At 54.3% G+C, this 50,904-nt stretch carries 44 protein-coding genes and 1 pseudogene; 25 read left to right on the top strand and 20 right to left on the bottom strand.

Annotated features, from left to right (window positions below; all coding sequences use genetic code 11):
* A partial coding sequence (gene msrA, locus ACFE7X_RS12860) for a peptide-methionine (S)-S-oxide reductase MsrA (RefSeq protein ID WP_375436072.1) occupies positions 1-322 on the bottom strand: 322 nt, incomplete at its 3' end.
* A 329-nt stretch (positions 323-651) separates the two neighbouring features.
* Positions 652-1,542 (bottom strand): 3-hydroxybutyryl-CoA dehydrogenase, encoded by an 891-nt coding sequence (locus ACFE7X_RS12855; protein ID WP_375436071.1) that lies wholly within the window; start codon positions 1,540-1,542, stop codon positions 652-654.
* Between the two features lie 348 nt (positions 1,543-1,890).
* On the opposite strand from ACFE7X_RS12855, the gene ACFE7X_RS12850 reads away from it, so the two are divergent.
* Positions 1,891-2,061: a lmo0937 family membrane protein gene (locus tag ACFE7X_RS12850; protein ID WP_375436070.1), complete on the top strand. Its 171-nt coding sequence runs from the start codon at positions 1,891-1,893 to the stop codon at positions 2,059-2,061.
* Between the two features lie 99 nt (positions 2,062-2,160).
* Here ACFE7X_RS12850 and ACFE7X_RS12845 read toward each other — a convergent pair whose 3' ends face one another.
* Together ACFE7X_RS12845 and ACFE7X_RS12840 are read right to left on the bottom strand one after the other, a co-directional pair.
* On the bottom strand, positions 2,161-2,979 hold the full coding sequence (locus ACFE7X_RS12845) for a hypothetical protein (protein ID WP_375436069.1): 819 nt from the start codon (positions 2,977-2,979) through the stop codon (positions 2,161-2,163).
* Between the two features lie 17 nt (positions 2,980-2,996).
* Complete coding sequence (locus tag ACFE7X_RS12840; protein WP_375436068.1) at positions 2,997-4,619, bottom strand: ABC-F family ATP-binding cassette domain-containing protein; 1,623 nt, start codon at positions 4,617-4,619, stop codon at positions 2,997-2,999.
* Positions 4,620-5,379: 760 nt separating this feature from the next.
* On the opposite strand from ACFE7X_RS12840, the gene ACFE7X_RS12835 reads away from it, so the two are divergent.
* Together ACFE7X_RS12835 and ACFE7X_RS12830 are read left to right on the top strand one after the other, a co-directional pair.
* Positions 5,380-5,850: a hypothetical protein gene (locus ACFE7X_RS12835; RefSeq protein ID WP_375436067.1), complete on the top strand. Its 471-nt coding sequence runs from the start codon at positions 5,380-5,382 to the stop codon at positions 5,848-5,850.
* Between the two features lie 242 nt (positions 5,851-6,092).
* Positions 6,093-6,497 carry a hypothetical protein gene (locus ACFE7X_RS12830; RefSeq protein WP_375436066.1) on the top strand — a complete coding sequence of 135 codons (405 nt, stop codon included), beginning with the start codon at positions 6,093-6,095 and terminating at the stop codon, positions 6,495-6,497.
* 186 nt (positions 6,498-6,683) lie between these two features.
* On the opposite strand, the gene ACFE7X_RS12825 is transcribed toward ACFE7X_RS12830, so the two are convergent.
* Positions 6,684-7,070, bottom strand: a complete 387-nt coding sequence (locus tag ACFE7X_RS12825; RefSeq protein ID WP_375436065.1) for a hypothetical protein — start codon at positions 7,068-7,070, stop codon at positions 6,684-6,686.
* A 292-nt stretch (positions 7,071-7,362) separates the two neighbouring features.
* Here ACFE7X_RS12825 and ACFE7X_RS12820 point away from each other — a divergent pair, with 292 nt between their 5' ends.
* Entirely contained in the window at positions 7,363-8,022 is a 660-nt protein-coding gene (locus ACFE7X_RS12820) for a murein L,D-transpeptidase catalytic domain family protein (RefSeq protein WP_375436064.1), read from the top strand.
* A 96-nt stretch (positions 8,023-8,118) separates the two neighbouring features.
* Here ACFE7X_RS12820 and ACFE7X_RS12815 read toward each other — a convergent pair whose 3' ends face one another.
* Positions 8,119-8,313, bottom strand: a complete 195-nt coding sequence (locus ACFE7X_RS12815) for a hypothetical protein (RefSeq protein ID WP_375436063.1) — start codon at positions 8,311-8,313, stop codon at positions 8,119-8,121.
* 282 nt (positions 8,314-8,595) lie between these two features.
* Between ACFE7X_RS12815 and ACFE7X_RS12810 the strand changes: the two genes are divergently transcribed.
* Together ACFE7X_RS12810 and ACFE7X_RS12805 are read left to right on the top strand one after the other, a co-directional pair.
* Entirely contained in the window at positions 8,596-9,405 is an 810-nt protein-coding gene (locus tag ACFE7X_RS12810; protein ID WP_375436062.1) for a M48 family metallopeptidase, read from the top strand.
* A 50-nt stretch (positions 9,406-9,455) separates the two neighbouring features.
* A complete protein-coding gene (locus ACFE7X_RS12805) occupies positions 9,456-10,370 on the top strand; it encodes a diacylglycerol/lipid kinase family protein (protein WP_375436061.1) in 915 nt (304 codons plus the stop codon).
* Between the two features lie 88 nt (positions 10,371-10,458).
* Here ACFE7X_RS12805 and ACFE7X_RS12800 read toward each other — a convergent pair whose 3' ends face one another.
* The 3 genes from ACFE7X_RS12800 to ACFE7X_RS12790 all read right to left on the bottom strand — a co-directional run bounded on the left by ACFE7X_RS12800 (position 10,459) and on the right by ACFE7X_RS12790 (position 13,729).
* The gene (locus tag ACFE7X_RS12800) at positions 10,459-11,697 is read right to left on the bottom strand and encodes a metallophosphoesterase (RefSeq protein ID WP_375436060.1); all 1,239 of its coding nucleotides are present in this window, start codon (positions 11,695-11,697) and stop codon (positions 10,459-10,461) included.
* A gap of 129 nt (positions 11,698-11,826) precedes the next feature.
* The gene (locus tag ACFE7X_RS12795; protein ID WP_375436059.1) at positions 11,827-12,459 is read right to left on the bottom strand and encodes an LON peptidase substrate-binding domain-containing protein; all 633 of its coding nucleotides are present in this window, start codon (positions 12,457-12,459) and stop codon (positions 11,827-11,829) included.
* Positions 12,460-12,700: 241 nt separating this feature from the next.
* Complete coding sequence (locus ACFE7X_RS12790) at positions 12,701-13,729, bottom strand: LacI family DNA-binding transcriptional regulator (protein ID WP_375436058.1); 1,029 nt, start codon at positions 13,727-13,729, stop codon at positions 12,701-12,703.
* Between the two features lie 513 nt (positions 13,730-14,242).
* On the opposite strand from ACFE7X_RS12790, the gene ACFE7X_RS12785 reads away from it, so the two are divergent.
* From ACFE7X_RS12785 to ACFE7X_RS12760, 6 genes are all read left to right on the top strand, one after another.
* Positions 14,243-15,145, top strand: coding sequence for an aldo/keto reductase (locus ACFE7X_RS12785; protein ID WP_375436057.1), 903 nt, complete (start codon positions 14,243-14,245; stop codon positions 15,143-15,145).
* 388 nt (positions 15,146-15,533) lie between these two features.
* A complete protein-coding gene (fucP, locus tag ACFE7X_RS12780) occupies positions 15,534-16,784 on the top strand; it encodes an L-fucose:H+ symporter permease (protein ID WP_375436056.1) in 1,251 nt (416 codons plus the stop codon).
* Between the two features lie 41 nt (positions 16,785-16,825).
* On the top strand, positions 16,826-17,653 hold the full coding sequence (locus ACFE7X_RS12775; RefSeq protein WP_375436055.1) for an amidohydrolase family protein: 828 nt from the start codon (positions 16,826-16,828) through the stop codon (positions 17,651-17,653).
* 104 nt (positions 17,654-17,757) lie between these two features.
* Positions 17,758-18,768 (top strand): zinc-binding alcohol dehydrogenase family protein, encoded by a 1,011-nt coding sequence (locus ACFE7X_RS12770; protein ID WP_375436054.1) that lies wholly within the window; start codon positions 17,758-17,760, stop codon positions 18,766-18,768.
* A 161-nt stretch (positions 18,769-18,929) separates the two neighbouring features.
* Positions 18,930-19,676, top strand: coding sequence for a monofunctional biosynthetic peptidoglycan transglycosylase (gene mtgA, locus ACFE7X_RS12765; RefSeq protein WP_375436053.1), 747 nt, complete (start codon positions 18,930-18,932; stop codon positions 19,674-19,676).
* Between the two features lie 52 nt (positions 19,677-19,728).
* A complete protein-coding gene (locus ACFE7X_RS12760) occupies positions 19,729-20,181 on the top strand; it encodes a YybH family protein (RefSeq protein ID WP_375436052.1) in 453 nt (150 codons plus the stop codon).
* Positions 20,182-20,213: 32 nt separating this feature from the next.
* Here ACFE7X_RS12760 and ACFE7X_RS12755 read toward each other — a convergent pair whose 3' ends face one another.
* Together ACFE7X_RS12755 and ACFE7X_RS12750 are read right to left on the bottom strand one after the other, a co-directional pair.
* The gene (locus tag ACFE7X_RS12755) at positions 20,214-21,398 is read right to left on the bottom strand and encodes an App1 family protein (protein WP_375436051.1); all 1,185 of its coding nucleotides are present in this window, start codon (positions 21,396-21,398) and stop codon (positions 20,214-20,216) included.
* A gap of 143 nt (positions 21,399-21,541) precedes the next feature.
* Positions 21,542-22,354 (bottom strand): M48 family metalloprotease, encoded by an 813-nt coding sequence (locus ACFE7X_RS12750; protein WP_375436050.1) that lies wholly within the window; start codon positions 22,352-22,354, stop codon positions 21,542-21,544.
* Between the two features lie 349 nt (positions 22,355-22,703).
* Here ACFE7X_RS12750 and ACFE7X_RS12745 point away from each other — a divergent pair, with 349 nt between their 5' ends.
* Positions 22,704-23,834 (top strand): DNA topoisomerase IB, encoded by a 1,131-nt coding sequence (locus ACFE7X_RS12745; protein ID WP_375436049.1) that lies wholly within the window; start codon positions 22,704-22,706, stop codon positions 23,832-23,834.
* 192 nt (positions 23,835-24,026) lie between these two features.
* Here the strand turns inward: ACFE7X_RS12745 and ACFE7X_RS12740 are convergent, their stop codons facing one another.
* Positions 24,027-25,625 (bottom strand): hypothetical protein, encoded by a 1,599-nt coding sequence (locus ACFE7X_RS12740; RefSeq protein ID WP_375436048.1) that lies wholly within the window; start codon positions 25,623-25,625, stop codon positions 24,027-24,029.
* A 202-nt stretch (positions 25,626-25,827) separates the two neighbouring features.
* Between ACFE7X_RS12740 and ACFE7X_RS12735 the strand changes: the two genes are divergently transcribed.
* Both ACFE7X_RS12735 and ACFE7X_RS12730 read left to right on the top strand, forming a co-directional pair.
* The gene (locus ACFE7X_RS12735; protein ID WP_375436047.1) at positions 25,828-27,438 is read left to right on the top strand and encodes a hypothetical protein; all 1,611 of its coding nucleotides are present in this window, start codon (positions 25,828-25,830) and stop codon (positions 27,436-27,438) included.
* A 66-nt stretch (positions 27,439-27,504) separates the two neighbouring features.
* Positions 27,505-27,939 carry a hypothetical protein gene (locus ACFE7X_RS12730; RefSeq protein WP_375436046.1) on the top strand — a complete coding sequence of 145 codons (435 nt, stop codon included), beginning with the start codon at positions 27,505-27,507 and terminating at the stop codon, positions 27,937-27,939.
* A 59-nt stretch (positions 27,940-27,998) separates the two neighbouring features.
* On the opposite strand, the gene ACFE7X_RS12725 is transcribed toward ACFE7X_RS12730, so the two are convergent.
* The 3 genes from ACFE7X_RS12725 to ACFE7X_RS12715 all read right to left on the bottom strand — a co-directional run bounded on the left by ACFE7X_RS12725 (position 27,999) and on the right by ACFE7X_RS12715 (position 30,594).
* Positions 27,999-28,172 (bottom strand): hypothetical protein, encoded by a 174-nt coding sequence (locus ACFE7X_RS12725; RefSeq protein ID WP_375436045.1) that lies wholly within the window; start codon positions 28,170-28,172, stop codon positions 27,999-28,001.
* A gap of 183 nt (positions 28,173-28,355) precedes the next feature.
* Positions 28,356-29,876 carry an exonuclease domain-containing protein gene (locus ACFE7X_RS12720; protein WP_375436044.1) on the bottom strand — a complete coding sequence of 507 codons (1,521 nt, stop codon included), beginning with the start codon at positions 29,874-29,876 and terminating at the stop codon, positions 28,356-28,358.
* Between the two features lie 244 nt (positions 29,877-30,120).
* Entirely contained in the window at positions 30,121-30,594 is a 474-nt protein-coding gene (locus ACFE7X_RS12715) for a PA2169 family four-helix-bundle protein (RefSeq protein ID WP_375436043.1), read from the bottom strand.
* 382 nt (positions 30,595-30,976) lie between these two features.
* On the opposite strand from ACFE7X_RS12715, the gene ACFE7X_RS12710 reads away from it, so the two are divergent.
* Positions 30,977-31,978, top strand: coding sequence for a hypothetical protein (locus ACFE7X_RS12710; protein WP_375436042.1), 1,002 nt, complete (start codon positions 30,977-30,979; stop codon positions 31,976-31,978).
* A gap of 117 nt (positions 31,979-32,095) precedes the next feature.
* Here ACFE7X_RS12710 and ACFE7X_RS12705 read toward each other — a convergent pair whose 3' ends face one another.
* Positions 32,096-33,280 carry an AI-2E family transporter gene (locus ACFE7X_RS12705; RefSeq protein WP_375436041.1) on the bottom strand — a complete coding sequence of 395 codons (1,185 nt, stop codon included), beginning with the start codon at positions 33,278-33,280 and terminating at the stop codon, positions 32,096-32,098.
* 194 nt (positions 33,281-33,474) lie between these two features.
* Here ACFE7X_RS12705 and ACFE7X_RS12700 point away from each other — a divergent pair, with 194 nt between their 5' ends.
* The 8 genes and pseudogenes from ACFE7X_RS12700 (at position 33,475) to rplT (ending at position 44,962) form a co-directional block, all read left to right on the top strand.
* The gene (locus ACFE7X_RS12700) at positions 33,475-35,400 is read left to right on the top strand and encodes a DNA topoisomerase IV subunit B (protein ID WP_375436040.1); all 1,926 of its coding nucleotides are present in this window, start codon (positions 33,475-33,477) and stop codon (positions 35,398-35,400) included.
* A 630-nt stretch (positions 35,401-36,030) separates the two neighbouring features.
* Entirely contained in the window at positions 36,031-38,817 is a 2,787-nt protein-coding gene (locus ACFE7X_RS12695; RefSeq protein WP_375436075.1) for a DNA gyrase/topoisomerase IV subunit A, read from the top strand.
* A gap of 226 nt (positions 38,818-39,043) precedes the next feature.
* A complete protein-coding gene (locus tag ACFE7X_RS12690; protein ID WP_375436039.1) occupies positions 39,044-39,910 on the top strand; it encodes a hypothetical protein in 867 nt (288 codons plus the stop codon).
* 138 nt (positions 39,911-40,048) lie between these two features.
* Complete coding sequence (locus ACFE7X_RS12685; RefSeq protein ID WP_375436038.1) at positions 40,049-41,170, top strand: tetratricopeptide repeat protein; 1,122 nt, start codon at positions 40,049-40,051, stop codon at positions 41,168-41,170.
* A gap of 134 nt (positions 41,171-41,304) precedes the next feature.
* Entirely contained in the window at positions 41,305-43,254 is a 1,950-nt protein-coding gene (gene thrS / locus ACFE7X_RS12680) for a threonine--tRNA ligase (RefSeq protein ID WP_375436037.1), read from the top strand.
* A 256-nt stretch (positions 43,255-43,510) separates the two neighbouring features.
* A pseudogene (gene infC / locus ACFE7X_RS12675) lies at positions 43,511-44,068 on the top strand (translation initiation factor IF-3); the annotation flags it as partial.
* A 198-nt stretch (positions 44,069-44,266) separates the two neighbouring features.
* Positions 44,267-44,461 (top strand): 50S ribosomal protein L35, encoded by a 195-nt coding sequence (rpmI, locus tag ACFE7X_RS12670; protein WP_331146648.1) that lies wholly within the window; start codon positions 44,267-44,269, stop codon positions 44,459-44,461.
* A 156-nt stretch (positions 44,462-44,617) separates the two neighbouring features.
* Entirely contained in the window at positions 44,618-44,962 is a 345-nt protein-coding gene (rplT, locus tag ACFE7X_RS12665) for a 50S ribosomal protein L20 (protein WP_245125272.1), read from the top strand.
* A 173-nt stretch (positions 44,963-45,135) separates the two neighbouring features.
* Here the strand turns inward: rplT and ACFE7X_RS12660 are convergent, their stop codons facing one another.
* The 3 genes from ACFE7X_RS12660 to ACFE7X_RS12650 all read right to left on the bottom strand — a co-directional run bounded on the left by ACFE7X_RS12660 (position 45,136) and on the right by ACFE7X_RS12650 (position 47,469).
* Complete coding sequence (locus tag ACFE7X_RS12660; protein ID WP_375436036.1) at positions 45,136-45,555, bottom strand: STAS/SEC14 domain-containing protein; 420 nt, start codon at positions 45,553-45,555, stop codon at positions 45,136-45,138.
* A gap of 729 nt (positions 45,556-46,284) precedes the next feature.
* A complete protein-coding gene (locus ACFE7X_RS12655) occupies positions 46,285-46,914 on the bottom strand; it encodes an RNA polymerase sigma factor (protein WP_375436035.1) in 630 nt (209 codons plus the stop codon).
* Between the two features lie 387 nt (positions 46,915-47,301).
* Positions 47,302-47,469, bottom strand: a complete 168-nt coding sequence (locus ACFE7X_RS12650) for a hypothetical protein (RefSeq protein WP_375436034.1) — start codon at positions 47,467-47,469, stop codon at positions 47,302-47,304.
* Positions 47,470-48,404: 935 nt separating this feature from the next.
* Between ACFE7X_RS12650 and ACFE7X_RS12645 the strand changes: the two genes are divergently transcribed.
* A complete protein-coding gene (locus ACFE7X_RS12645; protein ID WP_375436033.1) occupies positions 48,405-49,031 on the top strand; it encodes a sugar transferase in 627 nt (208 codons plus the stop codon).
* Between the two features lie 271 nt (positions 49,032-49,302).
* Here ACFE7X_RS12645 and ACFE7X_RS12640 read toward each other — a convergent pair whose 3' ends face one another.
* On the bottom strand, positions 49,303-50,421 hold the full coding sequence (locus ACFE7X_RS12640; RefSeq protein ID WP_375436032.1) for a Gfo/Idh/MocA family protein: 1,119 nt from the start codon (positions 50,419-50,421) through the stop codon (positions 49,303-49,305).
* Between the last annotated feature and the right edge of the window lie 483 nt (positions 50,422-50,904).

Here is a 50,904-nt window from a genome sequence, read left to right as displayed (position 1 = left end):
CTAGCCGGCGCTGCTCGTCGTTGTGGTAGTACACGCCGGAGCGGTACTGAGTGCCGGTGTCGTTGCCCTGGCGGTTGAGGGCGGTCGGGTCGTGGGTTTTCCAGAACACCTCCAGCAGCTCAGCAAAGTTAATCACCTTCGGATCGTAGGTGATTTGAATGACTTCGGCGTGACCAGTAAGGCCACTGCACACTTCCCGATAAGTAGGGTTGGCAATACGGCCGTTGGAATAGCCCGAAACCACTTTTTGCACGCCCTGAAGATCTTGAAAGACAGCCTCGACGCACCAAAAGCAGCCGGCTCCAAAAGTTGCGAGTTCCATAGTATGAAGAATCTTATTGAGTTAAGCGAATCCTCTTTCAAGCCGATACCGGACAAATTCTCGTCTAGTCGAGCTTGAAAAGTAGCCTATACGAGTAAAAGAGAATATCGAGCGGAAAAGTTTACTGAGGCCTTCTCACTGCTATTCTGATAAGGAGGCGTAGCAAATCCGTTTCTGCTGCATAGCCTTTCACTTCAAAAGCAACAAGCCCCTGACGTCTATACGAGCGTCAAGAGCTTGTTTCAATAAAACAATCCGTTTTCGAAAGCAAGAATATCGTTGTAGTGTCTTCTTGCGAAAGCAGCCCTACGACTACATTCAACTAAACCCTACTTCCGGAATCGGTCCGCTACCACCAACTCTTTTGAGCCAGCGGTGTACTTATAGAAACCTTCGCCGGATTTTACGCCCAAACGGCCCGCCATCACCATATTAACCAGCAGGGGGCAGGGCGCATATTTTGGGTTGCCGAGGCCCTCGTGTAATACGCGCAAAATGGCCAAACACACGTCCAAGCCAATGAAATCGGCTAGTTGCAGGGGCCCCATCGGGTGCGCCATGCCCAGTTTCATTACCGTGTCTATTTCCTCGACGCCAGCAACGCCCTCAAACAAGCTGATGATGGCCTCGTTGATCATCGGCATCAGAATGCGGTTGGCCACGAAACCAGGGTAGTCGTTTACTTCGGTGGGCGTTTTGCTGAGCTGGCGCGAAAGGTCCATTACCTGTTCCGTTACCGCATCCGAAGTAGCATAGCCCCGAATCACTTCCACCAGCTTCATTACGGGCACTGGGTTCATGAAGTGCATCCCGATAACCTGAGTTGGGCGCTTGGTGACGGCCGCTATTTTGGTGATGGAGATGGAAGACGTATTGGATGCCAAAATGGCCTCCTGCGGTGCGTGCTGATCTAAGTCGCGAAAGATTTGGAGTTTCAACTCCACATTCTCGGTGGCTGCTTCCACTACCAGTTGCACGTCGCGCACACCATCGGCAATGCTGGTAGTAGTTTGAATGCGCCCGAGGGTGGCGATTTTGTCGGTTTCCGTCAGGCTGCCCTTGGCCACCTGACGGTCCAGGTTTTTGCCGATGGTTTTAAGGGCTTTGTCTAGGGCCAACTGGTTGATGTCGATGAGGGCGACGGAAAACCCGTGCAAAGCAAAGACGTGGGCAATGCCATTGCCCATTGTACCTGAGCCAATAACGGCGACATGCATCATGCTACAAAAACAATAAAAGGGGGTGGGAAGAGGTAACCTGCCGGCAGCAAACCGGCGACAACAAAGCTAATCTGAAAACCTCGGCTGCCAGGGCAACTGCTGTGAGAGCAGATGCCTGTCCTAAATGTTTTAGGAAACGCAAGAAATTTATCGTTCGCAAAAAGTGCTTTAGCTCCTCGCTAGAGGTACTTTTATGGAAACGCGGAATTAAAAGACAAGATTTTTTAAAGTCTATATATCCTTTTAGAGCCCCCCGCGTACAAATCCGCAGCTCAGCTTACTAACCCGCAATTCCCCTTGCGAAGCCGGAGCTTTCCTTTCCATCTCTCTCATTCAATTCCATCCACCATGGGAAATCTATTGTACATCATTGCCGTCGTCCTCATCCTAATCTGGGCCTTGGGTTTCTTCGGCATTCTAGGTACCGGCCTGCAAAACAACAGCTTGATTCACATTCTGTTGGTAATTGCCATTATTGCCATCTTGCTGCGTGTAATCCGTGGCGGGCGGGTTGTATAACTTCCGTAATGAGGTTAATTGCTTCTTGAGTATTTAGTCTGAAAACACAAAAAAGCCTCCCGATAACTCGGGAGGCTTTTTTGTGTTTTATGCCATTGACTATTTGCCTAGATTAATGAGCAGGTTGAGGCGTATTTCGGGCTGGCCATAAGGAGAGGTGCTATTACCATCCGTGTCCAGACCATCATTGAAGTTGTAAAGCACTACTATATCAGCGGCTATTCTGTCGCTAAACGAGCTGCGGTAACCAGCTCCCCCGAGCGGCGTTTTAAGTGTTCGGTTACGCTCATAGCCCTGCCCTTGGTAGGTGAATTTTGCATTGGCGCGGGTTACTTCATACTCAGCGTGTAAGAAGAACTGCTTGTACACCATGTATTGAGCAAATGCTTTCAAGCCAACGTTGTTGGATATTACGTTCCGAGGATACTTATACAGCTGTTGAGTGTAGTCGGAATAAGTATTATTGGTGTACGAGTAGCTTACGCCAGGACCGATTGCAAATTTCTCTGAAATTCGGATACCAAGGGCCGGTGCAATGCTCGCATTAAATTGACCATCACCAAAGTAGCTAGTGTACCCCAACCCGAAGTTGGTGTATAAGAAATACTTGCGCAATGGCGGTGGTGGGGCAGCTACGCCCGGGCGGCTTGGTAGCTCCAAGCCGGAAGGACTACTGGTGGAAGGACGAGTCGGAACCGGTTCGTCGGCGGGCGGCGGTACGGGCACGGGCACCTGCTGGCGCGGGGCGGGCGTGTTGGGGGCAGGAACTGGCCGCGGCGCCCCGCCGGGAGGCGCCGTGTTCAACTGAGGTTTCACCGTCGAGGTGCTGTCGGTGCGCTGGGCGAAGGCAGCAGGAGCGGCCAGCAACCCGGCACCAACCAGGAGAATTGCGAATAGGGGGCGTTGCAGAGCGTTCATACCTGGAGGTAACGCAGTTAGGAGACTAATTGGTATTTGCGCTGGCGGAGTGCTTTGATGGTTTCATCCGCCAAGTATTCTTCATAGCTCATGCGCCGGTCGATGATGCCATCGGGCGTAAGCTCTATAATGCGGTTGGCTACAGTCTGAATGAATTGCAAGTCGTGGGAAGCAAAGAGCAACGTGCCGCCAAACTCACCCAAGCTGTTATTCAAGGCAGTGATGCTTTCCAAGTCCAAATGGTTGGTTGGGTCGTCGAGAACCAGTACGTTTCCCGACTCCATCATCATCTTACTGAGCATGCAGCGCACTTTTTCACCCCCGCTCAACACGTTCGACTTCTTCTGTGACTCCTCGCCCGAAAACAACATCCGGCCCAGGAAGCCCCGGATAAATGACTCGTCTTTCTCCGTCGAGTATTGGCGCAGCCAATCCACTAGGTTTAAGTCGGTATCAAAGAACTCGGAGTTTTCCTTGGGAAAGTAGGAAGGCGTAATGGTCGTGCCCCACTTGAAGTCGCCGGTGTCAGGCCGAATCTGCTCGAACAGGATGTCGAAGAGGAGGGAAGCGGCCCGGTCGTCGCGGCCAATGATGGCCACTTTATCTTTTTTATCGAGCGAAAACGACGCGTTTCGAAACACCGTTTGTCCGTCTACTTTCTTGCTCAGATTTTCAACGGTCAGGAGCTGGTTGCCCGCTTCGCGCTCGGGCTTGAAGGCAATGTAAGGGTACTTCCGCGAGCTAGGCTTAATTTCTTCGAGCGTAAGCTTCTGGAGCAACTTCTGGCGAGAAGTAGCCTGCTTGCTCTTCGAGGCATTTGCTGAAAAGCGACGAACAAATTCTTCGAGTTCCTTGCGTTTGTCTTCAGTTTTCTTGTTTACATCCTGCCGTTGCCGCATAGCTAACTGCGACGACTCGTACCAGAACGAGTAGTTGCCGGGATACATGGTGATTTTCGAGAAGTCGAGGTCAGCCATGTAATTGCAGACGGCATCTAGGAAGTGCCGGTCGTGGCTAACCACAATCACGGTGTTCTGAAACGAGTCGAGGAAGTTCTCCAGCCAGAGCACGGTTTCGGCGTCGAGGCCGTTGGTTGGCTCGTCGAGCAGCAGTACGTCGGGGTTGCCAAACAAGGCTTGAGCCAGCAAGACGCGTACCTTGTCGGAGGTGCCTAGGTCGCCCATCTGGGTGTAGTGCTTGTCTTCGGCAATGCCCAAGCCCGACAGCAGTTCGGCCGCTTCGTACTCGGCATTCCAGCCCTCAAGGTCGGCAAACTCGCCTTCCAACTCGGCCGCCCGCTCGCCATCGGCATCCGAAAAATCAGCCTTGGCGTACAGCGCGTCTTTTTCCTCCATCACCTTCCACAACCGCTCGTGCCCCTGAATTACGGTCTGAAGTACGGGCAGGGCATCGTAAGCAAACTGATCCTGGCGCAACACCGAAAGGCGCGCATTCGGTGGCATCGTCACCGAGCCCGTGTTGGGCTCGATTTCGCCCGATAGAATTTTCAAGAAGGTTGATTTGCCAGCACCGTTGGCCCCAATAAGGCCATACACGTTGCCGGGCATGAATTTTATAGTAACGTCTTCAAACAATACACGCTTGCCATAGCGCAGGCTGACGTTGGAGGTGCTAATCATATGTAGGAGAAAGACGGAGAAACGAGTAGAACTTCAGCAACAAAAAAGTAACCGGGCGCAAAATTACGCAAAATGTAGGCTTGCCAGCTTACGCGCAAGGTTTTCTAAGTAAAGACATTACGATAAGTCGCCAAGTTGACGATGCGCTTATAAGCGTGAGAGTAATAGCTACCTGCTTGGGTCCCTAAATGACGGCCTTGTTGGTCGCCTTGGCAATACACTGGTTGCTGGCTCTAACTATAACAGAACCAACTCAGCAATGGGTTCAGGCTGGTTTATTGCAACACGTTAATTGGAATACATGTTCCCAACTTTATTGAGCCCTTTCGTTTGAGCTAAGCTGTCAGTTACGGCAGGTGTGTTGTAAATGACTGTTCTGCAAGATTTGGCAACAAGAACCTTGCTTGTTGGTTGCGTGGCTATAATATGCTTCGGCCATGCACGCGCCGACATCAAGAACATTGGCCAGCAATTGAGTTCGCGCAGGCAGATTCCATCGGCCGCAACTGTAGGTGCAAGCAGCACTTTGCGCAACCCTCGAAATAACAGCTCTACAGTGCGCTGCTGTCGTTAAATAAAAAGCAGATAATCTTTTAGGGTAGCCAAAGCGAGCGAAAAAAATAGCGTTTACCCCAACTATAGTGGCTCAATTCCGGTATTAAGAGCAAAAGCAGCCTTTTGGGTAAACCGCCTGTGCCTAAGCAGGCAAGACCTAGTGAGCTCCTTTTACTCTCCCATCCAACTTCAATCTGTACTCGCTATGAACGACGCTCAAATTACTCCTGAAACCAATGGAATCCGCTACGGCTTGCTTACGGCGCTAGCTATGGCAGTATACTTTTCAGTGGCTATTGTTGCAGGCTGGGCTGACCGTATCGAATTCAGTTTCCTGAATTTTGCAATAATGGCCGTTGGAGTTTGCTTGGCCATTGCCAATTTCAAGCGGGCCAAGCGCGACCGGATGCCCTATTTGCAAGGCTTCGCTACTGGCGTTATGACGGCTGCCATTTCCTCTCTTGCTTTTGGCTTAGCTTTCGTTTTGTGCACGCTGATTTGGCCGAATATTATGGATCAGATTCATGCCCGCGACTTGTTTGGGTTTGATCTGTCAATTACCATTGCGTTCCTCGCAATTCTCTTGCAAGGTGCTATGGTAGGTGCCATCATTACGCTCGTGGCCATGCAGTACTTCAAAAGCCCTGATCATAAACCAATAGAAGGAATCGAATAACTAGTATGAAAGGTCTTAGAGAGCCTGGTTTTCGTGAGAAAGCTAGGCTTTTTTATTGTATAAAATTGTTTGCTAAGGTCTTTGCGATGTGATATTACTATTAAAATAAAAAAATTGGTTTTTTTGTTGTTAGTGTAACTCTGGTAACATATATTTGTATTAAATAAAGTGAGTATAATTTTACTTTAGTTCGGCTCCGCTTCTCATTCTACCCCAATAATTCTTAACCTTTTCTGTCAGCCATGAAACCAATCTTAGTTGCTTTATTACTACTTATCGGTTCAGTTGAAGCGGCAAGCGCTCAAAAGCAAGACCGTCATGCCGAGCTACCCGGAACCAGCGGATTTTCAGTTACACACCTTCAGGAGGTTACACGGCAGACTTGCAATAGTCTGCGCTTAAACGAAGCACAATACATCCGATTACGGGCAGTTAATCAAATCAGACTAACGCGTCTAGATGAAATAGCCTGGCAGTATAAAGACGATGTAGTTGAGCAGCAGGCCCGTATCAGCGAGTTAGAGTCGCAATACGAAGCAGAATGCAGCCGCATTCTTACCCCTAGCCAGCTCAGTGTTTTACGCAGTGAGCAGCGCCGCGATGACCTTCCGAGCACGGCCGACACAACCGGGGGAGGGGTTGGCTAAACCGCTAACCTAACTTTGACATTTATAAGTTATGGTAAGTATAGCTTACACAAAGAGGCGCTTCCAATACAAGAAGCGCCTCTTTTAAATTAAAAATTAGCAGGCGTACCCAAGTAGCATCAGGCACATGTACGTGCACAAGTGCCTTCAAAGGCTATTGTAGCATGTAAATAATACTATTGTTCTCTACAAGGGTCGCTCAGTCAGCACTTCCGTGACGGTGCCGAGCGCACCGAAGTGAATACTTAGCTTGTTGACCCCGGAACGTTGATGGCCTGGTTCACATTGTGGTCCGGGTACGAGGTAGTAGTAGTAGGTTTTCTCGGTTTGTTCGGCTAGTTCTTCCTCGTCGGGACGACCCAAAAGTTCCTCTATTGTGGCCGTAGTATTGCCGTATAACTGTTCTTTAGCTTTCAGAAAAGACTTGGCTTGTACCGCACGGAGGTTTCGGCAGCCATACGGATCTTGGCGCCAAGTAGTGGTGTCGAGGCCCGGTAAGACGGGGCGAGAACGGCCGCACGCAGTAAGCAAAAGCAAACAAACACTCAGCAACGAGAGACGATAAAGCAACATAAATGTGAGTGGTGGGAACTGGCAAGCTTTACAAAATGGTTGCTGCCAACAATAGATGTTACGCTAAAGTACTATTATTGTAATTCTGGCGTTGTTATTTCACTGCAATTGCCGCCTTGTTTGCCTTTGTCCGACAGCTTAGCCGATGACCAAGATAACGACTGCCTTTACCACGCTACTAGTAACTGCGTGTTTTGTTTTTTCCTCTGTTGCTTCGCGTTCTTCTGCTGCCCCTAATCTACGGACTGGGAAGGCACCCAAACCAAGCGCTGAACTGCGACGGGCACAGTACATGGCCGCTTTCGAGCAGTATGTGCTAACCAGCTACATAAAGACCAAACTGGTGAATTACGGAGTGCCGGCCAACGTTTACCGCGAGGCGCTGATGGGCTACTATAGCCTTAGCCAGCGCGGCCAGGTTTCGCCGACTCGCCCAGTACTGACCATCATTGATTTCGAGCGTTCCAGCCGGCAAAAGCGCCTGTGGGTGATTGATTTAAAAAAACAAACGGTGCTGTTTCATTCGCTGGTAGCCCATGGCAGAAATACGGGAGAGGATTTGGCCCGTACTTTTTCCAACCGAGAAGGCTCTGAGATGAGCAGCTTGGGTTTCTACACCACGGGCGCTACGTACCAGGGCAAACACGGGCTGTCATTGAAGCTGCACGGCCAAGATCCAGGCTACAATACCAATGCGGCCAGCCGGGCGGTAGTGGTACACGGCGCCGACTACGTGAGCGAAGAATTCGTGCGCCAACATGGGCGCTTGGGGCGTAGCCAAGGGTGCCCAGCGCTGCCCGCCAAGCAAAGTTCAGCTATCATCCGGGCCATTCAAGGAGGGACTGTCATCTATGCGCACGGGCCAAGCCAAGTGCACTACGCTTCGGGGTTGCTGCAACTCAACCCGGCCCTGATGGCTTTTGCGCAGCGGCAAGGGTTGTCTGGGAGCTAAGCTAGGCCTTGCAAAACAAGTATCCCTGACCACTGCGCCAGTCTACTCACACAGTAGGCTGGCGCAGTGGTCAGGGATACTTGTTTAAACTCAATTTTAAGCTCGGTCGCCGGTGGCTTTCACTAGGTTAATGCCGGCAAAAAAGAAAATCAGGCCGACGCCAAAAGGAACCAGCGAGTTGATTTTGCTTAGGCTTACGCCTGCCATATGCAGGAATCCGAGGGCGCCGTAAATAATGCCAATAATGCCCAAGATGGTAAGCAAAGAACCGAAAGTGCGTTTCTGATTCATAAGGGGACTTCAAATGGATGGTAAACGGAAAAGGGAGAACAAGCCTGATACGGTATCTGCCTTAATTTAGGTATATAAATAAGAACGTATAATTTTAGTAGGTTGGATTGAGTATAGCACAACAGGCTAGTGCTAGTCGATGGGTTGAACATCACTGGCCAAGCAATTGTATCGTGCTCTTTCGCTTCTCGGTAACTCTTCCAGGAAAGGCGCGTTACAAGCCCAACTGGCCTTCCTTGCGTAGGAAGCCGAACGTTCCATCCCGCTTTTCCACCTACTGCCATGAGAGGAAATCTTCGTTATATTATTGCTCTGCTGATGGCAGGGTTTACGCTTGTTACCTACTACTGCAAACGTTCCGTGAACGAAGTAACGGGTGAAGTACAGCACGTAGACATGACGGCCGAACAGGAAATAGCTCTCGGCTTGCAGGCCGCTCCCCAAATGGCGCAGCAGTACGGTGGTTTGCATCCTAATCGGGAAGCGGCAAGCCGTGTAGAGCAAATTGGCCAGCAAATAGTGCGTAGCACCAAAGCCAGCCAAAGTCCTTACAAGTTTCAGTTCCACCTGCTCGCCGACGAAAACACCATCAACGCTTTTGCCTTACCGGGCGGGCAGGTTTTCATTACGGCGGGGTTGCTTAAGCACCTCACCACCGAAGGCCAGGTTGCGGGCGTGTTGGCTCACGAAATCGGGCATGTGGTGGGCCGTCATTCGGCCGAGCAGATTGCCAAATCCAAGTTGACGCAGGGCCTGACGGGGGCCGCTGCTATTGGCATGTACGACCCAGACCGTCCTGGCACGCTGGCAGCCTCGGCCGCCGCCGCCATGGTCGGTAAGCTACTGACGTTGCGCTACGGCCGCAACGACGAGTTGGAAGCCGACCGATTGGCCGTCGATTACACGCCCCAAGCTGGTTATGACCCGCGTGCCATGGTGCAAGTAATGCAGATATTGGAGCAGAATGGGGGCAGCGGACGGCAGCCCGAGTTTTTGAGCACGCACCCTAATCCTGGCAACCGTATCGGCCACCTAGAGCAAGAAATTGCCGCCGAGTTTCCCCAAGGCATGCCCGGCAACTTGAAACCGTAAGAACTCACCGTATAAAGGTATCTTTCGGCCATTCCACGAATAGCACTTCGATGACTGCTGCCGCACCTACTTTGCTTCGCCACCTGTTGTTTGTGCTGAACCCAATTTCTGGCGACATCGACAAAGCCGAGCTAGAGCAAACCATAACCACTTATTGCACCGAGCGGGGTCGCACCGCCGTCTTTTATCATACAACTGGCACCGACGACCTCACCAAGCTGCGAGACTACCTCATCCAACACACGTTTGATGCTGTGTTTGCGGCCGGGGGTGATGGGACCGTGAGTTTGGTGGCGGAGGCACTGGTAAACAAAGCAATTCCGCTTGGTATTCTGCCCCTTGGCTCGGGTAACGGGTTATCTAAAGACTTGGGTATTCCACAAGACACCGCGGAAGCTTTAAACCTAATTTGGCGCCACCAACTGCGCATTATTGATACGCTGCAAATTGGAGGGAATTTCTCGGCGCATCTAGCCGACCTTGGCTTCAATGCCCTCGTTGTGGAGCGCTTCGACCAAGGCGACACGCGCGGGCCGGGTGCCTATGTACGCATTGCCACTCAGGAGTTTCTTAGCTACGAGCCAGCGGCTTACCGCATCGAAACCGACCAAGAGACCTGGGAGGGTCCGGCGTTCATGGTGACTATTGCTAATGCCAACACGTTTGGTAGCAACGTAATTATCAACCCCGATAGTGACTTGGATGATGGACAGTTCGAAATCTGTGTGATTGAGCCCTTTCCTAACGCTGCCGCCCCGGGCATCCTCTACGACCTGTACACCAGCGGCTTCGATACCTCAGTCTACACACGCCGGCTGTGCTGCCGCCAAGCGAGTATAACGGTGCCGGGAGAGCAGGAAGTGCTAGTGCAGATTGATGGCGAGCCAAAAACGCTGCCTACCCCCGTGAAGGTGGAAATAAATCACCACAGCTTACAGGTATTAGTGCCGATGCCCAACGAGTGAAGAGGGCACTTTTCAGCAGCGAAAGCAGACTTTTGAGCCACAGACGTAAAAGCTAGGTTGCGGCTAAGGCTAATGCAGCAGCAACTTCTTACGCCCCTGTTACCGACTCGGTGAGCAGACCCGTTGCTACTACGGGCGGAGCCACTACTGGGCCCGGCAGCAGCCGTTGGCGAAACACTTCCGGCGTATCCTGGTTGGCACCTGGTTCCAGCGTGCGTAGCCAAGCTTCTCCGTTTTCGTAAAAATCGATGCTGAAAAAGCCTTTGTGTTCGTGCACGAACGTGGCATTACCACCTTTCTGCACAAAAGCCGTTTTGCTGCCGGCGCCACTCACGAGGTAGTGCCCACCATACCGATGGAAGTACTGCAAATTATGGTCGTGGCCAGCGGCATAGATGATGTTGGGAAACTGATGCAGCACTCGGAGCAAGCGGCGGCGCATTCTCCGGTAGCGGGGGTGGGCCATGTCTTCGGCGGCCCCCACCACCTTGCGGTAGAGCGGCAGCAACGACCCAATGAGTGGCAAAGGCAGATACGCCCGCTTGTGCACCGTAGTTAAAGGGAAAACGTGCTGCTTAGCCGTGAATTTTCCACCGTGCAGCGCATTAGAGTACAGCGGATGATGCCCGGCCACTAGTACGCGCTGATGCCGGTTGGCATTCAGAATCTGCTGTAACTGCCGGAACGGTTCTTTCGGGTCGGACGCTGGGCGAGTACCGTTTTGCACCCACCATTGCGTGTTGAGCACTACCAGCAGCACATCCTCGGCCAACTGCACCGTAACCGGGCCGGGCACGCCGCCAGAGGGCAAGTAAAGCGCCGACGGCAGTTGCTCGGCAATGTAGGCCTCCTGGCGCAGCAGATACGCATAGCCATCGGGCCGGCCCTTGTTCCAGTCGTGGTTGCCGCTCAAGAATACCACCCGGCCAGGGAAGGTGCGCAGTACATCGAGCAACGTGTTGAGGCGCTTCTCGGCGGCAGGGCGGCCAGGGCTATCAGCGGCGGGCAAGCCAGTGGGATACACATTGTCGCCGAGGATGACGACGGTACCGGCCGGGCCCGTATCCTGTTGCCACCTGCCAAGAAGCTGTAGAAGGGGGTCGGTGCCGTCGGTAGCAACGGCGCCGGGGTCACCGAGCAAGGCCACGCGGTGTTGCGGCCCTTCCGCCGCCACGGGCAAATGCAGGGGCCAGTCGTTGCGGGCGGGCGCCACGTAGGGCCGGCGTCGATATTGCCGTTCCTGCCAGTAGCGCAGCAGCAGCCACACAGCCGAAAGCAGAACCGCCGCTAACGTTGCGTACAGTAGGAGGGAAGGAAAAACAGCCAATGCAAAAAAATAAACGATACTCGCCTCTATACGTGAAAACCAGCGGCTTGCGTTTGTTTATTCCAAGCGGGCTCGTCGGTTTTAGTAGATTAGTGGCCCAGCCAAGCAACAAGTGGCTTTGCCCGAAACTCAGAAGTTGGGAGGAGTGAGGTTTTTGAAGTGGCCGTTCAAGCGGACTCGTTCTTTCAACCGTTCGGTTTCCAGCAGCACTGGCAGAATGTGTTCTAAATGTTCCAGCACAATTTCCTGCCGCTCCGCCTCCGTAAGCGCCTCCAGCAGCTGATACTCTTGCTCGGTGCTAAGGCCTAAGTGATGCGCCACGTCATAGACCCGAAAATTGGCGGGCAGCTCCTGCATGAGCTTGCGCAACCCTAGTACATCATAAAGTTGCTGCAATTGTTCAGAAATGCGTTTTTGCAGCAGAATATCCGTGCGGTTGTCGTCGGCAAGGTCTTCCACCAAGCCCCCAGCGTACAACTTGCCCGGGGCCTGCCGATAAAACTCTTCCACCCGGAACACGCCGACGGCCTGGGTCCGAATGTCCATCTCGCCGCTGGTGTAGTTCTTCTCGACATCGAGGAGCTTCATTTCTGTGCCCAACTGGCTCACAGCTTCGTTCAGGAACGGGGGAATACCGAAGGTGATGCCCTCGCCCAAACAGTCGCGCACCAGTTGGCGGTAGCGGGGCTCGAAAATGTGCAGATTTAACTTCTCGCCGGGAAACACGACGAGATTTAAAGGAAATAAGGCAAGCTGGCGCATACAAGCAGTTAATGCGATTTTAGGGGCTTCTCTTGGTGGCGCTGACTAGGCAAGGGCACTATGGAAAGAGTGGCTTGCGGAAACGTGGTAAGTAAAACCACTTACCGACGAGATAAGCTACAAACAAAAAGACCACCGACATGGCGGCACATCCAGAGGATTTAAGTGAAATAATGCCATTGAGACCTAATTGTTTTACGAGTTGAAGGCCCACCCCCAGCCGCGTTGCCGCTAGGTAGTTCTACTTAACGGGACCTTTCATGGAAGACTCGCGCACAACTAATTGCGTGGTAAGCACCGTTTGGCTGGGCGTAATCCTATCCTTGGCTTCTACTTGCGCCAGAAAAAGCAGGGCAGCTTCCCGGCCCATTTCAAACGTTGGATGCATCACGGAAGTCAAAGTGGGCTCTACTACGGTGGCGTGAAACTCATCGGTGAAGCCAATCAAGCCAACGTCCTGCGGAATACGGAGGTGTTGGCGCTTGATTTCCTTCATGGCCGCGAAGGCTGTGGTATCATTGACCCCGAAAATAGCATCGGGGGGAGAAGGGAGGGCCAGCAAGTGCTGGGTGGCCGCCGTGGCGCTGGCTATGCTAAGGTCGCAGTGGGCGAGCAGGGCAGTATCGAAAGGCAAGTGGCATTCCGCTAAGCCTTGCTTGTAGCCCTCTATCCGTTCGCGGGTGATGTTGAGCTGAGCCGGGCCCGCAATGTGCGCTATTCGGCGGTAGCCACTCTCGAAAAAATGGCGCGTAATGCGGCGAGCCGCCTGTTGGTTGTCAACCACCACGGTAGCTACCTCGCTGGGGCGACATACCCGGTCAAAGAAAACGAGCGGTATTTCGGTTTCTAACAGATGATCGAAGTGCGCATAATCCTGGGTTTCCTGAGCCAAGCACATAATAATGCCGTCAACGCGCAGTTTCAACAGGTTCTCCAGACATTCCTTTTCTTTCTCGTAGCTCTCGTAGCTGCACCGAATCACGATGTAGTAGCCGTGCTCGTTGGCTAGGCTCTCGATGCCGCTGATGATGGAAGAAAAGAAGTAGGTAACCAAATCGGGCACGATGACGCCGATGGTGTTGGTTTTGTCTTTCAGCAAGCCGATGGCCAGCGGATTAGGTATGTATTGTAGTTCGCGCGCTAGCTCCTGCGCTTTTCGGGTAACCTCAGGCCCAATGTCGGGGTGGTTGCGCAAAGCCCGTGAAACCGTGGACACCGACACGTTCAAAGCCTGGGCTATGGTTTTCAATGAAACATGGCGTGTGCTCATACAGGCAGGCGGTTTGAAGAAATCAAACTTAGTGAGATTTCGTGTTCCGGGTGGCAGCTCTCGGTTGCTGCCTCGGCAAGACAGCTATTCAGACGCAACATGAATCAACTTAAGTGGGAGTTACGGTAGCTTAAACTAGTCGCGCGGTGTTGCAGCTACCGCGGCAAGGTGGAAGGCAGGTAACGCTTTTCCCGCTGATTACTTGTACCGGCCGAGTGCTAATAGCTAGCTCAAGCAACAGAGCAGTTCTTTTAAGAACAGAGAGTTGTCTTGAAACAACTTCCGTCTCCGAAAGGAGGTAACCAGGCAAACACACAAACAAAAAATAATGCTCCGCAAAGGTTTGTGCAAAGCATTGCGGAAGTATTTATAAACAACCGATTGTGGAGCTATGGAAGGCTTCTAATTTTGCTTGAATAGGCGGCCTGTTTGACAGCCGAAAAATCAAGTTTCCTACTTCTTAGTTACTCCCCCGCGACCACCATGCACTACCGAAAGTTAGGTAACACAGGAATGGAAGTTTCCTGCTTGAGTTTGGGCGCGTCGTCCCTGGGCGGCGTTTTCCACGATATCGACGAGACGCAAGGCATTGACACCGTCTGCGCGGCCGTCGAGAAAGGCATGAACTTCATTGACGTGTCGCCCTACTATGGCTTTCTGAAGGCCGAGGCTGTGCTCGGGAAGGCCCTGCGACAGCTACCGCGCGAAAAGTATTACCTGTCCACCAAAGTAGGCCGCTATGGTCAGGACGGCGTGAAAACCTGGGACTACAGCGCCATTCGGGCCATCCGAAGCGTGGAGGAAAGCTTGGCGCGGCTGCACGTCGATTATATCGACCTGATTAATGTGCACGATATTGAATTCAGCGACCTAGACCAGGTTATTGGGGAAACGCTGCCGGCGCTACTTTCGCTGAAACTCATGGGTGTGGTGGGCCACGTTGGCATTACGGGGTTGCCGCTAGAGAAATTGCGACAGGTAATTGACCGGGTGCCGGCCGGCACTGTGGAAACCGTGCTGTCTTTCTGCCACTACTGCCTCAACGACCAAACCTTGCTCGACTACGTGCCCTACTTCAAAGAGCACGGGGTGGGGGTTATCAATGCTTCCCACTTGGCCATGGGCATGCTTTCCGAGCGGGGGGCGCCTAGTTGGCATCCCGCTTCCGAGCAACTGAAGCATCATGCAGAAGTGGCGGCGGCCTTCTGCAAGCGTAACGGCTATCCTATTGAGAAGCTAGCCATCCAGTTTGCCGTAAACGATCCGCAGATAGCTACTACGCTAGTGAGCACAGCGCGCCCCGAAAACGTGTTGCAAAACATCAGGTGGGCTGAAGAACCCCTCGATGAGGATTTGCTGCGGCAGGTGCAGCAGATTTTAAAGCCCGTGCAGAACGAAACCTGGGAGAATTCCTGAGTTAACGCACGCCTCGGCAGCAAGCCCTGGAACTGGCATCGACTCGCGCAGAATCTGCTTTCCTCTTCCACCTAAACGAGTAGCCTGCCCCTATGGAGTATTCTGAAAAGAACAGCAACCCCCGCAATGCGAGCAATACTACCCGCCGCAACGCAGTAGGCTTCAGAAGTAGGTTTCGGTGGAAAACTTAACTCGTAGCACTGAGTGCCCATTCAGGTAGGCGGTTGTGCTTGCACGGGCTGTGGCTGATGGAAGCATCTCGTCCGGCGCAGCAATCTTTTACTTTGGCTACGCAGCAGGCAAGACACTTCGGTCCGCTGATGGCCGCGCAAGCAGGATTGTTCTTCACCCGCTCTTTCTCTTAGCTCTTTCCTTTAAAGCCCGCTCTATGACCGCCCGGAAAAGTACGTTTGCCGTTTTCCTGATTACGTCGTTGTTTTTCTTGTGGGGCTTCGCGCTTAACTTGAATCCCATCCTGATTCCGCACCTCAAGAAGGCTTGCCAACTGACAGATGCGCAGTCCGCTTTCATTGATTCGGCGTCTTACATAGCGTATTTTCTGCTGGCTTTGCCCGCGGGGCAGTTTATGAAGCGCTTCGGCTACAAAGGAGGCATCCTGCTGGGGCTGTCGTTGTTTGCGGTGGGAGCTTTCCTGTTTTATCCGGCAGCAGCGGCGCGTTCGTACGCCTTTTTCCTGACGGCCCTCTTTGTAATTGCCTGCGGCCTCACCTTCCTCGAAACGGCCGCCAATCCTTACATTACCGTGCTCGGCGACCCCGAAGGAGCCACGCAGCGCCTCAACTTCGCGCAGTCGTTTAATGGGCTGGCGGCCACGTTGGCGCCGTTTCTGGGTGGCATGTTCATTTTGTCGGGCCGGACGCTAACGCAGGCCGAGGAGGCAAGCATGTCGGGCCCGCAGCTCAATGCGTACCTCAACCACGAGGCCGCTTCGGTGCAGGTGCCGTTTCTGCTAATTGGCAGCATCGTGCTACTCGTGGCCGTGCTGCTGTACTTCACCCGCCTGCCCGAAATTGCGGAACAAGAGCGTAACGAGGATGAGTCGCGACCTATTTTGCAGGAGAAAAACCTGTTGCTGGGGGTGCTGGCGCAGTTTTTCTACGTGGGGGCGCAAGTCTGCGTGAGTAGCTTCTTTATTCGGTTTGCCCAGCAAGTGGCAGGTATTGGCGAAAAATCAGCGTCGCGGTACTTGGCAGGAGCTTTATTGGGCTTCATGATTGGCCGCTTTATCGGCACCTTCCTCATGCGCTACATTCCTGCGTCGCGGCTGCTGGCAATCTACAGCATCGTCAATTTTTTTCTGGTGCTGCTGGCCGTATTGCTGAAGGGCGGGTTCTCGATCTATGCGCTAATCGGGGTGGAATTCTTTATGTCGATTATGTTCCCGACCATCTTTTCGCTTAGCATCCGCGGTTTAGGCGCTAAAACCAAAGTAGGGTCCTCGCTGGTCATCATGGCCATTGTGGGCGGCGCTATTTTCCCTGTTATCATGGGCCGAGTCTCGGATGCTAGCTCTATCCAAGTGGCCTACCTTGTGCCAGCGTTGTGCTTTCTGGTGGTGTTTTATTTCGCCCTAAAGAATATTGGCGTTAAGAAAGTCCAGCTTACCACGGCGCACTAAGTTGGTTTCGTTGAAAAATCTTGTAGTCTACGTGAATCAGCATGAAAATTGACGCTCACCAGCATTTCTGGCAGTACGATCCGGTGCGCGACGCTTGGATCAACAGTGAAATGGCGGCCATTCAACGCAGTTTCTCTCCCGCTGATTTAAAGCCTCTACTGGATAGAAACGGCTTTGAAGGCTGCGTGGTCGTGCAGTCCGACCAGTCGGAGGCGGAAAATGCGTTTCAGCTTGCTAATGCCGCCCAGCACAGCTTCATCAAAGGCGTGGTGGGCTGGGTTGATTTGCAGGCCGACAACGTAGGCGAGCGGCTTGCCTACTACCGCCAGTTCGACAAGATGAAGGGGTTTCGCCATGTATTACAAGGCGAGACGAACCGGGCGCTTATGCTGCTACCCGATTTTCAGCGCGGCATAGCCGCACTCCAGCAGCACGGCTTCACGTACGACTTGCTCGTCTTCCCCGATCAGCTCGGCTACGCGCGGGAACTGGTAGCCAACTTTCCCAACCAGCCGTTCGTGCTCGACCATATTGCCAAGCCCAACATTAAGGCGCAGCAACTAAACGGCTGGGAGCAAGACCTGTGCGCCCTGGCCGCCCACGAAAACGTGTGGTGCAAGGTGTCGGGTATGGTGACGGAGGCCCATTGGAAGCAGTGGCAGCCGCAAGATTTTCAACCCTACCTAGAGGTTGTTTTCGAAGCCTTTGGGTCAGCACGAGTACTGTTTGGCTCGGATTGGCCGGTGTGCGAAGTAGCCGGCGGTTACGACGCCGTCGTGAATTTGGTGCAGCAGTATGTCGCCACCTTATCGGCGCACGAACAAGCCCTTTTCTGGGGTGAAAACGCCGTGGCATTCTATAAGCTATAACGAATAAGTTACTGTCAACGGGTGTCACCTCGCCGACGCCTTGCTCACTGTTTTTGCTGAAGCGGAACGATTAGAGCTTTCTTTTAAACGAAACATAAGTTGCCATGAATACCTTGATTTGCATTGAACCCGGCCAGTTTAGCTACGAAAATCGGACGTTGCCCACCGCGCAGGAAGGGCAGGCGCTGCTGCGCATTCGGCGCATCGGCATCTGCGGCACCGATCTGCACGCCTACGAGGGCACCCAGCCGTTTTTCACTTACCCGCGGGTACTCGGGCACGAATTGGCGGGCGAGTTGGTAACGGCCGTGCCCGGCTTCGAAACGGGCGAGGCCGTCACGTTTATTCCGTATTTCAACTGCGGCATTTGCATTGCCTGTCGCTCGGGTTTGCTTAACTGCTGCACCCACATCAACGTGTGCGGGGTGCACTCCGACGGTGGTATGGGCGAGTATCTGTCGGTGCCGGCTTATTCGTTGGTGCACGGCCAGGGGCTAAGCTACGACGAGTTGGCGCTGGTAGAGCCGCTTGCCATTGGAGCGCATGGCGTACGCCGGGCCGGCGTGAAACCCGCCGAATACGTGTTGGTGGTAGGAGCAGGGCCCATAGGCCTGGGCATCATGGAGTTTGCTCGCATTGCCGGGGCCCACGTCATTGCCCTCGATATCAACGAGCAGCGCCTTACTTTCTGTGAAGACAAATTGCAGGTAGCCCACACCATCAACGCCCTGTCGCCGGACGTGGCCGAGCAACTGCGCGCCATCACCCACGGCGACATGCCCACCGTGGTAATTGATGCCACCGGTAGTTTGAAAGCCATCAACAAGGCCTTTAGCTACCTCGCCCACGGTGGCCGCTACGTGCTGGTCGGTTTGCAGAAAGGCGACATCAGCTTCAGCCACCCCGAGTTTCACAAGCGCGAAGCCACGCTGATGAGCAGCCGCAATGCCACCCGCGCAGACTTCGAGCACGTCATTGCCTCAATGAAAGCGGGCCTAGTGCAGCCCACTACCTACATCACCCACCGAGTGCCCTTTCATCAGGTGCAGGCAGAGTTTGCCAGTTGGCTCGACCCGGCCACGGGCGTAATTAAAGCTATGGTAGAATTGGAGTAGCTAGTGCCGCTTCGTGGGGTACGTCTGTGAATTTGCAGGGGCTAGTGGCTTGTAAGAATGCAGATCAAGCGCCGAAATTTGTCGTCTGGAGGGGCAAATTCCGCTACTTTTGCCGCTGCGGTGGCTGTTTTGGCCGCGGGCGGCTCTAAGGAGATTCAGGCGTGGCAACGGATTACAAAAAAGTGTGGCGACGGACCCGGCAGGTGCTGTTGCAAGTGGTAGTGGCCCTGTTTTTAACTTCGGTGGCCTGGGTGCTGATGTACCGTTGGGTGTCGCCGCCGGCCACCTGGCTGATGCTCGACCGTCGCGCTTACGCTCCTGTCGGAAAAGGCTACTACGGCATTCGGGAAGACGACCGGCGCATCCGCTACTACTTCAGGGGGCTTGATGAAGTGTCGCCGCAGGTGCCGTTGGCGCTTATTGCGGCCGAGGATCAACGCTTTTTGCTGCACCACGGTTTCGATGGCAATGCCCTGTGGAATGCCGCGAAGTACAACTTCAGCAGCGGCAAGCGGCTACGCGGCGGTAGCACTATCTCGCAGCAAGTAGCCAAAAACGTGTTCCTGTGGCAGGGGCGCAGCTACGTCCGCAAGGCGGCCGAAGCATATTTTACGGTGCTTATCGAGTTGCTGTGGAGCAAGCGGCGCATCATGGAAATGTATTTGAGCGTGGCCGAAATGGGCGACTGCACTTTTGGCGTGGAGGCCGCCTCGCAGCGCTACTTCCGCAAACCAGCCGACCGTATCACGGCCAGTGAAGCCGCGTTGCTGGCCGGCGTACTGCCCAATCCGTTGCGTTTTCGGGCCAGCAACCCGGGCCCCCAAGCGCGCGCCAAACAACAGCGGGTGCTGCGCAACATGCGTCGCCTGGGCGGCAAAGCGTACGTGCAGGAACTGATCGAAGAGTAGATAAGTGCCTCCTGCGAAAGCCCCGGCGGGCTATTCTGTTATCTTGGGCCTCATGAAGCCCTTTCCCCTCACCCTCAGCCTGGCGGCGCTAGCGGCCTGCACCTCTTCGCCGGCTGCTAAAACCATTGAAACCCCCGCCCAAACGCGGCGCGCCATCACGCAATTGCTGGCCACCCAAACCGCGGCCTGGAACCGCGGCGACGTAGCCGGCTTCATGCAAGGGTACTGGCGCTCGGATTCGCTGGTGTTCATCGGCAAGCGCGGCCTGACCTACGGCTGGCAACCCACCCTCGACAACTACCGCCGCAACTACCCCGATGCGGCCGCCATGGGCCAGCTCCGCTTCAGCAACCTCCGCGTCACCCCCGATGGCTCCAACGCCGCCCATGTAGTAGGCCGTTGGCACCTTACCCGTCCGGGCCTCGGCGATTTGCAAGGGCACTACCTACTCGTGCTGCGCCACCTGAACGGCCAGTGGGTCATCGTCGCCGACCATTCGAATTAAGAGCAGCTTGCTTTGTTATTTAACCAAGGTTCTCACTGCATTACCGGCTTGCCGGTGCCTTCGCCGTCCAAATCGTTTTCGGTATCGGCGGTTTCGTCTTTGTGCTTTTCTTGCTGCACGGCCGGTATAGCTTCCTGAAAAATAAGGTTGTTTTTAGCGGCATGTTCGGCAGCTTGTACGGTGTCTTGCACCAACAGCATTTCCACCTTGTCGTTGCGGAGCTCTTCGCTGACCCGCTCGACCATAGCGGCGCGGTCGGGCCGCTTCAGAATGTCGCGGATGTAGATGGCCAGGATGCGGCCGGGGTGGCGACGCACTACCTCCCGGTAGATGTTGGCATCCTCCTGCCCCGAGTCGCCGATAAGTACGAACTGTAGTTTGGGATAAGTGAGCAGCAGGTTGTCGATTTCCTTGAGCTTATGACCGTGGTGTGCCGTGGCGTCGCTTGATTTCTTGCCGCCAACAGCGAAATCGCGCAGCAGAAGCGGGCCGGGTGGTATCTTGTTCAAGGCCAAAAAGTCCTCCAGCAAGTCGTAAAGGTTCCAGGGCGAGCTACTGACGTAAAAAAAAGGATTGTTGCGCTTGCCGTTGCGGCCTAGCTGCAAAGCCCGGTAAAACTCGGCTACGCCCTTGAAAGGGAGCCGCGAATGGGCATTGCGCACGAGTACGGTACGGGCCATGAGCAGTAAATCAGTGGCCGACGTTTGAATAACGGTATCGTCGAGGTCGGAGATGATGCCGTATTCGGCGTCGGCGGGCGGAATAAGAACTGGCGCTGCTGCCCGCAGGCCGGGTGGAGTGGGGAAGGGATGCGGCGCCTGTTGCAGCAGTACTTCCACTGGGTACCACATAAAATCTATTGGCTCGGGCAGGCTTTCAGGCGCTAGGTTCAGCGTGAAATACCCTTCTTCATCGGTCACTACTGGGTGCTGGGTGCCATCGGTGGATTGCACGAGCAGTTGCGCGCCGCTGATTTCGTTGCTCTCGAAGCGGCGGTACATGTTGAGCAGATTGTGCCAGCGCGAATCGCCCTCGCCGGGCTCGCCAATGCCTTTATCGGTGAGCAGGCGGCCTTTCACGTAGAGGCGCGTGTTGGTGCCGTAGCTGCGGTACGGTACGATTTGCAGGGGGTGCAAGAAACCCAGCCGGGCGCGGGTGCGGGTTAGGAGGTCGTCGGCGCGGTCGGCTAGGTCGCCAAGCTTGTTGAGTATAGACATATCCGCAAGTACGCGGGTAAAGCGGAATTTGATGCTTGTGTTTAACGCACCTTGAACGCAGGTGCTGCACGCAAGCAAAAAGGCCAGTTGCAATTGCAACTGGCCTTGGTAAGTTCTCAGGTTAGCAGAGCGGCAGGGTGCACTCAGATGATGCGCTGCAACTCGTTGAAATTGTTGTTCGAGGTGGAGCGGCCTTGGCATTTGAGTTCGGCTGCTTTGGTCTGAATGGCTTGCACGCGCGAACCTGGGTTGGGGTGGGTACTCAGGAATTCGGGCGGATTACCCTGGCCCTGGGCCTCAGATTTGATAAAAAAGCCGGCCGCACCGTCGCAGGAATAGGTGGTTGCGTTGAGGTAAATAACCGAGTATTCATCGGCTTCCCGCTCGAAGTCCCGGCCAAATTTCAATTGACCTAGTCCGGACGCAATTTGCACGAGTTGGTTGGGATTTTCACCCAGCAGCAAGCCCAGCAGCGTGGTCACGCCATACTCATTCTGAAGCTGCCGCGACGTGTGCCGCCGGTCGGCGTGCGCTATTTCGTGGCCTAATACCCCGGCCAACTGGCTTTCGTCTTCCAAGAACTTGATCAGGCCCGAAAACACGTAAATGTGCCCACCGGGCGTAGCAAATGCGTTTTGCGTGGCGTCGTCCTTGATGATTTTAACGTCCCAGGGGAATTCGTTGCGGTATTGCAGCTGACCCGAGTTCAGTACTTTGTTTACTACCCCATCAAGCAACTCGTAGGCCCGACGGTTGGCTGGATTGGTACGCTCCAGCAATTTGCCCTGGGCGCGGTATGTGGAATCGGTTTGAGCGGCTACTTGCTCTCCGAGAGTTTTGTCGTCTTCAATGGAGAACAGAACTGGATTGCCATTTTCGTCGGTGCAGGCCGCAGTGCCCCCGAGGGTGGCCGCAAGGGAAAGGAGAAGTAAGGGTTTGAGAGAGAAAAGGCGCATCAGGAAAGCGAATTGGTTGAAGATTGGTTGAAGAAAAGAACAGCGTAGAACTGCCGGCCCGAAAGAAAAAACGATGCCAGAAAAACTGAAATCGGTACGGGTAGCCCCACTTCCAAGTTGCTACGCCCAAGTTCAAGCAGCTAGCAGTCACGGAATCAGGGAGAAAAAATCAGTTAGAACCAGAGCCGTGCTGCGCCACTGAAACGCCTGGCGCGGAAGCGGAGCCGTTGAGGTACCGGAACGACTGGCAACCCTCAGACTCCCGGAAAGACTTTTCTGGTTATCTGCCGTACACCAATACCCACCCGCCACCCTGGCGCTTCGCGTTCCGTTTTATTTCAGTTCTCCTATGTCTACTGCCACCCCGCCGCGGCCCAAAACCAAGAAGAAGCGCCTCGCGCCCCTAGAAGATTCGCACGAGCTTTACAAAGACCCCGCCCGGCAGGCCGAACTGGCTGGCTTGCGCTACCGCACCGATACCAAGCCCGCCCTCAGCCGCCAACCCGGCCCCGACGGTACGTCCACTTATCACAAGGCCAACGGCGAACTAATAACCGACGAGAAAACGCTGGCCCGGATTCAAAGCTTCGTGATTCCGCCGGCCTGGACCGACGTGTGGATTTCCGACACCGCCAACAGCCACTTGCAAGTAACGGGGCGTGACGCCAAGGGCCGCAAGCAGTACCGCTACCATCCCGCCTGGGACCAAGCGCGGAGCCTCACCAAGTTCAGCCGACTGCGCGCTTTCGGTGAGAAGCTAGCCGACCTGCGCCTACAGATGCAAAAGGATTTGTCCCGCCCAGAACTCGACAAAGCCAAAGTAATGGCGCTGGTGCTCACCCTCATGGACCGCTCCTATATTCGCATCGGCAACAAGGAATACGCCAAGGAAAACAAAACCTACGGCCTCACCACCCTCCGCGACAAACACGTGCAAGTAACGGGCTCCGATGTCCGGTTTGCGTTTGTGGGCAAGAAAGGCGTGGCCCACGACCTTACCATCCACGACCGGAAGCTGGCCCGGCTGGTGCAGAAATGCAAGGAAATACCCGGCCAGCACTTGTTCCAGTACTACACCCCCGACGGCCAGCGGGCCGAGTTGGAATCGGGCGATGTAAACGAGTATTTGCAGCAGGTAACTGGCCTGGCACTATCGGCCAAGGATTTCCGGACCTGGGGCGGCACCGTGAAAATGGTGGAATGCCTGGAAACCGTCATCAACGAAGAGCCCGACTTCCCGAAGCCCAAAAGTTTGAAACGGGCTTTGCAAGACGTGGCCCACGAACTGGGTAACACGCCCACCGTTTGCTCGAAGTACTACATTCACCCCCAGGTAGTGGAACTCTTCAACACCGATAAGCTCATCGACTACCTCCGCCGCCACGACGCCGACCCCTCCGAAAACGACCAACTCACGCCCACCGAGCACATGGTACTCGACATGCTGGCAGAATTGGAAGGCGAAGCGGTAAAACAATAAGGCAGTGCGGGTAGCAGCGTCCGGGCAACTGTTTTTGAAGTGGAGCCGGCGCAATTTTCTTTGAACTTGAAAGTCTCTCAAACAAAGACACCCTCGATGTCGGTACGAACATCGGGGGCGTCTTTGTTTAAGCTAAAAGCAGATCAAGAAGCCGTAGCTCCGCTCAACACTATCATTGCGGTTAGTCGGTCGTCACCTCCCCGAGCCGTCACGGTCGAAGGCGTGGGAGGTGACGCCGTGGGTGGTTTTGTCTTTCAGCTCGGGGGCGGGCTCGAAGGTGTTGTTGCGGGCCGTGTCGTAGAAGCGGGTTTTGCGGCGCAAGCCCGCCACGCGCGAGTGGTCGAGCACTTCATCTTCCTGCGGCCCGCCGTAGATGTTCACGAGCGGGCTGCGTCGCACTTGGCCGCGCAGTTCGAAAACATCCTTGCCTTGCAAGCCATGCAAGTCGATGCTGTGCGTTTCAGTAGGGTTGAAGCGCCGCCGGTAGAACAGCGAATCGGGGCGGGGCGGCTTGTTGCTTGCCTTGAATTGCCGGTACACCGAAACCACCGTGGCCGTGTCGTTGAGGCGGTCCACCACAAACCGCTCGTCTTCGTCGGTGCCCGCTACCAGTACGTGGCGGGTTCGTTGCCGGTAGAATTCCTCGGCAACTTCAGGCAACGCGGCGCGGCGGGAGCGGAGGGCGGCAATCATGCTGGCCCCTTCGCGCTGGTAGACCTCCCGGGGCAAGCCCTGCCGCACCGCTTGGTTGATAACGGCGTCGGTGAGGCGCTTTTGCAGGTCGAGGGCCGTGGCTAAGTAAGCGGGGCGCGTTTGCCTGGTCAGCACATGGGTGTCCAGATAACGGGCGTTGCGGGTGTAGCCTTCTATGCTTTCGTACTCGGGGCCAAACGTGCGGAACTTACGGACCACTTTGCTGGCTAGCCAGGGAATCAGGCCGTCGTCGAAACGAAAAAATACTTGGTCACGGTCCTGAGGTACGGGGGTCCAGCGGGTGTGCCCCCGGGGTTGCGCATATGCCGCCCAAGTCCACTGCCCCTCGTGCCGGTCCCAGTCGCCGAGCCACAAGTCCAGTAAGCGGGCGCGCAGGAAAGTGGCTTCATCGATGGTGTGCTGACCGGTCTGGTACCGTTTGGCCAGCATATCAGCGGTTTCTTCCAGGGCCGTAGCGCCCGGTAAGCGCCCGGCAATGTTGGCTTCGCCTTCGAGCTTCTCTTCCAGCAGCACCACCCGCCCCTGATACAGTTCCGACGCTGCTCCCAGGCCATTTTCATCGGCCCGCACATAAAAAGCCCGCGGGTTGGTATGGGGTATGCCCGCGGCCGCGGCTAGCGGGGGCACCACAAAGGCACCGTACGGATACCCCGCCGACGTAGCGTCGCGCACTAAGTTCAGCACAAAGCTGTGTCGTAGTACTTTAGGCAGCGTACGATAGGGATTCTTGTCGATTGTTCGCAACGCGTACCCTTGCCCGCTCGGGGTAAGCACGGTCATGCTAGTGGTTTGAAAACCGCCGCCTATTTTGCCGGGCTTCAAGCCGCCCGGTACGATGGAGGCTAATTCCAGTACTGGAAGGGTAACGGGAGCAACCCAGGCCGAGCGATGATGAGGCCCCAGCAGCACTCGCCCAATGGGCCCCCGCTGGTAATGGCGCCCGGCCGTTACGCGGGCGCTGTCGGCGGTAGCAGCAAGTGGGGTAGGATCGGGTCGGGCATCGGGCTGGAAAAACTTCTGGCGGGCGCAACCCGCGGAGAGCAGTAGTAAAAAGACAAACGGGTAGCGAGGTGTCATGCGGGGCGAAAAGCGCGGCTGGATTCCTTGAACGGAGATAGAGTCGAGTTGTTAGCAACGGCTGGGTTTAAGCGGCCTTTCTTTGACAACGTCGCCTGACAATTTTGTTTTCAATCTAAAATGGCGCGTGGTTCAACCCCTTACGGCGGGTTTGCGGTATAAGGATGGCGGCTGGCCTCAAAGGCGCCTGTTACCTTGTTCCGTGTTCTGTATTTTTATTCCGCGCCGAGTTCAATTAGCCGCTAGTTTGTGCGCCGCTAGTTTGTGCCAAGCCTGTTCGGCGCCGGCGGCGCCTTCTGGCCCGCCTATCCCCGCCCACATCCGACCCGATTCGACGGTGCGGGTGGCAGCCGGTACGCAATATCTACGGTCCAAGCTTCACCAATTCTTTTGGGGCAAACATTACCGGGAACTGTGGGCGCTGCCCGTAGAAGTGTTGGTTTTCAACCTCCGCACGGCCGTGCCGGGCGGGCTGGTGCCGGTGCAGGAGGGCGGTTCTTTCCAAACCAAAAATCTGCGCCTCGTTGCCTCCGATGGTCGCCAGTACGTATTGCGTTCGGTTGATAAGGATGCCACCAAGGCCTTGCCCGAAAGCCTACGAAATGGTCCGATTGGCCGGCTGATGAAAGACCAAACCAGCGTAATCAATCCGTATGGGGCTTACATTGTGCCGCGGCTGGCCGAAGCGGTAGGCGTGTATCATACCAACCCGCGTCTGGTGTACGTGGCCAACGACCCGGCGCTAGGAAAGTTTCAGCGAGACTTTGCCAATGCACTCTACCTGTTCGAGGAGCGTCCGGAAGGCGACCAGCACAACGTGGCCAGCTTCGGCAACTCCAGCCGGGTGGTAAGTTCGCGCCATGTGTTCACCAACCTGCTCGCCAACCCACAATGTCGAGTGGAAGCGCGGCATTATTTGCGGGCTCGGCTTTTCGATATGTGGCTCGGCGACTGGAGCCGGCGCGAAGACCAGTGGCGTTGGGCCAGCTTCCCAACCACTGGCGAGGGGGTACGGTACCGGCCCATTCCGCGCGACCGGGACCACGCTTTTTTCAAGTTCAACGACGGGCTTCTAACCCACGTCATTGGGTGGGTGAAGTCTAATTACCAAACCTTTGAGAAAGACATCGGCTTAACCAATGTGGCGGGCCTGAACCGAGCCGCTGAGCCCATGGATAAGTCGTTGCTGGTTTACTTAACCCGGCAGGACTTCAAGCAAATTGCTGATTCTATGCAATTGCAGCTCTCTGACCCGGTAATCAAAGAGGCCTTGTCTGTGTGGCCTAAGGAAGTGTATGCGTTGGCCGGTCAGGAGTTCGACGAGAAGCTGCGTAGCCGCCGCAACCAACTGCCTTTGGTAGCCGACAAGTTTTACAAGTTGTTGGCTGGTAACGTGGAAATACCAGGCACCAACGCGCCGGAACGGTTTGTAGTGGAAGTGCCCGGTCCGGAGCAAGTGCAGGTGAGTGTGTATCAAATGGGCTCTTCCCGTCCCGACAGCCTAATTGGCCGCCGAATATTTCGGGTCGGGGAAACCAGCACGCTCAAACTGTATGGTTTGGGCGGCCCCGATGTTTTCGAGTTTAAAGCGTTGCCCACCTCGGGCATTACAATAGGCGTGTATGATGGTGCCGGCCAAGATGCCGTGCTAGCTTCCGTCAAGGAAGCTCCCCGCCGGACTCGCATCACAGTTTATGATAGTGGCGACGGCAACAACCTGCTGGTGCCACAGGCCGTGAAGGTGGAACGATACTTGCCGGCTGCCACCGAATTCGATGCCGCCGGATGGCTACTTCGGCACCGGCTCTATTGAGGGCAGGGATGCGCAGTGGCACGCAAATTGACTGATTCACTTATCTTTGTATTTCTTCCTCGGTCTATGCAAAAATTTTCCGCTCCTGATTACCTCACTATTACGTATCGTGACGATCTGCGCATGCTAGTGACCCGCTGGTTGCGTCCGACTTCGTCGGCCGAGATACGGGAAGGGTACCAAGTTGTCTTAGAGGCAGGCTTGCATTTCAAGTGCCCCTACTGGCTTCTCGACGGCCGGCGCCGGCTTCCCGTCGATTCTGAAACCACTAACTGGGGACTATTTGAATTCTTTCCGCAATTAAGCCCGCAAATGGGTCAGCGGGTGTACTTGAGCCAGCTACTGTCGCCGAGCTACCAGCAGGTTACCGAATCCATGCCTGCATTCCAGCAGTTGGAGAGCACGCCTCAAACTTTTCAGATGCGGCGCTTCAACGACGAAGCCCAGGCCGTTGATTGGTTGCGTGAATGCCAGCGCTACGTCCTGCAACCAAGCCACTAAAAAAGCAGCATACTTAATTGCAGGACGTAGAGCCGATGGCAACAGGACCGCTTGCTAAACTAAAGCAAGTGCTTTACGTGGAGTGCTAGCAGTTCGGGCCGTGGGCCCCGACGACCAACTATCGTCAGCAATACCATCCGGTACCATTCGCGGCCCCGAGGGCCCACCCAGCGGTAACGGCGTTGTGCATAATCAACGTAAGAGGAGGTCGGAGCGGGCAGCAGCTGGTTCATAGCAGTAGGGGATAAGGATGACACATACTCGTAGCGTAAAGCTAATCTGCTATCCAACCCGGCACTATCACATATACATGTGATGCCCCGCAACTTTACAGTAAGTGCAAGCACTGATGCATGGCATCAACAAAAACCCCGACCTCAAGCGGACGGGGCCCTGGTAAAAGCAGCAAGATATTGTTAGGGAGTGCTGGTTTTGAAGAGCTTCACCTTGTCTTTGTGCTTGGTGCGCAGATACTGTCTGATAATTTGCTGAACGTCTTTGTTATCGTTGTAGCGCTTGATTACGGCTTTGAAATCGGTGATGTTACGAGCTGTGAAAGCTTCATCGACATACGCAAAGCCCAGATAACGGCCGTTTTCCACCAGCACTACGGTTTTTTCCTGCTCGGTCCGGCCTTTGCCCACCACCACAAACGAGCCGTGCTCGTAGGTGAACGACTCAATGGCTTGCTCTACCCGCGCATTGTACTCCACTGGCGGCTCCAGCCCGATGCAGGCCCCTTTGCAGCGGTGTACCTGGTAGTCGAAGCACGAGCCGGTGGTTTTATACAGGTCGCAGAGCTTCTGACACAGGTTGAATTTGGCAACTTTATGAAACAAGAAGCCTTTGGCTTTGTACTGGTTGCCGAGGGCAATAAGCGGGTGCGATTCGGCGTGGTCGTCGGCCCGGCCGTAGTAGAGGTGCTTGTAGCCTAGCTCGTCGGTGCGCAGGAAAATGCCGGCCGGAAACACCGAACGGCGTTGCGCACGGTTGTAGAGTGGCTTTAGCCGCTTGATTTCGTGCGATTCGTAGAGCAGGGCCACCAGTTCCGAGCCGGTTAGCTCCCAGGTGATGTCGGCAATAGAGTTCTTGAACTCGATGCTCTTGCGCGACTTGTAGTCGATGGCGAAGTGCTGCTGGATGCGCTTGTAGATGTTGATGCTTTTGCCCACATAAATCACCTCGCCCTGCTCGTTGTGGAAGTAGTAAACGCCCGCTTCGTGCGGCAGCGTGGCCACCTTGGCCGGCGTGATGTTGGGCGGCAGCAAGGCCGTGCGAATAGCGTCCTGCACGGCCTTTATTTTTCGGGCCGAAGGCTGCTTGGTTGCTACGGCGGTGTCACTCTCACCAGCTACGGGGCGTCGGCCACTGGGGGCAGTGGCATCCACGGCGGCCAAGGTATCGGCTGGGGAAACAGTTGGGTCGCGGAGGGCCTCGTCCTGCTGGCTGATTTTCAGGAGCCGGTCGAAGAGGATGGCAGTAGCGGCGGCGTCGCCAGCGGCCCGGTGACGGCCATTAAGCGGGATACCAATGTTCTGGCAGAGCTTGCCCAAACTGTAGCTTGGCTGGCCGGGCATCAACGAGCGACTCAGGCGCACCGTGCACAGCGTTTTGCGTGAGTAATTGTAGCCTAAGTCAGCGAATTCTTTCTTCAGAAAACTATAATCGAAGCGTACGTTGTGCGCCACAAACACGCAGCCTTCCGTCATTTCCACCACCTTGCGCGCCACCTCATGAAACTTAGGCGCTTCGCGCACCATATCGTCGGTGATGCCCGTTAGCTGCGTGATGAAAAACGGAATTGACCGGCCGGGGTTCAGCAGCGTTTCGTACTGGTCCACCACCTTCTCGCCATCGTGAATAAAAATGGCTATTTCGGTGATGCGGTCCTGCGTAGGCTGGCCCCCAGTGGTTTCAAGGTCGATAATGGCGTACAAATGCGGCGCGGTGTCGGGTAACGGAATAAGCTAAATAGGCAGTAGCACAACAAAGATAACCCTTCGGATGGTTGCATAGGTAAGGCAATGCCCCGTTGCTGCAACCCTCAAGCTGGTTGTAGCAAGTTGATTTTGCGAACCCCGCCGCAAACTTGCTTCTTTGCTTGCGTACTTGCTTAACCTCTACAACGCAAAAAAGGCCCGCACAAAGCGAGCCTTTTTTCAAACAGACAGTTACGCTAGACTAGCGGCTGACGGCTTTCTGTTGCGTAATCCAGTTTTTAGCCGACAAAATTTCGCCGTGCTGCTGCTGAATAACAGTACGGGCTTCGGCGGGTAACTCTGTTGATTTTAGTGCGGTTTCGTAGGCTTGCAAGGCGGTAGCGTCGCCGGTTTCGCACTCGCCCAAAATAGCGGCATCATCTTGACCCGTAATGGCCGATTTGATGTTGATCCAACCCCGGTGAACGGCAGCAGCGGCATCGGTTGCGAGGCCTTCTATGGTGTTGCCTTCTTCTGGATTGATGCCGTATTGCTGGGCGTGCTGGGTTAGCTCGGAAGCGAATTGGGCGCGCTGCTGGCTCATCTTGCTCAAGCTAGCCTTCAGTTCGCCACTAGAAGCACCTTCCGCCGCTTCCTGATAGCCTTTGGCAGCAGTTTTGTTGATTTCTACGAGGTCATTGTAAGCGCGAGCAGTGTCGCCGGTGATAGCAGCCATGATTGAAAAGTTTAGTCCGTGGAAAAGAAGTGTAGCAAGCAGTCAAAGTTGCTTACTAGGTCCGTATACCCACCTAACGCGTAGCAGGTTGTCCACCGACGAGTATAAAATTTAGTTTTGCTACGAAAACAAGCAGGCATTCTAAAGCATCGTCTCAGGAAGAGCCTAGTTGCTGGTCCGTCCGATTACTTCTACTTTTGACGCTGGTCTTTGTCCTAATTGTCGCTCTGCGGCACGTGCTGCTGGGCTTGCTATTTTTGTTGCCTATGAAGGTTTCTCAAGTCCCGCTGTCCGCCCTGCGTTTGCTGGAGTTGTTACAAACCAGAGAGGTCCGCTTGGCCTATGCCGCTTCACTGGAGTTGGCCGTGTTGCCCCGAGCATTATGAGAAGCCTGATACTGCTGCCGCACACCATTCGGGTTGAAGCGTACACGCCCACTCACGCCGCGGCCTGGGACGCACTAGTGGCGACTTCCGCCAACGGGCCCTTCCTGTTTGCCCGCTCGTTCATGGACTATCACCAAGACCGGTTCATCGACCACTCTTGGCTGCTATGGCAGGGCACCAAACTGCGCGCCATCTTCGCCGCCGCCGTTGCCCACGACGCCTCAACTTCGACTACGCTGGTCGCGCACCCCGGGCTCACGTACGGGGGTCTCGTGACGGTTGCCGGGGTGAAGTACGCCGAGCTAGCAGTGATGCTAGACCTGCTGCGCGCAACCTGGCAGGCGGCAGGGTTTCAACACCTGCTAGTCAGGCCCGTACCGCGGGTATTTTGCCGCCTGCCTTCCGAAAGCTTTCCTTACTGGCTGCATCAGCAGGGCGCTGTACTCAGTGCCCGAGAACTTATCTCAGTGGTGGATCTAACGCAGCCTGTTCGCATCGGGACGTGGCGGCGCGGCAACTTGCGCAAAGCCCGCCGCCACGGCGTGGTGGTGCGCCAAGCCAGCAATCAGGAGTACGCCGCGTTTTGGCAACTGCTCACCGCCAACCTGCTGGCAACCTACAACTCGCAGCCCGTGCATACGCTCGCCGAAATCAGCGGCCTGCGCGACCAGAACCCCGGCCATGTGGAGTTGTGGGTGGCATATGTGACAGGGGAGATGGTAGCCGGTGTGCTGGTGTTTCAGGATATTCGGCAAGGCTTTGCGCACACCCAATACATTGCGGGCAGCCCCGGCGGCAAACAAGTTGGGGCCGTTGATGCGGTGCTAACGCATCTTATCCAAGAGAAACCAGCCAGCTTCAAGCGCCTCTCGTTTGGTACCTCCACTAAGCAAGGAACGGGAACAGTAAATGCTGGCCTCCTAAACCAAAAAGAAGGATTTGGCGCGGTCACAGAAGTATTGGACACCTACCTGCTCGATTTAAGAGCAGGTGAATAATAGAACGAGGGGTTATGCAAATCCCCAAAAAAGAAGCCCTTGCTATCAGAATAGACAGCAAGGGCTTCTTTGTGTTTAGCCTAATTTGATTGTAGGGGCAGCATCTGTTTGGCCGCTCTAAGAAGGCGCTCCTCGAAGTTTGGCCCACATACGACCAAAGAAATTCGGTGTTTGGTTGCCGGGTTTAGTGGAGTCTTCGCCTTCGGCAGTATCGCCGAGCAAAAAGCCCCAGGGCTCCGTGGTTTTATTGGAATCGAGTACTACTTTGATAACGGCCATCAGCGGAATGCTGAGAATCATGCCGGGCGTGCCCCACAGAGCGTTGCCCAGAATCAGAGCCAGAATGGCGGCTAGTGGATTAATACTTACTTGGGAGCCCGTAATCATGGGGGTGATGAAGTTGCCTTCCAAGAACTGCACCGCCACGAATACGCCTACTACGCCCGCGGCTTTCAGGGGCGAACCAGTTTCCACCAGCGTGATGATAGCCGGCAAGGTGGCCCCAATCATGATGCCGATATAGGGAATGATAGCCAGCACCGAGGCGAAAATGGCAAAGAAGATGGCAAACTTTACTCCCAGAGCCAACAGCCCAACAGCATTAAGGATGGCCACAATGGCAATAACCTTCAACAAGCCGGAAATGTAGGCCTGCACTACCGTCTGGATACTGTCAAAGGTATGCAGCACTGATGTGCGCTTGTCGGGTGTCACGAAGCGGAACATAAATTGCCGCAGATGGTCCCGGTAGAGCAGCAAGCAGAAAATATAGATGAATACCTGCGCCAGATTGCCCAACACCGCGGAGGTGGTATTCAGGGTAGTGCCCAAATATGAGCCGCCTGATTTCTTGAGCGCTTTAATCGAGGAGTCTTTCACTTCCTCTAGGCTCATGGGCTGGTAGCCGAATTTCACATGCGCCCATTCCTGCGCGTTGTTGAAAAACTCCATCAGCTTCACTTGCAGTTTCGGTATTTCATCTTTGAACTGCGTGAGCTGAGAGCCGAAGCCGAGAACAACGCCCGCGAAAACCAATACTAGAAACAGCAAGCACAGAATAATGGCCCATACCCGCCCCACGCGGTGGTCCTCCAGCCAGCGGCAAAGCGGCAGCAGCAGCAGCGCAAACAGAGCCGAAAAAACGAGTGGCAGCAGAATATCGTCGAGGACGCGCAATGCGTAAATCAGCAAAACACTCCCCAGCATGAAAAAGGCAAACTGAATAATAGGGGACTGCTTCACTGGAGCACTCACCTTTTGGCTAGGAGGAGGTAAATGATGTTGGGTTGAGGGTGGTTGCATGTGCTAAAATTATTGGTAAGCGACAGAGTTGTGAAAATGCTTTTGCAACTTGATTCCTAAACTAAATAAGGGAACAAAGGTGCGTGAAGCGTGGTTGTGAACTACTATTTTGCTAACTTGGCTAGCGAAACAAAAGCGCGGAAACGGTTATTTTCTGCGTTATTTTACCTCGAATTAGATTACTGGTTATCTCGATGACTGAACAAGAAGTACCCACTGCTCCCGTTGCCGTGCCCGACCACGGTTATACCGAAGACAGCATCCGGTCGCTGGACTGGCGCGAACACATCCGGTTACGTCCCGGTATGTACATTGGTAAGCTCGGCGATGGGTCTGCTTACGACGACGGCATTTATGTGTTGGTGAAAGAAGTTATCGACAACTCGATTGACGAGCACGTAATGGGCCACGGCCGCACCATCGACATCAAAATATCCGATCAGCGGGTGCAGGTGCGCGACTACGGGCGTGGCGTTCCGCTGGGCAAAGTGGTCGATGTGGTAAGCAAGATCAATACAGGTGGCAAATACGACAGTAAAGTTTTTCAGAAGTCTGTTGGGTTAAACGGGGTCGGCACCAAGGCGGTTAATGCGCTCAGCAATTACTTTTTGGTGCAGTCGGTGCGCGAGGGACTGATGAAGTCGGCCGAGTTCTCGCAGGGCAACCTCGTGCAGGACCCCAAGCCGGTGAAAACCAGCCAGCGCAACGGTACGCTCATCACCTTCCAGCCCGACGATACGATTTTCCGCAACTACCGTTTCATCCCGGAGTACCTCGAAAATCAGATCTGGAACTACGTCTACCTGAATGCCGGGCTGACCATCAACTTCAACGGCCAGAAGTATTACTCGGAGCGAGGCTTGTTCGACTTGCTTTCCCGCAAAATCGACGAGGAAAGTCGCCGCTACGATATCATCCACCTGAAGGCGGAAGACATTGAAGTGGCGCTAACGCACGGCAATGACTACGGCGAGGAGTATTATTCGTTTGTGAACGGCCAGTACACCACGCAGGGCGGCACGCACCTAGCAGCTTTCCGTGAGGCCGTAGTGAAAACCCTGCGCGAGTTCTATAAGAAGGAGTACGATGCTGCCGACATTCGGGGCTCCATCGTGGCGGCTATTTCGGTGCGGGTGCAGGAACCAGTGTTTGAGAGCCAGACCAAAACCAAGCTGGGCTCGATGAACATGGGCCCCGATGGCCCAACAGTGCGTGGCTTTATTTTGGACTTCGTAAAGGAGCACCTCGATAACTACTTGCACAAGAACCAAGCTACGGCTGAGGCCCTGCGCAAGCGCATCGAGCAGAACGAGCGGGAGCGCAAGGACATGGCCGGCGTGAAAAAGCTGGCCAACCAGCGCGCCAAGAAAGCCAACCTACACAACCGCAAGCTCCGCGACTGCCGCTTCCACCTCGGCGACGGCAAGCAGGAACAGGAAGCTTTAACCACGCTCTTCATCACGGAAGGCGATTCGGCCTCGGGTTCCATCACCAAGAGCCGCAACGTGGAAACGGAAGCCGTATTTAGCTTGCGCGGTAAGCCGCTGAACTGCTTCGGGCTAAAGAAAAAGATCGTCTACGAAAACGAAGAGCTAAACCTGCTTCAGCACGCTCTCAACATCGAGGAAGGCATCGAAGGCTTGCGCTACAACCGCGTGGTAGTAGCTACCGACGCCGACGTAGACGGCATGCACATTCGGCTGCTGCTGCTTACGTTCTTCCTACAGTTCTTCCCTGACTTAGTGCGCAACGGCCACGTGTTCATCCTAGAAACGCCGCTCTTCCGCGTCCGCAACAAGAAAACCACCATCTACTGCTACAACGAGCAGGAAAAGCAAAACGCCATGCGCCAGTTGGGCCGCAACCCCGAGGTGACGCGCTTCAAAGGCCTTGGCGAGATTTCGCCCGAGGAGTTTGGCAAGTTCATTGGCGACAACATCAAGCTGGAGCCCGTGATTCTGCAATCGGACCGCAGCATTCAGCAAGTCCTTAACTACTATATGGGCAAGAATACGCCGGCCCGCCAAGAGTTTATCATCGAAAACCTGCGTCTGGAGAAGGACTTGGTGACTTCCGATGTGCTGCCAGTGGCGGAAGTAGCGGAAGAAGATTTGGCATAAAGACAGTCAACCGGCAACTACCGTTGTTGCGCACACCTAGCCGCCCCGGCAGAACGATTTTACCGCTTGGTAAGGTTGTTCTGTCGGGGCGGCGGCACAAGGAAAGCAGCACATAATGTTTGCAAGCTGTGAAAAGGAATGCCCTTGTTTAAGACTTGCCAGAAACAGCCAGACCGGGCAAGACCAGCACCATCCCAAACTCTTACCACTCCAACAAGAAACTCATTTATCCATGCTGGCTAAAGCGCAAGAGTTGGGATGGATATATTAGGAAAGCTGTGTGCTAATATTATTGGTAAAAAGAATACCTGAATTAGCTTCAATTTCACTCGAAATTAGCGAGTGAGCCAATGAAATGAGCACCATAGGTACTTTGTAATAACTAAAAAAATTAGGAACTTTGAGGAAGGCGCTGTCACGTATAGATAGTGGCACTCTGCCTAACTAGCGGTACTTTTGACGATTCTTCGTATGTTTTCTTCTGCTGACCAATCCCTACTGTCTGTGGTCAACCCCGATTCTCCCGAGCACGATGTACCCGCCGAGGTGTTCAGCCCCGGCGACACCATTGATTTCACCAGTGAAGCTGCGACTGGCAGCGCCGAGTCCGATGACGAGCTACAGCTTGAAATGGCGGCCGTCGAGACCGAGCCGGCAACGCAAGAAACTCCGGTAACCGAAGAGGAGCCGAAGTTCGCGCCCGGTGAAACCATTCATGACGTGGCTACCGTGAATGGCATGTACCAGAACTGGTTTCTGGACTATGCCAGCTACGTAATTCTGGAGCGGGCCGTGCCCGCCATTGAGGACGGACTGAAACCCGTGCAGCGCCGCATTCTGCACGCCATGAAGGAAATGGACGATGGCCGCTTCAACAAAGTAGCCAACGTCATCGGCCAAACCATGCAGTACCACCCCCACGGCGACGCCTCCATCGGCGATGCTATGGTGAACCTGGGACAGAAGGATTTACTGATTGAAACCCAGGGCAACTGGGGCGACATTCGCACCGGCGACGGCGCGGCCGCTCCGCGTTACATCGAAGCCCGTCTGAGCAAGTTTGCCCTCGACGTGGTGTTCAACCCCGACATCACGGAGTGGCAAATGAGCTACGACGGTCGGAAGCGCGAGCCTACCACGCTGCCCGTCAAGTTTCCGCTGCTGCTCGCGCAGGGCGTAGAAGGTATTGCTGTGGGCTTGAGCACCAAGATTATGCCCCACAACTTCCGCGAGCTGTGCAAAGCTAGCATCGACGTGCTCCGGGGCCGTGACATTCAGCTTTTCCCCGACTTCCCGACCGGCGGCCTCTGCGACGTCAGCAACTACAACTCCGGCCAGCGCGGCGCCAAAATCCGTTTGCGCGCCACCATCGAGAAGGCCGACAAAACCATGTTGGTCATCCGCGACATTCCGTACGGCACCACCACCACGGCGCTGATGGAAAGCATCGTAAAGGCCTCGGAAGCCAACAAGATCAAGATTCGGAAGGTGGTTGATAACACGGCGGCGGCCGTGGAAATCCAGGTACACCTGCCCACGGGCGTGTCGCCGGACCTCACCATGGACGCGCTGTACGCCTTCACCGACTGCGAAATCAGCATCTCGCCCAACACCTGCGTCATTATCGAGGATAAGCCGCGGTTTGTGGCAGTGGAAGATATGCTGCGGCTGAGCACCCAGAAAACGGTGCGCCTCTTGGAGCGGGAGTTGGAAATCCGGCAAGAGGAATTGCAGGAAAAGTGGCACTCGGCTTCGCTGGAGAAAATCTTCATTGAAAACCGCATCTACCGCAAAATCGAGGAATGCGAAACATGGGAAGATATTCTGGCTACCATTGATGCCGGCCTGAAGAAGTTTGTGCGCGTGGAAGGCGACAAGCCTAGGGCCAACGATACGCGCCTCGTGCTGCGCCGCGCCATCGAGGAAGACGACCTAACGCGCCTTACCGAAATCCGCATCAAGCGCATCAGCAAATTCGATGGTTTCAAGGCCGAAGAGTACATTCAGAAGCTGGAAACCGAGCTGGCGGAAGTAGCCGACCACCTAGCCAACCTCACGCGCTACGCCATTCATTATTTCGAAGGCCTGCTGAAAAAGTATGGCGAGAAGCGGGAGCGGAAAACGCAGTTGCGCACTTTCGACGTGGTAACGGCCCAGAAAGTGGCCGTAGCCAACCAGAAGCTCTACGTGAACTACGCTGACGGCTTTGTGGGCCACGGCCTGAAGAAAGACGAAAAAGCGGTGCCCGTCTGCGACTGCTCGGACCTCGACGACATCATCGCCATCAAGCGCGACGGCACGTTCATGGTAACCCGGATTGCCGAGAAAACCTTTGTTGGTAAGGACATCCTGCACGTCGGCGTTTACAACAAGAACGACGACCGGCTGGTGTACAACATGATTTACCAAGACGGCGCCTCCGGCATCAGTTTCGCCAAGCGCTTCCTAGTAACGGGCATCACCCGCGACCGGAGCTACGACCTTACCAAAGGCACCAAGGGCACTAAGACGCTTTATCTGACGGCCAACCCGAATTCCGAGTCGGAAGTGGTGAACATCCTGCTGTCCGACAAAGCCCCAGCCCGGGTGAAGCAGTTCGACTTCGATTTTGCCGAGCTGGCCATTAAAGGCAAAGGTTCGATGGGCAACATCGTCACCAAACAGCCCATCAAGAAAATCACGCAGAAGAGCCTCGGCGACTCTACATTAGGTGGCCGTGAGGTGTTCTTTGACTCGGTGGTGGGGCGCCTCAACCACGCCGGCCACGGCCGTTATCTTGGAGCCTTCGATACCGATGATCTGCTGCTGCGGGTGTATAAAGATGGTACGTACGAGCTAACGCCACCCGAGCTTTCTTTGCACTTCGATATGCCCAACATGTTGATTCTGCGCAGGTTCGAGCCTGATACCGTCATTAGTGCCGTGTATGTGGAAGGTGAATCGCGGACGCATTACGTGAAGCGGTTTAAAATTGAAACCAGCACGCCCTCTAAGCGCTTTATTTTCATTTCCGAAACCAAAGGCTCGAAGTTGCTCTGCGCCACTTGCCATCCTGCGCCGCAGTTGGAAGTGAAGATGCAGCGCGATAAGAAAGCCGACAAGGAAAGCGAGAAAATACACCTGCACCAGTTCATCGACGTGAAAGGGTGGAAGGCCATGGGCAACAAGCTCAGTTACTTCAAGATTCACACGACCACGCTGCTCACCGATGAAGGCCCCGAGCCTCAACGCCGCGAAGTTGCTAAGAAGCGGGGGCCGGTGACTGCCCCACTCACCAACTCAGTGGCAAGTGGCACCGATGACGAGTCGAGCGCGCCACTGCCCGAATTGACTGGTCCGGTGGATATTTCGGCCGCCGAAGTGGCGCAGGCGCAAGCCATCCTCAAAACCCCGAAGTCGCAGCTGAAGTTGTTTTAACGTAACTGAAAACGCCCCGCCAAATTTCGGTGAGGCGTTTTCAATTAGTGGCAGCAGGTGTCAGAATGGCTGCGCGTACTCTTAAAGCGCAAAGTTGCCTGAACTAGTAATTGTCTGTCTGCCGTTGTATTACTACCCGCTCATTGTGGAATAGCCTCCGCTCGCTCCGTGCTATGGCCTTACTATCTGCTATAAAAGCTGCAGTTTTGTGGGCCTGTTCGCTGTCATGAAGTTGTTTGTTCGCTTGTTTGTGCTGGTGTTACTGGCGTGCCTGTGGGCTGCGCCGGCAGATGCACAGTTTCGGAAAGCGAAGCCCAAGCCCGCGCCTCGAACAGAATCTCCCTTGTCCGTTGAGATAAACAAGCTTTTGGCCGAGGCAAAGTCACTACAGGCACAGTATAAAGAGTCGGAAGCGCTGGCCTCGTACGAATTGGTGCTAGCAAAGGCACCGGCCACATACGAGGCGCTCTGGCGAGCAGCCGTCCTGAGTGTGCGCATCGGCTCGCGCTATACCGATGAGACCCGGAAGATTGCTTATTTCTCGGCGGCCCGGCTCTATTCTAGTCGGGCCTTGGTGGTGCGGCCGGAGGGGGCCGAAAGCAACTATGCCGAAGCTTTGGCGCTGGCCAACCAAGCCACGCTACTTACGGCCCGGGCCCGGCTGCTGGCCTACCGCGAAATGCAGCCCTATATTTTCAAGGCGGTAGCAGTTCGTCCCGACTTTGCCGATGCGTTGCAGTTGCTCGGCCGCTGGCACTTCCGCGTCGACCATTACAACATACTGGAGCGGATATTCAGTCGGCTTTTCCTAGGCGGAACTCCCAACGAAGCGAGCAGTGCTGCCGCCGTCGAAGCTCTTACGCGGGCTCACGAACTAGAGCCCCAGCGAATTCAGTTTGCTTACGATTTAGCACGTATTCACATAGCGGAAAAGAAACGGACCCGCGCCATAGCCGCCCTGCAAGACGCCATGGAGATTACGCCCGTCACGGCGGAAGAACTGGAGATTAGTCGGCGCTGCCGTAAGCTACTAGTGCAACTCAACCGCAAGATGCTCAAGCAGGTCCAAAATCATTTGCGGGAGTTGGAGTAAGCATTAGCAAGGATTCTTCCAGGAGAGTTGCTAAATAGACTACGGCAAATATCAGCAGTTTCAAGCCCACAATCCCTCCCAGTTCCTATCTTTACTTTGTAGTTTACTTGCAGGTTGAAACTCGTGTTCGTGGCGTTCTTGCGTTCCTTTTTATTTTCACTGACTCCTGTTGCGCTTCTGGTTACCACCTCTTGTGGTACGGCATCCAATGAAGAGCAGCCTGAAACCATGGTCAACCTGGCTACCGTGCAAAGCGGCCCCAAGATTCAGGCCGAGGAACTAGATGGCGCCATTAGCCGCCAGCCGCGCAATGCTTCGCTCTACGCCCGTCGGGCCGCGTTTCGCCTGGACGCTGGTCAAGTGGAGCCCGCCATGCGCGACATTACCATGGCCCTCGACCTCGATGATGCGCCCGGAGAATTTCACTTCACCAAGGCCCGTGCGCTCCGGGCACAGGGCAAGTACCAAGCCGCCATTGCTGCCGCCGATGTGGCCTCCCAACACGGCTATGCTTCGCCGGAACTGAACTTGCTGGTAGGCGAAACTCACCTTGCTTCCCGTCACTACCAAACGGCCATCGACTACCTCGACCGGGCGCTACAGCAAGAGCCCGACCACACAGCCGCTTTGTTTTACAAGGGCGTCGCCTACGTAGGACTCCAGGATACAGTGCAGGCGCTTGATTATCTGCGGGCTAGCTTGGCCCGCGACCCGCGCCAGCCGGAAACGTTGCATCAACTTGCCTTTCTCTCCAATGCTTTCCGGCAGCCCGCCGTTGCGGCTGTGTATGCCGCCCGGGGCCTGCGGTTGGCTCCCCACCACGGCCCGCTCTGGTACGACTACGGCCGCCAGTTCGAGCTACAAAATATGCCCGACAGCGCCACTCGTATTTATGCCCGGGTTGTGCAACTCGATACCACTTTCTACCGGGCCGACTACCGCCTCGCTTTAGTAGCTTACGAAAATCGAAAATACGCCGATGCTATTGCGCATTTGCAACGTGCCCTACGACGAGCCCCCCGGCTAGTTGGCGCCCGGCAGATGCTAGCCGAGAGTTTCGAGAACTTGGGCCGCTACGAGGAAGCCACCACGCAATACCGGTTGTTGGTGGACGAAAATCCTGGCAACCGCCACTGGACCTACAAGCTGTGGAAGATTGGCAACCGGGCTCGGGGTATCATCGTCAATGAAACGCCCCGGCGAGCAGTGGCACCAGAAGAGCGGCTAGAGCCTATTTCGGCGCTGCGCCCGAGATTGTAAGCGCCGCCTCGAAACGAGAGGAAAACTATTCGGTTGGCTTAGATGCTGCTTTGAACGCCCGGCAATCCAACCTTTTCCGGCATTAAGTCTAACTTGCGGCTTCACGCTGTTTGTATAGCTCAATTTTTTAATTCATGATCAACATCACGCTCCCCGACGGCTCGGTGCGCCAGTTTGTAGATGGCGCCACGGGCTTTGATGTAGCATCCAGTATCAGTGAGGGTCTGGCCCGTAATGCGTTAGGTGTCCGCGTCAATGGTGAGGTGCGCGACCTACACCGCCCCATTGGTCAAAATGCCAACCTGGAAATTCTGACTTGGAACGACCAAGACGGCAAAGCAACCTTCTGGCATTCCTCGGCTCACTTACTGGCCGAAGCCCTTGAGGCCCTGTATCCCGGCGTGAAGCTTGGCATCGGTCCGAGCATTGAGAACGGCTTCTACTACGACATCGACTTAGGCGAAGGACGCACGATTTCCAGCGAAGACTTCTCTGAAATCGAGAAGAAAATGCTGGAACTGGCCAAAAAGAAAAGCCAGTACGAGCGCAAGGAAGTGAGTAAGGCCGAGGCCATTGCCTACTTCACCGAGAAGGCTGACCCCTACAAGCTAGACCTGCTGGAACGCCTCGACGACGGCTCCATCACCTTTTACACGCAGGGCGACTTCACCGACCTTTGCCGCGGACCGCACATTCCTGATACCAGTCCAATCAAGGCTGTTAAGCTGCTCAACGTGGCCGGTGCTTACTGGCGCGGCGACGAAAAGAACAAACAACTCACGCGCATTTACGGCATCACTTTCCCGAAGGCCAAAGAGCTAACGGAATACTTGGAGCGGCTAGAGGAAGCCAAGCGCCGTGACCACCGCAAGCTGGGCAAGGAATTAGAACTGTTTACTTTCAGTGAGAAGGTAGGAGCGGGGCTGCCCTTGTGGCTGCCCAAAGGCACCTTGCTACGCGAACGGCTCGAACAGTTTCTGCGCCGTGCCCAAGTGAAAGCGGGCTACCAACCCGTCGTGACCCCTCACATCGGTTCCAAAGAACTGTATGTAACCAGCGGCCACTACGAGAAATACGGCGCCGATTCGTTCCAGCCCATTAAAACGCCGAACCCGGGCGAGGAATTCTTCCTTAAGCCCATGAACTGCCCGCACCACTGCGAAATCTACAAGTCCAAGCCCCGCTCGTACCGCGACCTGCCAGTGCGGCTGGCCGAGTTTGGTACCGTATACCGTTACGAGCAAAGCGGTGAGCTACATGGCCTAACGCGGGTGCGCGGCTTCACGCAAGACGACGCGCACATCTTCTGCCGGCCTGATCAAGTAAAGGAAGAATTTATCAAGGTTATTGATATTGTTCTTTACGTCCTCAAGGCACTGGATTTTCCTGACTTCACTGCTCAAATTTCACTTCGCGACCCCGAGAACAAAACCAAATACATCGGGTCTGATGAAAACTGGGCACGGGCCGAATCAGCTATTCAGGAAGCGGCCGCAGAGAAAAATCTCAATACTGTAACCGAACTAGGTGAGGCCGCTTTCTATGGTCCTAAACTCGACTTCATGGTGCGCGACGCCATCGGACGCAAATGGCAATTAGGCACCATTCAAGTCGATTACAACCTGCCCGAGCGTTTCGAGTTGGAGTACGTGGCGTCCGACAACTCGCGGCAACGTCCCGTGATGATTCACCGCGCGCCATTTGGTTCGCTGGAGCGTTTTGTAGCCGTGCTCATCGAGCACTGCGGCGGTAATTTCCCGTTATGGCTTTCGCCCGAGCAGTTTGCTGTGCTGCCTATTTCCGAAAAGTATCATGACTATGCCCAGCAGATTCATGATACGTTAGTGCAAGCTGAACTGCGCGGCATGGTAGACCACCGCGACGAAAAAATCGGCCGCAAGATTCGCGATGCCGAAGTGTCGAAGGTGCCCTATATGCTCATTGTAGGAGAGAAGGAACAGGAAAACAGGATCGTTTCGGTTCGTAAGCACGGCGAAGGTGACATCGGCTCAATGCCAATTGCTGATTTCATTAAGAGTTTCCAAACCCAGGTCGCCGACATGATGGACGGCCAAAGAGCTTAACAACCAAGCTTTAGGATCTTCAGTGGGACCTTATGAGTGATTTGGATGCTCGAACAAAGAAATTCAATGCTCGTAAGGCCCTGCTGACGACTCGAAACGACGGCTTTTGCCAATGCTTAACGGCAATTTTATATAGGCTTTTTTGAGCGTTTGGAAAAAATGGCGGATATTTGCCCGCTGATTGAACCCATTGAGCTTGTCTCATGTCATTTCAGTCTTAGAAAAGTATTTAGCTCACCCTTCAAGAGAACCAGCCATAGCTACCCCCAATCGCCGCTATATTCCTCGCGCTCAGGTCGAGGAGCCGTTTAAAATCAATCAGAAGATTACGGCTCGGGAAGTGCGCCTCGTCGGTGATAACATCGAACAAGGCATCTATTCAATTGATCAAGCCCGGCGCTTTGCGCAGGAGCAAAACCTCGACCTTGTTGAGATTTCGCCTACTGCCGTTCCGCCCGTTTGCCGCGTCATCGACTACTCGAAATTCAAGTACGAGCAGAAAAAGAAGACCCGCGAGTTGAAAGCCAAGCAAACCAAAGTTATCCTGAAGGAAATCCGTTTCGGACCTAATACCGATGACCACGATTTTGCTTTCAAGCTGAAGCACGCGCAGGAATTCCTGAAAGAAGGTGCCAAGATCAAGGCCTACGTTCACTTTGTGGGGCGTAGCATCGTCTTCAAGGAGCGAGGCGAGATTCTGTTGCTTAAGTTTGCGCAGGCGCTGGAAGATCTGGCTAAAGTAGAGCAATTGCCCAAGCTGGAAGGCAAGCGTATGTTTCTCTACCTAGCCCCGAAGGTAATAGCACCTGCTAAGCCCAAGCCAGTGGCTGCTCCTGCTCCTAAGGAAGCAGGAAAAGTTGGTCAGCCAGCTCCAAGAGCAGCCACTCAACCCGCTCCCGAGCCTGCTGCTGAATAACAAGTTTTTTCCAATGGCTTCGGCCGTTTTCTACGCTGGCGCCCTGGCCCTAGGCAGCCGACCGCCGCAGTTTTTTCACTTCTTATCACCTCCACAATGCCGAAAATGAAAACCAAGTCCGGCGCCAAAAAGCGTTTCACGCTGACCGGTACCGGCAAAATCAAGCGTAAGCACGCTTTCAAAAGCCACATTCTAACCAAAAAGACGACCAAGCAGAAGCGTAATCTTACGCACGTTACCTTGGTGAGCTCGGCGGACATGAACCGTGTGAAAGACATGCTCACCATGTAATTGCTCAATGGTTGGTTGTCAACCACTTTCTTAGTTAGAATAGTTTCGACAACTGGCGTATAGTAATTACGATTCAAACTTTTCAACCAGGCGTCCGGCTAAAAACAAAGACAAGGCGAAAACGCTCTGTCGCCGACCGCCAAAAAACAACAGGTTATGCCAAGAAGTGTCAACCACGTGGCTTCGCGCCATCGTCGGAAAAAAGTAATGCGTTTGGCGAAAGGCTATTTCGGCCGTCGCAAGAACGTCTGGACCGTTGCCAAAAACGCCGTTGAAAAAGGTCTGCTGTATGCCTACCGCGACCGTAAGACCAAGAAGCGTGAGTTCCGCGCGCTCTGGATTCAGCGTATTAATGCTGGTGCTCGTGAGCACGGCTTGTCCTATTCGCAGTTGATGGGCGGTTTGAAGAAGGCTGGCATCGACCTGAATCGCAAAGTATTGGCCGATTTGGCTCTGAATCACCCCGAGGCCTTCCGCGGCATCGTGGAAAAAGTTAAGTAAGCTATACCAGCAAGCAATAAAAAGGGCTTGACCAATGTGGTCAGGCTCTTTTTGTTGCTTGCTGGTATAGTCGCTATAGAAAAAGCAAAGCCTACACACTCTGCCTAATCTTAGCTATTGTGAGAACTGTAGTCAACGGGAGGAAAAAGGCGTAGTAGAATGGATATTGCTCGTTACGTCTTCTGTGACCGAGCCGTGCGTAGCCAGGCTTGGGCTTCTTCTATATCGCCGAACATACGCATTTGCAGGCGCCCACTAATCCCAATGTGCATAGCCTCGGCCGAAAGCGCGGCCATCGATTCAGGACTTACTACGTGCGCAAAATGAGTTAGGCCCTGGGCCGTGGCGCGGGGTGCCCAGTCGGTGACAATCCACTGCACGGCATGATCCCATGGACCAATAACTTGGCGATTGTCATTGAGCAGGCAGAGACAGGCATTTTCTCGTAGTGGGTGCAAGCAAGCATCGGCTCCGGCAATGATGCCGATGTAGGTTTGATAGCCTATCCAATTATTATAAACCCACCGATTAACCGCATCATATTCGATGGTTAGATAAACCTTGCCAAAACCGTTGGTTAATTCTTTGACCATAAAATAGTAAAGTGGGAAGGTAACATGCCGAGGTAGATTCTTGCCCTGCCTCCTTATTAGCAGCTAAGGAGGAGGCAGGGGAAAGGGAAGTGTGGCTAACTTATCGAAATGGTTGGACGGAAACAACTCCTGACCGTATTGCTAGCCTTTTCTTGTAGACCGTGCAATTCTTGAAACCTAGGGCGGACAAAGGTAGAAAAGTGTTGAGTGGATAACTTACACTCTTATCTCAGGTAACAAGCAAACTCATCTCCTCGAGCAATAGCCATTTAATTTGCTCTAATCAATTCAGTATCCGGAATAGTCCAATGCTCTTCTTTGGATGCATTGTTTATACATGGATCACTAAGCAAATAAAGAGGCATTAGCTTGGTGAGTACAGCAGTAATCGTCTTTGCCACTAGGCGGTAGCTTCCACTGTCAAAATCTGACCTAGAGTGTCATTAAGCATAATACTAGTGTAGAATAGCCACTTTGACCTTGCTTGGTAGTAATGTATAGATAAAATATTGATTATATGACGGTTACTATCTTATGAAGCTTTATTTAGTTTGCCGCTAAACAGGGAAAAGCATTATAAAAATTGATTGAAAAGAAATGATTAGAGTCGGTTAGGGTTCTGGTTTACGCTAACTCTTACTAGTTACAGCTTGGTTGCAGATTGACTACTATAGTTATTTAACTTTACTGTTGGCCAACGACCAGTGACTTACTTCCCTGACGTTTCGCTTACAGCGCAGCTTGGTTGTTTTTCACTAGGTCTAGCAAAAGTTCGCGGGCTCGAAACAGCTGGGCTTTCACCGTGCCCAACGGTAAGGCAAGCTGCACGGCAATCTCCTCGTATTGCAGCTCATCGAAGTAGCGCAGACGCACCACTAGGGCGTAGCGAGCGGGCAATTGGCGCACCAGATGTTGCACGAGTTCTTTGCGCTGTGCTTGGATCAGCGCTTCTTGCGGATTTGGGTTCCGATCTGCTACCTCCAGAAATAGTGGGTCCCCGTCACCCCCCAACACGCTTGCCTGCAGCGAATGCGTCGGGAGCTTCTTGCGCCGGAAAAAGTCCAAGGTATGGTTGGTGGCGATGCGGAACAACCACGTACTAAAAGCAAAGTCGGGGGTGAAGCGGGCCAGGTGCCGAAATGCTTTGGCAAAGGTTTCCTGCGTTAGATCATCGGCATCAGCGGCGTTCTTCACCATGCGCAACACTAAGTAGTGCACTGGCTTGCGGTAGCGGGCGAGCAAATCCTCGTAGGCCTTAGCCTGGCCGGCCAAGGCGGCCTGAATAAGCGCTATATCTTGGCGGGCACGCAGAGAAAAAACGCGTTCCTGCTCGGAGGCAGCGGTAGTAGACAAGGACATAGGCGGAAAATGGAAAGGAGCAGAAAAGTAATTACTCCTTGAAGTAGCAAACTCTAGGCCAGTTAGAATGCAGGCCACCGGGCAGACTCCAAAAACGGCGTATCGGAGCGGCTAAGTTTGGGCAATTGCCGCAGCGTACTCCTTGACTCAACTTGCCGTCTTTCGGCGGCTGACTATTTCCTGTGCTTCGTTGTAGGTGAAAAGTAACGCTTCCCCGAACCTAGCCTTGAAAGCAGGCCGTTAGTTAAGCTTTCTCGGGTTCGGCTCATTTAACTGCTCAGGTACTTCTGCATCCACTTGTTGGTTTTCAGGAGTAGCTCCTAAAAGGAACGATGCCAAGAAGTTAGTCTCGGGTCTTCAGTTGGAGAGAATCTGCTCGTGCGGTAGTTATAAAATGCGTGTAAACTCGGTGGTGTACACATGTTGGAGTATTCTGGCCGGCCGGGAAGTGCCCGCGTTGACGCCATGATCGTCCAGTTGCTCGGCCACGCACTGCAAATGCACGGCGTTCATAATCAATGGGTTCCAGTACGAGGCTTTGTAGAAGCGTTTCACCGTCCTATTCAAAGACTCTTCTGCTTCCAGAGCCTTACTTAGCGTCCACTACCTCATGCGCGGCACCGGCGTAGCTAAGGAGGCGCAGACTTTTATTGCGTTTGTGGTCGGCTGACCCCGTGCGGATTGTAGGCATGGGTGATGCCTTTAATGTTTCGCCGCCAGGATCCTGCTGATCAAGGCAGCATCCACCTTCGTGAGCGAGCAGCGTTGGAAAATAGTAAATAAAGTCAGCCCTACAGAAGTGGCAATTCAAGAGTCCGAAATTTCTGAAAGAGCTTGCAGAAGAGAACGGGATACTAGCCGCCCATACTTTGCTTTCGGAGCCTACTCTTTTGCATAGTGCCGCAGTGCCGGAAAGTAAAGTTGGAAGATCGTCGAAATCAAAAAGAGCTGTACTACCTCGTTAGGCAAGAAAAGGTTCTGATTTTCATCAACCTATCTACTGCCATTGCAGCCCCGATTTCCTCTCTCAACTCGTGAGTTAAAGATTGGAAAAAACGACTCCCAGCCTACGGGCATACTTTAAGCTGTTTCCGAATTCGAAACACCCACTAACTGCTCTTGAGTAGATACGCTAGTCCTGCCGCGCGTCTTTAACTGTGTTAGCCGAGACTTCTTCCCACTGCCATCTACTGGCCGTCAACCATAGTTACAGTTCACGACTGGAAAAAATAAGGAGTGCTTTAACCAAGTGGAAAATTGGCTAAAAAAACTTGCTCACTACGAACAAGCAAAGATCATTGGATAATGCCAAGAAAAATTATATTATATTAACATTCTTCTAAAAAATTAGATTATATGCATCTAAGTTGTCTGTAATACCGTATCATTACATCATATTCCTACTCTCTTAGATTCCTGCAATAATGAGCCCCTTGCTACTCACCTGCGAGCCTGCCTCACCACTAACTCAACACCTATCGGCCCCCAACATGTTTCCTCTTGCTAGCCCCCGGATTATCGTGCAAGGATCGAAACAGAAACGGGTATTTGATTTGGTTTTTGCGACACTCGTCGTCCTTTTTTTGCTGAGCTGGCTGTTGCCCCTCATTGCCTTGCTCATCAAGCTCGACTCGAAAGGTCCCATTCTCTTCAAACAATTGCGTACCGGCAAAAATGGCAAGCCCTTTTACTGCCTCAAATTTAGAAGCATGCGCCTGAGTGCCGATGCTCACCACAAGCAGGCCAGCAGAGGCGATAGCCGCATCACCAAAGTTGGTGCGTTTCTGCGCAAGACCAGCTTAGATGAATTGCCGCAGTTTATCAATGTGCTCAAGGGCGAAATGTCGGTTATCGGGCCCCGCCCGCACATGCTGCGCCATACCGAAGACTACTCCAAGCTGATCCACCACTTTATGGCGCGTCATACCATTCTGCCCGGCATCACGGGGTTGGCCCAGGTGTCGGGTTACCGCGGCGAAACCAAAGAAACGGAGGCGATGGTGAAACGCGTAGAAGCAGACCTGAAGTACATTCAAAGCTGGTCGTTTGGGCTGGACCTCAAAATTGTGGGACAAACTGTGGTCCAGGCCTTGCGTCCCCAAGAGCATGTGTTTTAAAGGTTATTGCATTCATAGCAAGTGCATGTAATACGCCGAGTAGCTACCACGTCAATCTTATAACGAGTAAGTTAAGCGAGCCTTCTTACAACCACAGGGGTTCGACAATTACACCAATAGCCGCACAGCTTAACCCTGTGTAGAAGGCTTACATTGAAGCATCGCAGCAGCTACGCCTTCAGCCCGGACAAAAGCTGGTTTTAACGGGCAGGAAAAAACTGTTGGAAAACCTCTCCCGCGTAGCTTGCCGGCAAGCTACGCGGGAGAGGTTTTATTTACGCAAGTACACAGTTTTGCCCTCTTGCGCGGACTTTTTAGCAGCTTCCAAAATCTCGACGACTATTAGGTTGGTGGACAGAGAAGACAAAACATCCTCTGGCGCTTGCCCCCTAACCACGGCCGCTAGGTAAGCGAAAGGGTCATGGTACGGTGCTTTGGGCGCATCGACGGTAATTTCCTGCGCGGGGGCTCGTTCGCTTAGGCGCACGCGCAGGTGGCTAGGATCGAGGGCGAACACTGCCCCCGTCTGGCCGTAGATTTCCAGATCCTTGCGGGAATACGGCCAGTTCCAGGACGCCTGAATAATACCTTGGGCCGTGGGGTAGGCCAGTAGCAGAGTGGCCTCATCGTCTACGCGGGGGTAAACCTGCGGCTGAAGGTGTTGGGTGATGGCCGTCACGGACACGGGCCGTTCGCCTTGCATGAGCCAAGTCATCAGGTCGGCCCCGTAACAGCCAAAATCCACTAGTGCCCCGCCGCCGTTTTGCACCGGATCGGTTAGCCAGGCCAGAAACTCGGGGTTCACCCCGATGGCTTTCGGCCCCTGGTGACCGTCATGGACCACCACCTTTCGAATTTGACCCACGGCTTTCTCCTGCATCACTAGTTGGTAGGCCCGCAGGTTGGAGCCATACCAGGTGGTTTCATAATTGGTGAGCAGATGAATGTGGTGCTTCGTGGCGAGTGCCGCCATCTGACGGGCATGAACGAGACTGACAGCCAGTGGCTTCTCCACCATGACGTGGATGCCCTTGGGTGCGCAGGCCTGCACCACGGCTAAGTGGTCGTAGATGCTGCCAAAGGCCGTAACTGCCTGCGGCTTGGTTGTCACCAGCATTTCTTCCAGTGAACTGTAAACGAGCTTCATGCTCAGGCCATACTGCTTGGTGAGGCGCACAGCCAGGTCGCGGTTGGGCTCGGCAATACCTACGAGGAGAATGTCGCCCCGCTGGGCCTGACCTAGCAGTCCATGCACGTGCGCGTGGGTTAGCCCCGCAATGCCCACGCGCAGGGGAGCTGAGGTCGAATCTTGGGCAGTAACAGCAGCAGTGAAACGACCCGCCAAAAGCAACAAAAGCAGGGCAGCAAGAGAGGTAAGGATTTTGAACATCAGGCTAAGAAAGAGTGAGGATTATGGAAAGGTAGCCACCAGCGAATGGGGTGCGCTCAATTCGGCGGGAAAAGCAAAGCGTGGGCGTTTTAGATTTCTATGCGTGTGCCCTGCCACTGGATCATGGGCTGATAAGGACGAGTATAAGCGTATTTCCCTGGCTTATTGTCGTTAGCGCTTATGCAGGTTCTACAGCATTTCCACCAAACTCTTACTCTACTGCTATGCTTTCCCTGCTTCCAAGCGGTAGCTTGCGGGGTGGAGGAAGCTTCAGCGCATGGCGGCTGAAAGACTTTCTCTCCACTACGGAGCTTGTTGGAGTCTATAGCCGCAAGGATTTTTATAAAATCACGCTCACTACCGGGCCGGCTGTCTACCACTCTGCTGGCCAGCGGCTGGTGTTGGAGGATGTTCACCACGCGCTGACGTTCGCTAATACGCAAACTCCTTACACTTGGCCGGTTGCCCAACCATCGGCGTGCC

Origin of the sequence: uncultured Hymenobacter sp. (assembly GCF_964242765.1) — a bacterium.
Classification (GTDB): domain Bacteria; phylum Bacteroidota; class Bacteroidia; order Cytophagales; family Hymenobacteraceae; genus Hymenobacter.
Note: the sequence above shows the minus strand (reverse complement) of the source record. Positions and strands in the feature narration are given on the sequence as shown.

Bases quoted from the DNA above. Each gene is read 5' to 3' on its own strand.
- rplT (WP_245125272.1), top strand. From the start codon at position 44,618: ATGCCAAGAAGTGTCAACCACGTGGCTTCGCGCCATCGTCGGAAAAAA.
- ACFE7X_RS12660 (WP_375436036.1), bottom strand. From the start codon at position 45,555: ATGGTCAAAGAATTAACCAACGGTTTTGGCAAGGTTTATCTAACCATC.
- ACFE7X_RS12855 (WP_375436071.1), bottom strand. From the start codon at position 1,542: ATGATGCATGTCGCCGTTATTGGCTCAGGTACAATGGGCAATGGCATT.
- ACFE7X_RS12750 (WP_375436050.1), bottom strand. From the start codon at position 22,354: ATGCGCCTTTTCTCTCTCAAACCCTTACTTCTCCTTTCCCTTGCGGCC.
- ACFE7X_RS12700 (WP_375436040.1), top strand. From the start codon at position 33,475: ATGACTGAACAAGAAGTACCCACTGCTCCCGTTGCCGTGCCCGACCAC.
- ACFE7X_RS12825 (WP_375436065.1), bottom strand. From the start codon at position 7,070: ATGTTGCTTTATCGTCTCTCGTTGCTGAGTGTTTGTTTGCTTTTGCTT.
- ACFE7X_RS12755 (WP_375436051.1), bottom strand. From the start codon at position 21,398: ATGTCTATACTCAACAAGCTTGGCGACCTAGCCGACCGCGCCGACGAC.
- ACFE7X_RS12640 (WP_375436032.1), bottom strand. From the start codon at position 50,421: ATGTTCAAAATCCTTACCTCTCTTGCTGCCCTGCTTTTGTTGCTTTTG.
- ACFE7X_RS12690 (WP_375436039.1), top strand. From the start codon at position 39,044: ATGAAGTTGTTTGTTCGCTTGTTTGTGCTGGTGTTACTGGCGTGCCTG.
- ACFE7X_RS12695 (WP_375436075.1), top strand. From the start codon at position 36,031: ATGGCGGCCGTCGAGACCGAGCCGGCAACGCAAGAAACTCCGGTAACC.
- ACFE7X_RS12830 (WP_375436066.1), top strand. From the start codon at position 6,093: ATGAAACCAATCTTAGTTGCTTTATTACTACTTATCGGTTCAGTTGAA.
- thrS (WP_375436037.1), top strand. From the start codon at position 41,305: ATGATCAACATCACGCTCCCCGACGGCTCGGTGCGCCAGTTTGTAGAT.
- ACFE7X_RS12775 (WP_375436055.1), top strand. From the start codon at position 16,826: ATGAAAATTGACGCTCACCAGCATTTCTGGCAGTACGATCCGGTGCGC.
- ACFE7X_RS12835 (WP_375436067.1), top strand. From the start codon at position 5,380: ATGAACGACGCTCAAATTACTCCTGAAACCAATGGAATCCGCTACGGC.
- ACFE7X_RS12845 (WP_375436069.1), bottom strand. From the start codon at position 2,979: ATGAACGCTCTGCAACGCCCCCTATTCGCAATTCTCCTGGTTGGTGCC.
- ACFE7X_RS12655 (WP_375436035.1), bottom strand. From the start codon at position 46,914: ATGTCCTTGTCTACTACCGCTGCCTCCGAGCAGGAACGCGTTTTTTCT.
- ACFE7X_RS12715 (WP_375436043.1), bottom strand. From the start codon at position 30,594: ATGGCTGCTATCACCGGCGACACTGCTCGCGCTTACAATGACCTCGTA.
- ACFE7X_RS12770 (WP_375436054.1), top strand. From the start codon at position 17,758: ATGAATACCTTGATTTGCATTGAACCCGGCCAGTTTAGCTACGAAAAT.
- ACFE7X_RS12725 (WP_375436045.1), bottom strand. From the start codon at position 28,172: ATGAACCAGCTGCTGCCCGCTCCGACCTCCTCTTACGTTGATTATGCA.
- ACFE7X_RS12790 (WP_375436058.1), bottom strand. From the start codon at position 13,729: ATGAGCACACGCCATGTTTCATTGAAAACCATAGCCCAGGCTTTGAAC.
- ACFE7X_RS12820 (WP_375436064.1), top strand. From the start codon at position 7,363: ATGGCCGCTTTCGAGCAGTATGTGCTAACCAGCTACATAAAGACCAAA.
- rpmI (WP_331146648.1), top strand. From the start codon at position 44,267: ATGCCGAAAATGAAAACCAAGTCCGGCGCCAAAAAGCGTTTCACGCTG.
- fucP (WP_375436056.1), top strand. From the start codon at position 15,534: ATGACCGCCCGGAAAAGTACGTTTGCCGTTTTCCTGATTACGTCGTTG.
- ACFE7X_RS12795 (WP_375436059.1), bottom strand. From the start codon at position 12,459: ATGCGCCAGCTTGCCTTATTTCCTTTAAATCTCGTCGTGTTTCCCGGC.
- ACFE7X_RS12760 (WP_375436052.1), top strand. From the start codon at position 19,729: ATGAAGCCCTTTCCCCTCACCCTCAGCCTGGCGGCGCTAGCGGCCTGC.
- ACFE7X_RS12745 (WP_375436049.1), top strand. From the start codon at position 22,704: ATGTCTACTGCCACCCCGCCGCGGCCCAAAACCAAGAAGAAGCGCCTC.
- ACFE7X_RS12840 (WP_375436068.1), bottom strand. From the start codon at position 4,619: ATGATTAGCACCTCCAACGTCAGCCTGCGCTATGGCAAGCGTGTATTG.
- ACFE7X_RS12645 (WP_375436033.1), top strand. From the start codon at position 48,405: ATGTTTCCTCTTGCTAGCCCCCGGATTATCGTGCAAGGATCGAAACAG.
- ACFE7X_RS12815 (WP_375436063.1), bottom strand. From the start codon at position 8,313: ATGAATCAGAAACGCACTTTCGGTTCTTTGCTTACCATCTTGGGCATT.
- ACFE7X_RS12850 (WP_375436070.1), top strand. From the start codon at position 1,891: ATGGGAAATCTATTGTACATCATTGCCGTCGTCCTCATCCTAATCTGG.
- ACFE7X_RS12710 (WP_375436042.1), top strand. From the start codon at position 30,977: ATGAGAAGCCTGATACTGCTGCCGCACACCATTCGGGTTGAAGCGTAC.
- ACFE7X_RS12785 (WP_375436057.1), top strand. From the start codon at position 14,243: ATGGAAGTTTCCTGCTTGAGTTTGGGCGCGTCGTCCCTGGGCGGCGTT.
- ACFE7X_RS12810 (WP_375436062.1), top strand. From the start codon at position 8,596: ATGAGAGGAAATCTTCGTTATATTATTGCTCTGCTGATGGCAGGGTTT.
- ACFE7X_RS12730 (WP_375436046.1), top strand. From the start codon at position 27,505: ATGCAAAAATTTTCCGCTCCTGATTACCTCACTATTACGTATCGTGAC.
- ACFE7X_RS12805 (WP_375436061.1), top strand. From the start codon at position 9,456: ATGACTGCTGCCGCACCTACTTTGCTTCGCCACCTGTTGTTTGTGCTG.
- ACFE7X_RS12705 (WP_375436041.1), bottom strand. From the start codon at position 33,280: ATGCAACCACCCTCAACCCAACATCATTTACCTCCTCCTAGCCAAAAG.
- ACFE7X_RS12740 (WP_375436048.1), bottom strand. From the start codon at position 25,625: ATGACACCTCGCTACCCGTTTGTCTTTTTACTACTGCTCTCCGCGGGT.